This window comes from Pseudomonas sp. EpS/L25, assembly GCF_001512295.1.
GTDB lineage: Bacteria > Pseudomonadota > Gammaproteobacteria > Pseudomonadales > Pseudomonadaceae > Chryseomonas.
In genome coordinates this window covers 1-56571 of sequence record NZ_LNUP01000012.1, presented here as the reverse complement: position 1 = coordinate 56571, position 56571 = coordinate 1, and the positions used below count along the sequence as shown (strand labels likewise).

Here is a 56571-nt window from a genome sequence, read left to right as displayed (position 1 = left end):
CACGCAACCGAACCTGGGCACCGCTCTGATCCACCTTGAGGAAGATCTTGCCGAATTCCTCGGCCGAGGTCAGGCGGGTCTTGCCGATGATGGTGGCGTTGAGCTGCTGGCCCTTGACCGCCGGCAGGCCACCGAGCTGACCCGAGGCGATCTGCACGTTCTGGCTGCTGACCGCATTGCTGACATCGACCGGGGTCAGCTGATACTTGAACAGCTTGTCCGGATCCAGCCAGATACGCATGGCGTACTGCGAACCGAATACCTGGAAGTCGCCGACACCGCTGGTCCGCGCAATGGGATCCTGCATGTTGGAGACGATGTAGTTGGACAGGTCGTCCTTGGTCAGGGAGCCGTCCTTGGAGACCAGGCCCACCACCATCATGAAGTTGCGCTGGTACTTGGCGACGCGGATACCCTGTTGCTGCACTTCCTGCGGCAGCAAGGGCGTCGCCAGTTGCAGCTTGTTCTGCACCTGGACCTGCGCGATGTCCGAGTTGGTACCCTGATTGAAGGTCACGATGATGGTCATGCTGCCGTCGGAGTTGGACTCCGAGGAGATGTACCTGAGGTTGTCGATCCCGTTCATCTGTTGCTCGATGACCTGGACCACGGTGTCCTGCACCGTCTGCGCCGAGGCGCCAGGATAGGTCACCTGGATCGAAACCGCCGGAGCGGCGATGTTCGGGTACTGGTTGATCGGCAGATTGACGATCGCCAGGATGCCGGCGAGCATCATCACCAGGGCGATTACCCAGGCGAAGATGGGCCGGTCGATGAAGAACTTTGACATCGGGCGCTCCCTTTATTGGCCCTGACCAGCCGGCTGCTGCTCGGCGGAGGCGACGTTGCCGGCAGGCTTGGCAGTGACACTGGCGCCGGGTTTGACCTTCTGCAGGCCTTCGGTGATGACCTTGTCACCCGCCTTGATGCCTTTGGATACCAACCAGTCGGCACCCAAGGCCCGCTCGGTCACCAACTCGCGCAGCTCGACCTTGCCTTCCCCATTCACCACCATGGCGGTGGGCTTGCCCTTCTGATCACGTGTCACCCCTTGCTGAGGTACCAGGATGGCATTCTGGCGCACTCCCGATTGCAACTGGGCACGCACGAACATGCCGGGCAGCAGCAGCTTGTCGGGGTTGGGGAATTCGGCGCGGATGGTCACCGAGCCGGTGCCCTGGTCCACCGAAACTTCGGCGAACTTGAGCTTGCCGGGACGGCTGTAGGCGCTGCCGTCTTCCAGCATCAGCTTGACCTCGGCGGCGTTCTCGCCTTGCACCCGCTGCAGTTGGCCGCTATCCAGTTCGCGGCGCAGGCGCAGCAGGTCGGTGGCGGACTGGGTCACGTCGACATAGATGGGATCGAGCTGGGTGATGCTGGTCAGGGCGGTGGTCTGGTCGGCGGTGACCAGGGCGCCTTCGGTCATCATCGAGCGACCGATGCGGCCGGAGATGGGCGCGGCGACCTTGGTGTAGGCCAGGTTGATCTCGGCGTTGCGCAGGGCGGCCCTGGCCGATTCCACCTGGGCTTCGTTCTGCCGCTGCATGGACAGGGCGTCATCGGCTTCCTGCTTGCTGATCGCCTGCTCCTTGACCAGGGCGCCATAGCGCTGCGCCTTGAGCCGGTTGGAAGCCAGGGTCGCCTGGGCCTGGGCCAGGGAGGCCTTGGCGGAATTGACGTTGGCTTCGTAGGTGCGCGGATCGATCTGATAGAGCTGTTGGCCGGCCTTGACGTCGGCCCCTTCGGTGAAACTGCGCTTGAGCAGGATGCCGCTCACCTGCGGCCGAACCTCGGCGATGCGGAAGGCGGACGTGCGCCCGGGCAGCTCGTCGGTCAGGGTCACGGTGCGCGGCTCGATGGTCACCACGCCGACTTCCGGAGGTTTCTGTTGCTGCTGTTGCTGCTGGTCCTTGCTGTCCTGCTTGCCGCAGGCACCCAGTGCCAAGGCGAGGGCGAGCAGGGCGGGAGCGAAGAAGGCATGCGCCGGCTTGATCTGCATATCTGAAGTCCTTGAAAGCGGGGGAATGAGCATGCGCAGCGCGCCTTGTATGGATCCGCACCGGCTCGAACGTGGAATTATTATCGGACCAATATACTTACGTTCAGGACTGTTTGTAAATAACCCAAGCGCTGTACTCGGGTATCCCGCCAGGGCGGTCCGACTGCTCGTGAGGACGACTGAATCCAGCAAGGATGGGCCCGTACGACCGATCTGGCTAGCAGACCATGGGACCTGGCCCAAGTTCTGAGGTGCGAACCGCTCAACCGTCAGGGTGCCGGGAAAAGCGACCGCTCACAAAAATGCCGGACGAGTCCGGCATTTTTGGTTACAACCTGACGGCGGCCGGTTACTGGCGCACGCCCTCGAAGGACAGCATGAATTCCACTTCCTGGGATTTCGGGCCGAGGTCCTTCTGAATGTTGAAGTCCTTGAGCTTGAGGGTGGTAGTGCCCTCGAAGCCGGCGCGGTAGCCGCCCCACGGATCCTTGCCCTCGCCCATGAAGTGGGCCTTGATGGTGATCGGCTTGGTCACGCCGTTCAGGGTCAGGTTGCCGGTGACATCGGCAGTGCCGTCGCCGGTGGGGGTGACCTTGGTCGACTCGAAGCTGGCCTGGGGATGGGCGGCGACGTTGAGGAAGTCGGCGCTGCGCAGGTGCTTGTCACGCTCGGCGTGGTTGGTGTCGACGCTGTCGGTGTTGATGGTCACCTTGACCTTGTCGGCGGACGGATCCTTGGCATCGAAGCTGAAGTTGCCGTCGAAGTCCTTGAAGGTGCCGTACAGCCAGCTGTAGCCCAGGTGCTGGATCCGGAACTGGATGAAGGCGTGCTGGCCCTGCTTGTCGATCTTGTAGTCGGCGGCCATGGCCTGGCCGGCGCCCAGCAGAGCGGTGCCCAGGGCCAGGGCGGCGAAGGTTTTCTTCAGCATTGGATGAAGCTCCATGTGGTTATTGAAAGCGGAGGGTCAGGAAGGGTTGTGTACGCGGCCGAGCATGCGCACCAGGGTGCCATCGCGGTCGACGAAGTGATGCTTGAGCGCGGCCAGCACGTGCAGACCGGCGAGGACGATCAGCGTCCAGGCGAACCAGAGGTGGATCTTGCCAGCGGTGTCGGCCTGATCCGGCAGCCCGCTCAGGGTCGCCGGGACCTTGAACCAGCCGAACACATCGATGGCCACCCCATCGGCGGTGGAGATCAGGTAGCCGGCCACCATGACGGTGAGCATCAGCCCATAGAGCAGGAAGTGGCCGATACCCGCGGCACGGCGCACCAGGGGGCTGCCCTCCACCGGCGGCGGCGGACTGACCAGGCGCCAGAGCAGGCGCAGCACCAGGGCGATCAACAGCAGTATGCCGGCGCTCTTATGCAGTTCGGGGGCGGTGTGATACCAGGTGTCGTAGTAGTCCAGGGTCCGCATCCACAGGCCGGAGGCGAACATGGCGATGATCGCCAGGGCCATGACCCAATGCAGAACCAGACTGACCATACCGTAGCGAAGGCCGTCGTTGCGCCAGTGCATCGCTTTTCTCTCCTGAAAAAGCTTTGCCTAAGCCTAGCTGCAAACGTATCGAAGGAAAGCGGAAAAAGTATCGAATCAATATCGAAGCAATCGATGGATCGGAGGATGCGAAAGAGCACCGTCCGCTCCGGACCAGACGCTGCGCTGGGGCAGCGTCTGGGCTCAGGTCGCGATCAGAACGACCAGTGGAACAGCTTCCAGAAGAAGCCGTGCTCGCTGCCGTCCTTGGCCGGCGCGGCTTCGGCGGGCTTGGGTGCGGCAGCCGGGGCGGCCTGTGCCTTGGCGCTGGCAACCACCGGGACCACGGCCTTGCCGGCCTTGAGATCGCGGACCTGGCCCGCCGCGCGCTGCCCACTGGCCAGGGCGCCTTCCAGGGTACCCGGATGCAGCGGATCGGTGTGCTCGCCGGCGAAGATCACCCGGCCGGTGGGCTTTTCCCACAACCGCCAGTAGCGGGTGATCTGGCCCGGGCCATAGGCCAGATAGGCGCCGCCCACGCCCGGATCGCGGCTGTAGCGGCGCACTTCGTAGCCGGAGAAGGCACCCCGAGCCTTGGGATAGATGGCATGGAAGCGGATCAGCACCTGGTCGACCATCTGCTTGTCGCCGAAGGCCTGCACCAGCCGCGCGCTGTCGCCGGCCAGGTTGACCAGCACGTTGGCACCGCCCTTCACGTCCGGCTCCACCCACAGCATGCCCAGGCCCTGGTCGCTGTAGATCTCGCCGCTCATGCGCGACTTGCTGTCCCACACCGGGGTCCTGAACTTGAGCAGGATCTGGTCGCGCCAGCCGTAGGTGGTGCCCTTGATCGCCGCCTGCTGGGTGGCGTCCAGCGCCGGGGTCATCTGCACCTGGCCGAGGGCGCGCAACGGCACCGCCATCACCACGTAGTCGGCCTTGTACCCGGTGGCGCCGGCCTTGACCGTCACGCCGCTCGGATCCTGGACGATGCTCGACACCTTGCTGTCTGTCTTGATCGTCCTGATCTGCTTGACGAAGGCCTGGGCCAGGACGTCGCTGCCACCGGGCAGGCGGGCGGCGCGCAGGTCCTTGTCGTCGACGCCGCGATAGACGCGGGTCTGCTGGGCCAGATAGAGCAGCGACAGCCGCGAGGGCTCGTCGTAGCGGACGCGGATGCGCTGGTTGATCAGTTGGCGGGCCACCGGCGGCAGATTCTGCTTGTCCAGCCAGGTGGCGGCATTGATCTGGTCGAGGGCATGCAGGGTCGGGGTGGCGGTCGGCTGCAGCGGATCGCTGATGGCCGCGGCCAGGTCGTCCAGGGACTTGTCGACACGCTTGAGGGCATCGGCCACGACCGGCATCTTCTGCGCCAGGTCGTCCTGGGAATAGTACTGGCCTTCGATCAGATAGCCCGGGGTGCGCACGAAGGACGGCGCGTCCACGGTCTTGAGCTTGAAGGTGTCCAGGTAGTGGTTGAGCACCGGCTGGGCCTTGGTGTCGCCGATCCATTCGCTGGAGGCGAGGCCGGAGCGACCGCCGACGCGAGGGCCGGCCTCGAGCAGGGTCACGTTCCAGCCGGCCTGCTGCAGTTCATAGGCCGAGGCCAGGCCGGCCATGCCGGCGCCGACCACGATTGCCGAGGGACCACTGGGCGCGGCGGGAGCAGCGGCGGCTTTCTCCGGCGCCTTGTGGACCTCTTTGTGGGCGTCCTTGTGCGCCTTCTCGGCAGCACCTGCGCTCAGGCTGGTGGCGAATACGCCGGCTGCCAAGCAGACGGTAAAACCTGTCCAACGCGACGACATCTTCTCTAGACTCCTGGGACCGGGAAACGGCGGTGGCGCAGCATACGCGAGCGGCAACGGGGCAACTAGCCGCCGCCACGACCGGCAATCGGCCCGCGCCTTGCTCCTGTCGTGCGGCCTGACTTAGGCTTACGCCCCCTTTTTGCCGCCGGGCCAGCGCCGGGAGACCGCCATGACCAATCACGACTGGATGCGCCGCGACCTGGAGGTGCTCTGGCACCCCTGCACCCAGATGAAGGATCACGAACAGCTGCCGGTGATCCCGATCCGCCGTGGCGAGGGCGTCTGGCTGGAGGACTTCGACGGCAACCGCTACCTGGACGCCGTCAGCTCCTGGTGGGTCAACGTCTTCGGCCACGCCAATCCGCGCATCAACGAGCGCATCAAGGCCCAGGTCGACCAGCTGGAGCACGTCATCCTCGCCGGCTTCAGCCACCAGCCGGTGATCGAACTGTCCGAGCGCCTGGTCGCCCTCACCCCGGCCGGTCTCGACCGGGTGTTCTACGCCGACAACGGCTCCTCGTGCATCGAGGTCGCGTTGAAGATGAGCTACCACTACTGGCGCAACGTGGGTCAGCCGGAGAAGCGCCGTTTCGTCACCCTGACCAACAGCTATCACGGTGAAACGGTGGCGGCCATGTCGGTGGGAGACGTGGCGCTGTTCACCGAGACCTACCAGGGCCTGTTGCTGGACACCCTCAAGGTGCCCAGCCCCGACTGCTACCTGCGGCCCGAGGGCATGGGCTGGGAAGAACATTCGCGGCAGATGTTCGCGCACATGGAGCGCACCCTGGCCGAGCACCACGCCAGCGTCGCCGCGGTGATCGTCGAGCCGCTGATCCAGGGCGCCACCGGCATGCGCATGTACCACCCGGTCTATCTGCGCCTGCTGCGCGAGGCCTGCGACCGCTATGGCGTGCACCTGATCCATGACGAGATCGCCGTGGGCTTCGGCCGCACCGGGACGATGTTCGCCTGTGAGCAGGCCGGCATCCGCCCGGATTTCCTCTGCCTGTCCAAGGCCCTTACCGGCGGCTACCTGCCGCTGGCCGCCTGCCTGACCACCGACGCCGTCTACCAGGCCTTCTACGCCGACTACCACACCCTGCGCGCCTTCCTGCACTCCCACAGCTACACCGGTAATCCACTGGCCTGTGCCGCCGCCCTGGCGACCCTGGACATCTTCGCCGAGGACGATGTCATCGAAGCCAACAGGCCACTGGCCCGGCGCATGGCCGAGGCCACCGCGCACCTGGCCGAGCACCCCCAGGTCGGCGAGGTGCGCCAGACCGGCATGGCCCTGGCCATCGAGATGACCGCCGACAAGGCCAACCGCACCCCCTATCCCTGGCAGGAAAGACGGGGGCTCGCCGTCTACCAGCACGCCCTCTCCCGTGGTGCCCTGTTGCGTCCGCTGGGCAACGTGGTCTACTTCCTGCCGCCCTACGTCATCACCCCCGAGCAGATCGACTTCCTCGCCGAGGTGGCGAGCGAAGGCATCGACCTCGCCACCCGCACCTCGGTCAGCGTCGCCCTGAGCGACCTGCACCCCAACCACCGCGATCCCGGCTGATCTGGAGCCTGCCATGCGTCTCACCCGCTGCCATCTCGACCTGCCCCTGGCCCTCGGCCGCCTGGACCTGCCCGATGCCCAGGCCCACTACCTGGGCCGCGTGCTGCGCCTGGCGCCGGGCGATGCCGTGCAGCTGTTCGACGGCAGCGGCCGGGAATACCTGGGCCAGGTGACGGAAGTGGGCAAAAAGAGCCTTAGCGTGGAGCTCACCGAAGCACTGGCGGGCCAACCCGATTCCCCCCTGCACATCCACCTCGGCCAGGGCCTGTCCCGTGGCGAACGCATGGACTGGGCGATCCAGAAGGCCACCGAACTGGGCGTGGCCGAGATCACCCCGCTGGTCAGCGAACGCTGCGAGGTCCGGCTCAAGGACGAACGCGCCGACAAGCGCCTGCAGCACTGGCGCCAGGTGGCCATCAGCGCCTGCGAGCAATGCGGGCGGTCCAGCGTGCCGCTGATCCATCCGCCGCAGCTGCTGGCCGACTGGCAGGCCAGCGTGGCCGCCGACCTCAAGCTGGTGCTGCATCCGGTGGCCGAGCCCCTGGAAAGCCACGCCCGCCCTGCCCGCCTGGCCCTGTTGATCGGCCCGGAAGGGGGCCTGAGCGAGGCCGAAGTGGCCGTCGCCCGCGCCGCCGGTTTCCAGCCGGCGCGCCTGGGCCCGCGGGTGCTGCGCACCGAGACCGCCCCCGTGGTGGCGCTGAGCGTCGCCCAGCAACTCTGGGGCGATTTCCAGACCTCGTGATCTGTACGAGCGACCGCTGCCATGCGGTGGTCCAACCCTTCCCCAACGGATAGTTTCGGAGCCCTGGATGACCCTGCCCTCTCGCCCCTACGCCGCCTTCCTGTTCGACATGGACGGCACCCTGCTCACCAGCGTGGCCTCCGCCGAACGCGCCTGGAGCACCTGGGCCCTTGGCCATGGCCTGAACCCGGCCGAGGTGCTGGCGGTGATGCATGGGGTGCGCGCGGTGGATACGGTCAGGCGCTTCGCCCCGCCCGGCGCCGACATCGAGGCCGAGACCCGCGCCATCACCGAGCTGGAGATCGCCGATGTCGCGGACATCCAGGAAATCCCCGGCGCGGCGGCCTTTCTCGCCAGCCTGCCAGCCGGCAGCTGGGCGCTGGTCACCTCGGCCTCGCGGCGCCTGGCCGAGGTCCGTCTCGCCGCTGCTGGCATGAGTCTGCCGCCGGTGATGATCTGCGCTGAAGACGTCACCCAGGGCAAGCCCGCGCCGGACTGCTTCCTGGCCGGCGCACGCAAGCTGGGGGTGGAGATCGGCGACTGCCTGGTGTTCGAGGATGCCCATGCCGGCTTTGCCGCGGCCAAGGCCGCGGGCGCCGATGCCGTCGCCATCACCGCGACCCATCGCGAGCCGCTGGACCTGGGCCTGCCGACCCTGGTGGACTACCGCGGCGTCGGCATCAGCCGTGACGAAGGCGGCGCCATGCGCCTGACCCAGCAGGCCTAGAACACGCCGGCTTCGGCCAGGCGTTCTTCCACGCCGATCAGATCGGGAATACGCGCCGTGCCGCCTTCGTAGGCCACGGCGCCCAGCTCCAGGGCGGCCAGGGGCACCTCGGCGGCGGCCAGCTCGGGGGTGATGCGCAGCGAACGCGGAATGCTGCGGATCAGCAAGGCGAGAAAGCGCACCCGGTCGCGTCCGCCCAGGGCATTGAGGATGGCTACCCGCGCATGGCGGTCACCATCGAACTGGGCAGCGCTGCCGCTGGACAATGCCTCGAAGCTGATCAGCGGCAGGCGCAGGTCGCGCCAGGCGACCTGGCCCAGGCACCAATCGGGCTGCACCGGCAGCGGCCGGATCTCGCGACAGGGCACCAGCTCGGCCACCGCCGCATTGGGCAGCAGCAGGGTACGATCGGCCAGGGTCAGCAGCAGGCCAGTCAGGTGTTCGTTGGCGGGAGCGGCGGTCGACATGGGAAATTCCTTTAGCTTCGCTGCTCGGCCAGGCGCGCCACCAGGGCTTCGGCCAGGCCGCGGGGATCGGCGGTGAAGGTCGCCAGGCCCGATTCGCGCAGGCTTTCCGGCATGCTCGGGGCGATGCAGGTGCTCGCCGACTGGGTCCACAGGGTGCCACCGCGACGCCGCACGTAAGGCGCCGAGGCCGTGCCGTCGTTGCCCATGCCGCTGAAGACGATGACCCCGCAGCGTGCGCCGAAGTGCTGCGCCAGGTTGAGCATCATCTGGCTGATCGAAGGCGTATAGGGCTCGGGCCAGGCGCGCTCGACGATGTCCAGGACGCCAGAGGCGCGAAAGGTCAGTTCCTGCTGGGTCGGCACCACCACCACTTCGCCACAGCGGATCGGTTCACCCGGACGCACGCCCTGGATGTGCCACTGGCTGTGGCGGCCGACCGCGCGCAGCAGATTGGCGGCGAAGCCGTCGCCGATGTGCTGGGCATAGAGGAAGCCGACCGGCAGACCACCCGGCAGGGCGTCGAGGAAGGCCTTCACCGCCGCCGGACCGCCAATGGAGGCAGCCAGCAACCAGACCTCGGGGGCCGGATCGCCGGCCGGCAACGGCAGGTTGGCGAGTGGCTCGGGCAGCGCCAGGCGTGGCGGGCGCGGCTGGTCCTGCAACAGGGTCTCCAGCGCGGGACCGACCACCGCGACCGGATCACCGATCAGTCGCTTGAGCTTGCCGATCAGCCGCTTCTCCCAGTGGCTGAAGGGATCGGTGAAACGCTCCGGCGCCTGGCCCTCGCCGAACAGGATGGGCACCTCGGCCTCCTCCAGCAGGACGTCCACCAACGGCGATTCTTCGGTCTGGCTCAGGTCGATCAGCCAGAGGTCGGTCGTCACCGACGGCCATTCGGCCTCGTCGAAACGCTCGGGATCGCTGTTGAGGACGACGTGATAGCCATTGTCGGCCAGCACCTGCTGCAGCACGTGGCGCTGCAGGGGGCTATCGGCCAGGATGGCGACGCGGGCGGTATGCATCTCAGTCATGTTCCCTGACCAGTCGATGAATGTGGGCCAGGAGTTCACTCTCCTGATAGGGCTTGCCCAGGTACTCGTTCACGCCCAGGCTCAGCGCGCGCTCGCGGTGCTTTTCCCCGGTACGGGAGGTGATCATCACGATCGGCAGGTCCTTGAGTCGGGCATCGTGGCGGACCAGTGTGGCCACCTCGAAGCCGTCCATGCGCGGCATCTCGATATCCAGCAACAGGATGTCCGGCTGGCGCTCCTGGAGCTGGGCGATGGCGTCCACCCCATCCTTGGCGGTGAAGACCTCCATGCCATGGCGTTCCAGCAACCGGCTGGTCACCTTGCGTACCGTCACCGAATCGTCCACCACCATGACCAGGACCGGGCGACTGGCTTCCACTGCTACCTGCAGGTTCTGGGCCAGATGTGCAGAGTCGTCGGCCGCGCTGCGCTGGCTACGGATCATCGCCAGCAGGTCGAGGATCACCACCACGCGTCCGTCGCCGAGCAGGGTAGCGCCGGAGAGGCCCGGCACCCCGGCGAACTGCGGCCCCAGGCCTTTCACCACGATTTCCCGCGAACCGGCGACCGCATCCACCTGGATGGCCACGGCGTGCTCGGCCGAGCGCACCAGGACCACCGGCAGCGGCAGACTCTGGCCGGTCAGCTTGGGCTGCTGGCCGTTGCCGAGCAGGTGGCCCAGGTAGCGCAGATCGTAGCGCTGGCCGCCGTATTCGAAGGCTTCCGCCCCCGGCCGGTAGAAACGCTCGAGATCGGCCGCGGTCACCCGCACGATGCCTTCGATGGTGTTCAGAGGTACGGCGTAAAGGTCGTCACCGGCATGCACCATCAACGCCCGGTTCACCGATACGGTGAACGGCAGGCGGATGGTGAAGCGCGTGCCCTCACCCGCCACGCTGTGGATGTCCATGCTGCCGCCGAGCTGCTTCACCTCCTGGTGCACCACGTCCATGCCGACGCCGCGCCCGGAAATCTGGGTAATGGAGGCGGCCGTGGAGAAGCCCGACTCCAGGATGAACTGCAACACCTCGGCATCGGGCAGCTCGACGCCTTCGGCCATCAGGCCGCGCTCGATCGCCTTGCGGCGCACCGCGTCGAGGTCGATACCGCGGCCATCGTCGGCCAGGGTGAGGATGATGTCGCCGCCCTCACGGCGCAGATCCAGGCTGATGACGCCCTCGGCCGGCTTGCCGGCCCGCTGGCGCCCGGCGGGATCTTCGATGCCGTGGTCGATGGCGTTGCGCAGCATGTGCTCCAGCGGCGGAATGATCCGCTCGAGCACGGTGCGGTCCAGCTCGCCCTCGGCGTTGCCGACCCGCAGCTCCACTGGCTTGTCCAGTTCGCCACTGACCTGGCGCACCACCCGATGCAACCGCGGCACCATGCGCTCGAAAGGCACCATGCGCGTCTGCATGAGGCTTTCCTGCAGCTCGGTGTTGACCCGGGCCTGTTGCAGCAGCAGGGTCTCGGCATCGCGATTGCGCTGGCCCAGGGTGTTCTTCAGGTCCAGGAGGTCGGACGCCGATTCGAACAGCGCACGGGACAGCTGCTGCAGCTGGGAATAGCGATCCAGCTCCAGCGGATCGAAATCCTCGTAGCCGACCCGGTCGACGTCTTCGTGGTGCCGGCTGATGATCTGCGCCTGGGTCTCGGTGTCCAGGCGTCGCAACTGATCGCGAACCCGTTCGATGGTGGCTTCCATCTCGCCCAGCGTGGTACCGATGTCGTTCACCTGCTGCTCGACGCGACCCCGGAAGATCGAGGTCTCGCCCGCCAGGTTGACCAGCTGTTCCAGCAACGCCGCCGGGACCCGGACCAGTTCCTGGGACGACCGGCGCTGCGCCGCCTGTTGGCGGACCTGCTGCAGACGCTGCACGAAGGGCAGCGTGGCGACCGGCGCACTGCGCTGCTCGCGGGCCACCATGACGGGCGCCATCGCGAGCTCAGGCTCGGGCTCGGACGCTTCATCGGCCAGGGGCGAAGGTTCGTCCGCGACGGGCGCGTCCGGCGCTTCCTCGATCGGCTCTTCTGCGGCAGGCGCTGCCTCGACCAGCTCCGACGATGCCTCGTCCGGCAGCTCGGGACGGTCGGATGGCTCGCCCTCGGCACCCGAGGTGGGGGCCGCACTCGGCGCCGACAGCCGGACGACGCCCAGCTGCAACTGGTCGACGCCCTTCACCGCCAGGTCCCGTACGCGAGCGCCTTCGCCCTCGTTCAGGCCCACCACCAGCGAACGCAGCTCGGCGAGTTGTTGTTCCAGGTCGTGGGCCTGGTCGCCCAGGCCATGGAGACCGGCCAGCCGGGCCCCACCCTTCAGGGTGTGCAGGCAGCGCAGCAGCTCGTCCACCGCCACCTCGGGCGCCGCAGGCCAGCGCGCCAGCGCGGTATCCATGCTGGCCAGCAGGTCCTGGGCTTCCTCGGTGAAGATCTCGAGGATTTCCGCATCCGTTTCCTCGTCGAAGACCGGTGCCACGGCCGGCGGCGACGCGAGCGGTTCGGCGGCCATGGTCGCTTGTTCACGATAGTCGCGCAGGGCCTCGATCAGCTCGTCGGCCGCAGGGGACGCCTGCCCCAGGGCGAGGGCTTCGAGCTGCTCGTGCAGCCGGTCATGGCAGCGGTGCAACAGCCCACCGAGGGTCGGCCCCGGTTTGATCCGGCCTCGCGCCAGCCCCTCGTAGAAGGCTTCCAACGCGTGGGCGAGATCGCCGATGGCGTCCACCTCGGCCAGGCGCGCGCCGCCCTTGAGGGTGTGCAGGTCGCGCAGCAGGGATTCCAGCTCGATGCCGTTGCGCGGATCCTTTTCCCAGGCACGCAGCGAGGTCGCCATGCTGTCCAGCAGGTCGCGGCTTTCCTCGACATAGATGGCCAGCAACTCGGCGTCGGGACCGTCCGCGCTGGGCATGGGCGGCACTGGCGGGGCAGCATCGAGAGCGGCTTCCACCGACGGCTCGGCCAGGTCAGCGCTCGGTGTCTCGTTCGCCTCGTTCGCCTCGTTCGTCAGCTCGTCGAGATGGCCGGCGCGGATGCGCTGCAGACGCTCGATTTCGTCCGCGTGCTCGCTGATCGATGCGCCGTTTTCCAGCTCTTCCAGCTGGGTGGCGAGACAGGCATGGGCATCCCGCAACGGGGCGCCCAGTTCGGCGCCGCCCGCGAGACGGCCGTCGAGCAGTCCTTCGTAGATGGCATCCAGCTCGGTGGCCAGGGCAGCGACCGGGGCGATCCCGGCCAGGTTGGCACCGCCTTTGAGGGTGTGCAGGTCACGCTGCAGGGTGCCGAGGTGGAAGCGTTGCTGCGGTTCGACCAGCCATCGCTCCAGCGCCCGGTCGGCGCTGTCCAGCAGGTCCAGGGCTTCCTCGAGGAAGATCAGTTGCATCTCGCGATCGACGTCGTCGGCCGCGTCCGGAGCCGACTCCACCGGCGCCTCGGCCTGTTCGAGCAGCTTTTCCGCTTCGGCTCCAGACAGGAGCTCGGCTTCGATCGCGACGTCCGGCTCAGCCTCTGACTCCGGTTCGGTTTCGGCCGCAACGCCCCGTTCAGCCTCGGGCTCCGACTCGGCTTCGGCTTCGGCTTCGGCTTCGGTTGACAGTTCGAGGTCGAGCGCCGCGGCCGGTTCGAACGGCGCAGCAACGTCAGTGGCCAGGTAGGCTTCGGGTTCGGGCTCGCCCAGCAGTGCCGTCGCCGTTTCGGGCAACCCGGCGAGGATGCCGACCAGCAAGGCGCGCAGCCCTTCGATACGCTCGTCGCAAGGGGTCGCACGGGTACCGCTGGCCAACTGGTTGAGCATGCTGATCAGGGCTTCCTGGGCATCTTCCGCCTCCCGGAAGAAGGCCTCGTCAGCCGGCAGCGAACCGCTGGCGACCGCGGCATAGACCGCCTGCAGGGCTTCGGCAAGTTGCTCCACGTCGACCAGGCCGACTCGCGCCGCCCGATCGGCGAAGGTGTTCAGCCGCTCGGCCAGCAGATCCGGACAAGCCTCGGCCGCACCACCGGTGCGCCAGGCCACCAGGCGCTCGTCGGCGTCCAGCAGCATGTCCATCGCCGGCATCAGGAAATCGGCCAGGCGCAGGACGTCGCGCCGCTCCGGCAGCGGTACCTCAGGTACCGGCAACTCCTCGCCCAGTTGCTCCAGCAGCGCTTCGCACTCGGCGATCAGCGCCGGCGCCCCGGTCAGGGGCTCCATCAGGGAGCCGTCCTCGAGGATGGCGAGCCGCGCCTCCAGCAGATCCGCGCCACGGGCGAGCAGCTCGCACTCGGGGGCGGCGAAGGGTACGTGGGCGAGCTTGTATTCCTTGGCCAGACGCTCCAGCGCGGAAGCCAGTTCGGCCACCGGCGAGCTGCCCGCCATATGGGCACTGCCCTTGAGCGTATGCAGGGCACGCAGCAGGGCATCGGATACCACCTGGCCGCTGCCGGATTCGGCCTGCTCCAGATAGCGGCGCACCGTTTCCAGATGGGCCTGGGCTTCGGTACGGAAGATGTCCAGCAACTGGTTGTCGGCCTCGCTGAAGGCTTCGTCCAGCGCGGCGCTATCCACGTCCGCTACCTCGACCAGGGGCAGCGCCGTAACCTCGACCGGCGCTGGCGCCTGAACAGCGCCCCGCTCGGGCAGCGCCTCGTTGCGGGCCAGGGCATGGGCAGCATGGGCCAGCCAGTCGACGTCGTCGCGCTGCCGCTGACGATCCTCGGCGTACTCCGTTACCAGTTCCGGCAACAGGGCACAGACGTCGTCCACCACCGTCTGCAGTGCGGCGCTGTGGTCGACGCTGTGGTCCAGGCGACGATTGAGCAGGTTCTCCACCGCCCAGGCCAGTTCACCGATGACCAGGGCCTGGACCATCCGCCCGCTGCCCTTGAGGGTGTGGAAATTGCGCCGCAATTCGGCGAGCGCCGAGCGTCCCTCGGGGTCGGCATGCCAGGTCGGCAACCAGCGTTCCAGCTCCGCCTGGACCTCGCCGGCCTCTTCGATGAAGACTTCGCGCAGCTCGTCCTCGATCGGCTCGGCGTCGGCAGGCGGCGGCAGCAAGGCATGGGGCACCTGGGCTGCCGGGGGATTGATGGGATCGACCGGTGCCGCCAGGACTTCGGCCACCGAATCGCTATCTGCGCCCAGGGGCTCGAGCTGATCCAGCTCCACGCCGGCCAGCAGCTCTTCGGGCTCTTCGGGCTCTTCGGCGTCTTCGTCGACGTCCGGAGTGGGCAGGGGCTCGTCCGGCAGCGCCGCGTCGGTATCCTTCGGACTCGCGGCCGGTTCGTCCGCAGGCGCGAGGGCCAGCGACTCGTCCTCGAAGCCTGATTCCGCGGAGCTGGGTTCCGCGAAGATCGGCGTCAGCTCGAACGCCTCTTCGCGGGGCTCGGTGACGCTCGGCTCTTCGCTGACGGGGGGGCTTTCCAGCAGGGTCTCGTCCGGTAGCGCATCAAGCTCCAGCATGGCTGTGTCGGCGGCCGGGGGCAGGGCTTCGTCGACGGCAGCGGCATCCAGGGCCGGCGCGCCGGCGGGAGACGCCGGCGGCGATAGCTCGGCCGGCGCCTCTTCATCCGCCGCGCGAGCGGGATAGCCAAGGGCGATGAGGCTCTCGTCGGCGATGTCGAGGATCATCTCGTGAGGCGTGGACGGATCCTCGGCCAGGCGCTCCAGGTAGTACTCGACGCTGGTGATGGCGTCGGCCAGAGTGTCCAGGCTCTGCCAGTCCGGCACCGCCTGCTTGCCCAGGAGCTGCTCGCAGATATAGTCGTTCGCGGCCTGGACCTGGGCGGCGGCCCGTTCCAGGGGAATCATCGCCAGGCCACCCCGGACCTGGGTCAGCAGCAGAGGCACCGGCTCCAGGTGGACGTGGTTCCACTGGGAGGCGATGAATTCGATGATGGCGTCCTTGGATTGCTCCAGGCCGTTGCGCGCCTCCCGTACCACCACCCGATGCAACTGGTCGATGTCGGTGGTGGGCAGTCGGTTTTCCTCGTAGTCGCCCGAATCGTTGCCGCTGACCATGCCGGCCAGGGTCGCTTCCACGTAGAGCAGCGCGCCGGCGATGTCCATCAGGGCCGCGTCGTTGGCTTCGCGCACGCCCTCGGCCAGTTCACCGACGGCCTCGTGTTGTTCCAGCACCACCTTGCGCGGCTGACCGAAGCCCAGCACTGCCAGGGTATCGGCGATCTGCTTGAGCGGCGCCAGGAGGCCGCGTAGGCTACCGACCTGTTGGCGATCACTGCGCACGAAGAGATCGAGGTTGTCCTTGATCTGCACCAGCTCTTCGCACAGCGCGGTGACCACCGAGCGCATGGCCTCGCGGTCGGGACCGACGATGCGCGAGCGCTCGAAGCCCACCAGTTCGGCATCCGGCAGGGCTTCGTCGAGGCGATAGTGGGCCTTGAGCGCAGCGATGCGCGGACTCTGCACCGGCGCCTTGGCCAGATAGAACAGCAGGTTCTTCAGCAAATCCGCCGGCGCCGGTTGGTTCAGCGTCACCACCCCGTCGCTGATCAGGCGCTTGAGCTCACGATCGAGCTGGCGCAACAGGCCACGGATGGAGCTGCTGTTGTCCAGCTCGCCAGCCTTGAGCAATTCGGTGAGACCCGCCGCCACCGGCCAGAGGGCGCCGAAGGGCGACCCGGCGCAGAGCTGGTCCAGGCGTTCGAACACCCGCAGCAGGTAGTCCAGGTGCAAATGGACATCGCGGTCGCGGAACAGCCCGACCTGGGCGCCCTGCAGGGCCTGGCGCAGCTTGCGCAGGCGCGGCAGCCAGTCCGGCGAAGCGCGATCAGCCAGCTCCGCGTCGCTCAGGGAGAGCGGGACGGCGGAAAAATCCGGCGAGAACAGGCTGGTTTCCGACAGCAGCTTCTCGCCACGCGCCGAACGCAGGTCATTGAGCAGCGGCAGGATCGCCAGGGGCAGGTCGCGGCGTGCCTCCAGTACCCGGTCGAGGTAGGGCGGTACCTGCAGGATGGCCTGCATCAGCACTTCCAGCGCCTCGTCCGGGCTGCTCACCCGACCTTCGTGGAGTTCCTGCAGCAGCAGCTCCATTTCCTCGGCCAGCAGGGCGGCGCCGTAGAACTCCACCATCTGCAGGGTGCCATAGACCTGGTGCACGTAGGTCCGGCAAAAACCCAGGCGGCTACGGTCCTGCGGGTTGTCGACGAAGGCCTCGAGCGCCTTGCGGGCCTGCTGCAAGGTTTCGGCGATCTCTCCCTTGACCCACTCGAGGGCTACGTAGTCGTGTCGATCGATCATCTCGGCTCCTGTCATGCCGGGCAGTCCGCCTGGCGGACGAACGCCAGGACCTCGGGATGCTCGGCGGGCACCAGTTGCGGGTGGCTCCAATTGCTCACCTCACCAACGCCCAAAACCAACAACCCACCCGGTGCGAGCCGCTGGACCAGCTGGTTGAGCAGGTCTCGGCGCAGCCAGCGGCGGAAGTAAATCAGCAGGTTCTGACAAAAAATGACATTGAGCCCCTGCAAGGGGGCCTGGCTCAGTTCCAGCACATTGAGCCTGGCGAAGCAGAGGCGCTCCGCCAGGCGGGGACAGATCTGGTAGCTGCCGTCCTCGCGGGAACGGAAGTAACGTTCGCGCAGGTTCGCCGGTACGCCATCCAGCCGCTGTCGGCTGAAAGTGCCCTGGCGCGCCTGGCGCAGGGCTTCGCTGCTGATGTCCGTTCCGGTCAGCGAGAACGTCATGGGCTGCCCCTGCCGGGACAAGGCTTCGGCGGTGCTGATGGCCATCGAAAAGGCTTCCTCTCCACTGGAACAGCCCAGACTCCACAGGGCCAGAGGCTGGCCTTCGGCGGTCTGGACGAACTCACTCACATAGGCTTCCAGCAGGGCGAACGATGGCGGGTGGCGGAAGAAACGCGTCGCCTGGATGGTCAGGCGATCGAGCAGACGAACCCACTCGACCCGCCCGCTGACCCCTTCGCAGACGGTGCGGTAGTAGCTTTCGTAGTCCGCGATGGCCAGCTCGCGCATGCGGGCGGCCAGCTGGATCTGCAGAAAGCTGCGCTGCCGGTCGTCCAGCACCATCCCCGCGCGCGTTTCGAGCAACTGTCGCCAGCGCTCGAAATCCGCATCCGGTAGCTCGGGAGCACGGCACAACGCCCAACTCGACTCCCTACCCACGTTTCCCCCTCGCCACGCCTAGGCGTGGCCGACGCGCTCAGCCCTGCGGCTGCTCGTTCGGCAGATTGAAGCCCGATACCGAACGACGCATCTCGCTGGCCAGCTTCGCCAGCTCGCCGATGCTGCGGGCAGTGGCGGTGGTACCGGCCGAGGTCTGCGAGGTGATCTCCTGGATGACGTTCATGGTGCTGGAGATGTGGCTGGCGGACGAAGACTGCTGCCGTGCGGCATTGGAAATGTTCTGGATCAGCCCGGCGAGACTCTGGGATACCTTCTCGATCTCCTCCAGGGCCACCCCGGCATCCTGGGCCAGGGCGGCACCGCGGACCACTTCCGAGGTGGTCTGCTCCATGGAGATGACCGCCTCGTTGGTGTCGGTCTGGATCGCCTTGACCAGTGCCTCGATCTGCTTGGTGGCGCCGGAGGAGCGCTCGGCGAGGCGCTGGACCTCGTCGGCGACCACGGCGAAACCACGACCGGCATCACCGGCCATGGAGGCCTGGATAGCGGCGTTGAGTGCCAGGATGTTGGTCTGGTCGGCGATGTCGTTGATCAGGCCGACGATGTCGCCGATCTCCTGGGACGACTCGCCCAGGCGCTTGATCCGCTTGGAGGTGTCCTGGATCTGCTCGCGAATGCTGTCCATGCCGATGATGGTGTTGTGCACCACCTGGTTGCCCTTGTTGGCGATGGCCACGGAGCGCTCCGCCACCGCGGTGGATTCGGAGGCGTTGGTGGATACCTGGTCGATGGACACGGCCATCTCGTTGATCGCCGCGGAGGCCCCGGCGATTTCCTGGGCCTGGTGCTCCGAGGCCTCGGCCAGCACGGTCGCGGTTTGCTGGGATTCCTGCGCCGCGGCGGCCACCTGCAGCGCGGTCTGGTTGATGGTTTCCACCAGTTCGCGCAGTTGGTCGATGGAGTAGTTGATGGAGTCGGCGATGGCGCCGGTGAAGTCCTCGGTCACCGTGGCCTGGACGGTTAGGTCACCATCGGCGAGGTCGGCGATTTCATCCAGCAGGCGCAGAATGGCGGCCTGGTTGCGCTGGTTCTTCTCGTCGGTCTCGGCCAGGCGGCGCCGGGTATCGCGAACCAGGATGAAGCCGATGCAGAGAATGGCGGCCAGGGCGATGAACACCAGCAGATAGCTGCCCACGGTGTTGATCTTGCGGCTCTGGGTCAGGGAGGCGTAGCCGGTGCTCAACTCGGAAACGGAGCCGAGCAGCGCCTGGGAGCCCGTGTAGATCTGGCCGACCGCGGCGCGGACCTGCAACAACTCGGGCGAGGTGGCCAGGATCTCGTCGACGTTGCCGGAGACGAATTCGAACAGCTTGTTGGCTTCGTTCAGGCGCCCGACGGCTTCCGGGTCGGTGACCTTGGCGATGCCCATGGAGGCGTTGCCTTCGCGCATGGCCTTGAGCACGCGGCCGAACAGGCTGGCATCGCGCCCGAAACTGTCGGCGGCCTGCACGGCGGCTTCGTCGCCGGTGAGGATCTTGTTGATGGAGCCGAGGATCCGTTCGGCCAGCAGGGCCTGGCGCTGGGCCACCACCACCTGGCTCGCCGGAGCGTTCCGCTCGATCAGGATGTCGACGATCTCTTCGTTCTCGACCTGCAGCTGCGGGATGGTTTCCGCCAGGGCACCGGCCAACTGGTGCAGCGACAGTACCGTCTGCTCGCTGCCCAGCATGGTGTCGACCTGGCTACGCAGGGTGGACCACTGGCCTTCCACGGTATCCATGCGCGGCTTCAGCAGCGCAGGCGAAGGCGGCAGCCCGGTGCTCGGATCCCCCTTGTTCAGGATGTTCCAGCGGCGCTCGAACTCGCTCCGGGCCACGCGCAGGTCCTGGAAGGCTTCCGGTTTGCCGGTAGCGGCCTCACTGGCGCTCTTGGCGAGCTGCTGCGAGAGGATGCGCAGTTCGGTGGCCTGGCCCTGGTACTGGCTGTCGTAGCCAGCTTGAGTGCTCAGGTACGCGAAGTTGGCGAACAGCAGCACGATCGAGACGATCAGTACCACGAACATGCCCGCGACCCACGCGTTGAGTTTCCCTGTATTGAGTTTGTTCATCAGCGGCCCCCGCCTGGACCTTGGTTCCTTTGATTCGATTCCTTGTCGGCCGGCCGTACCCTTTCGCTTGAAAGCGGTGCGTATCGGCCTACCCCCATCCGTCGGTTATGGCTACTGCCATCCCGCTCCCGCAACCCGTGCAGCGGAGCCTAGGCTCAGGCCGCGACGTCCATGAATTCGGGATGCTCGACCAAGGCACGCGGGCTGCAGACCAGCCACGGAACGTCGCGTTGGAAGACGCCTTCCAGAAAGAACTGCAGCCCCGGCGGCACGCTGTCGTCGTGCTCGCGGTAGGCCTCGATGTCGAAATGCTGCATGCCCAGGACTTCGTCAACCGCCAATCCGACGAAGAGATCGCCATGGTCGACGATCAGGATGCGCCGCTGTTTGCGCAGCGCCTGGATCTTCACGCCGAGGAATTGCCCGAGGTCGGCGATCGGCAACAGGCGACCGCGCACGTTGGCTACGCCCTTGAGCCAGGGCTTGACCCCGGGCAGCGCGGTGAAGCGCGGCTCCGGCAGGATCTCGCTGACCTCGCCCATGGGGATGACGAAACGCAATTCACCCAGCCGGAAGCCGATGCCACTCCAGGTCTGCTGGTTTTCCTGTTGCGCGGGCAGACCGGCTGCCCGCTCGCGGCAGCGCACGTCGATCAGGCGCAAGAGTTCGTAGGGCGTGGTAGCGTCGCTCATGAGATTCCGTGCCCATTAGGGCGCTGCCGCAAAAGACGGACGAATCGCGTCAGCCTTGCAAAACGCCTGCCAGGGTGCGCAGCAGGGTATCTTCGTCGATGGGCTTGGTCAGGTAATCCTTGGCGCCCTGGCGCTTGCCCCAGACCTTGTCGGTCTCCTGATCCTTAGTGGTGACGATGACGACCGGGATATGGCTGGTTTCGGCGTCCTTGGTCAGCTGGCGCGTGGCCTGGAAGCCGTTGAGGCCCGGCATGACGATATCCATCAGGACCGCATCCGGCTTCTCCTGGCGGGCCAGGGCGACGCCATCTGCGCCATTCTCGGCCTTGAGCACCTGATGCCCATGCTTCTCGAGCATGGCGGTGAGCTTGTACATCTCGGTGGGAGAGTCGTCGACGATCAGAATTCGAGCCATGAAAATTTCCTACTAGATTGAATCACCCGTCCCAGGACGCTCAGGACGCCTGTTCGAGCGGAGTGAAGCTGGGGACGTGGGTCTTGATCGCACCGATCAGCTCTTCTTTGCTGAAAGGTTTGGTGAGGTATTGGTCAGAGCCGACGATACGGCCCTTGGCCTTGTCGAACAGGCCATCACGCGAAGAAAGCATGATGACGGGCGTCGCGCGGAAGGCGCTGTTGTTCTTGATCAGCGCGCAGGTCTGATAACCATCCAGTCGCGGCATCATGATATCCACGAAGATGATGTGGGGATGACTATCGGCGATCTTGGCGAGCGCATCGAATCCATCGATGGCGGTGATGACCTCGCAGCCAACTTTCTTGAGCAGGGTCTCGGCGGTACGGCGAATCGTCTTCGAATCGTCGATCACCATGACCTTGAGCCCTTCCGAATACTGTTCCATGTTCAAGCTACCAGCTCATCGTCTGATGAAACGTGAATGATGTCGATCCGGGCCCCTTGGCGGCGCCTCTTTGTAGCACACAATACCGTGACGTACCACGCAGATCCCCTGGCGGCGGACCGCCGGCCCGCCCGCCACGACGATCGCGCAAGCATGGCACTCGGGGCGATCGAAGGGCTATTCTGACGCCTTGCCCACGTAGAACCGAGGTCTAGCGTCAATGAGTATCCGCCTGGGGATCGTCATGGATCCCATCGAACGCATCTCCTATAAGAAGGATAGCTCCCTGGCCATGCTGTGGGCGGCCAAGGCCCGCGGCTGGACACTGCATTATTTCGAGATGCAGGACCTGTACCAAGTCGATGGCGAGGCCCGCGGCAGAGGTCGACAGCTGGACGTGTTCCAAGACCCCGAGCGCTGGTTCGCCTTCGGCGAGAGCGTCGATCTGCCCCTGCGCGAGCTGGACGTCATCCTGATGCGCAAGGACCCACCCTTCGACAATGAGTTCGTCTACGCCACCTACCTGCTGGAGCAGGCCGAGCGGGGCGGTACCCTGGTGGTCAATCGTCCGGCGAGCCTGCGCGACTGCAACGAGAAGTTCTTCGCCACCCTCTTTCCCGAACTGGCACCGCCGACGCTGGTCAGCCGCCGCGCCGACATCATCCGCGAATTCGCCCGCAACCATGGCGATGTCATCCTCAAGCCGCTGGACGGCATGGGCGGCAGCTCGGTGTTCCGCCACCGCGAGGGCGATCCCAACCTGTCGGTGATCCTGGAAACCCTCACGGCCCATGGCACTCAGCAGATCATCGCCCAGCGTTACCTGCCGGGCATCAAGGACGGCGACAAGCGTATCCTGATGATCGATGGCGAGCCGGTGGACTACTGCCTGGCGCGTATTCCCGCCCAGGGCGAGACCCGCGGCAACCTCGCCGCCGGCGGACGTGGCGTCGCCCAGCCACTGTCGGCGCGGGATCGCGAGATCGCCGCCGCGGTCGGCCCGGAGCTGCGCAAGCGGGGCCTGCTGTTCGTGGGCCTGGACGTGATCGGCGAGCATCTCACCGAGATCAACGTGACCAGCCCGACCTGCATCCGCGAGATCGATGCGGCCTACGACACCCGGATCGCCGAGCGGCTGATGGAGGTGATCGCGCAGCAACGCGCGGGCTGAGGCCGTCGTCCAGGCCGCCGCGCGCGGCATGGACAAGCGCGGGCACAATCCGCAGACTGGCGCCAGCCTCAACGTGCATCTTCCGCCCTTGCCGACCCCGTCCATGCCCAGCACCGCTCCGCACCCCGCCGCCCAGGTTCGCGCTGCCGACCGCCTGGGCTTCACGTTGCTCATCGCGACCCTGCTGCACGTGGTGCTGATCCTGGGCGTCGGCTTCTCCCTGCCCGAGCCGAGCCAGATCAGCCGTACCCTGGAGGTAACCCTGGCGAGCTTCAAGAGCGACGAGGCGCCCAAGCAGGCCGACTTCCTCGCCCAGGAGAACCAGCAGGGCAGCGGCACACTGGACAAGGCGGCGGCGCCGAGCACGCCGGTGCAGGCACCCTTCCACGACAGCGAGATCCGCGAGGCCGCCCCGCCGGCCCGCAAGCCTGCGGCGGATCGCGCCCAGGCGCCCAAGGCGGCGCTGACCACCCGCGCCAGTCGCCCGACCAAGGCCGAGCCCAGCCGTGAGACGCCCGAGCAGGAACAGCGCGATGCCCCGGCCCCGGAGGCCGACAGCCAGGCCGCCGAACTCGCCAGCCTGGAAGCCCAGCTCGCCGAGGAGCGCCAGCAGTACGCCAAGCGGCCGAAGATCTGGCGGATCAACGCCGCCTCGACGCAGAAGGACAAGGGCGCCCGCTACAAGGAAGAATGGCGACGCAAGATCGAGCGCATCGGCAACCTCAACTATCCCGAGCAGGCCAAGCGCGACCGCCTCTATGGCAGCCTGCGCTTGCTGGTGGCCATCAACAAGGACGGCTCGCTCTACGAGGTGCAGGTGCTGGAATCCTCGGGCCGTCCGGTGCTGGACCAGGCCGCCCTGCGCATCGTCCGGCTGGCGGCGCCCTTCGCTCCCTTCAGCGGCGATCTGGCCGACATCGACCGGCTGGAGATCATCCGCACCTGGCGTTTCGAGCGCGGCGACCGCCTGTCCAGTCAATAGCCGCGCGCGTCGTTGGACTTGAAGCCGGACCGCGCAACCGGGAAACTTGCCGGTCATGAAGCCGACCTCCAGCACCACCCTACAGCACCAGCTCCTGATCGCCATGCCGCAGATGGACGATCCCCATTTCGCCGAGACGGTGATCTACCTGGTCGACCATGGCCCCGACGGCGCCATGGGCCTGGTGATCAACCGCCCCAACGGCCTGCACCTCGACGATCTGCTCGAACAACTGCGCCCCGAGGTGCCCGCCACCCTGGAGGACACCCAGATCGCCCTCTATGCCGGCGGCCCGGTGCAGACCGACCGCGGCTTCGTCCTGCACGAGGCGGGACCGGTCTTCCAGAACACCCTGGAACTCGACGACCTGAGCCTGACCACTTCACCGGACGTACTGTTCGCCCTCTCCGACGGCACTGGCCCGGCCCGCCGCCTGATCACCCTGGGCTACAGCGGCTGGGGTCCCGGCCAGCTGGAGGAAGAACTGGCGGCGAACCTCTGGCTCACCACCCCGGCGACCTCCGCCCTGCTGTTCGACACCCCCAGCGAGCAACGCCTGGGCGCCGCCGCCGCCCTGCTCGGGGTCGACCTGCGCCTGCTGTCGCGCCAGGCGGGCCACGCATGAGTGCGCCCACGGGCCTCTACCTGGGCTTCGACTACGGCACCCGGCAGATCGGTGTCGCCGTTGGCCAGGCCGTCACCGGCCAGGCCCGCGAACTGGTCACCCTCAAGGCACAGAACGGCGTGCCGGATTGGCAGCAGCTCCAGCGGCTGTTGGACGAGTGGCGCCCTACCGCCCTGGTAGTCGGGCTGCCGCTGAACATGGACGGTACGCCCAGCGAGATGAGCGAGCGCGCCGAGCGCTTCGCCCGCCGCCTGCACGGCCGCTATGGCCTGCCGGTGCACACCCACGACGAGCGCCTCACCACCTATGCCGCCAAGGGCGAACGCCTGCAGGGCGGCCAGCGCGACGGCTATCGCGAGCGCCCGGTGGACGCCCTCGCGGCCGCCCTCCTCCTGGAAGGCTGGCTGACCCAACAACTGGAACGGGCCGCGCGCCCGCAATCGGAGTAGCCATGCACCTGCCCTCCCCCGCCGAGCTCCTGCCGCGGCTGGCCGCCGACCTGCGTCTGTGGCTGGATCGTCGTGGCATCAACGATCCCGGCTTCGTTGGCATCCACACCGGCGGCCTCTGGGTCGCCGAGGCCCTGCTGGCCGAACTCGGCCTGGATACCCCGCTGGGCAGCCTGGACGTGTCCTTCTATCGCGACGACTTCACCCAGAAGGGCCTGCACCCCCAGGTGCGCCCCTCGGCGCTGCCGTTCGAGATCGACGGCCGGCATCTGGTGCTGGTGGACGATGTGTTGATGAGCGGGCGTACCGTGCGCGCGGCGCTCAACGAGCTGTTCGACTATGGCCGCCCGGCCAGTGTGACCCTGGTCTGCCTGCTCGACGTCAATGCCCGCGAATTGCCGATCCAACCCGACGTGGTGGGCGCCACCCTGAGCCTCGCTCCCACCCAGCGCGTCAAGCTGACCGGCCCCACGCCGCTCGCCCTCGAATACCGCGACGTCCCCGCCCCCTGACCTGGATTCGCTGCCATGACCGACGCTACGCGTTCGCTGCAACTCAACGCCCAGGGCCAATTGCGCCATTTCCTGTCACTCGATGACCTGCCCGCCGAACTTCTGACGGAACTGCTCGATACCGCCGACTCCTTCCTCGAGGTCGGCGCCCGGGCGGTGAAGAAGGTACCGCTGCTGCGCGGCAAGACGGTGTGCAACGTCTTCTTCGAGAACTCCACCCGTACCCGCACCACCTTCGAACTGGCGGCCAAGCGGCTGTCGGCGGACGTCATCACCCTCAACGTCTCCACCTCCTCCACCAGCAAGGGCGAGACGCTGTTCGACACCCTGCGCAACCTGGAGGCCATGGCTGCCGACATGTTCGTGGTGCGCCACGCCGATTCCGGCGCTGCCCACTTCATCGCCGAGCACGTCTGCCCCGACGTCGCCATCATCAACGGTGGCGACGGCCGGCATGCCCATCCTACCCAGGGCATGCTGGACATGCTGACCATCCGCCGGCACAAGGGCGACTTCGCCAACCTGTCGGTAGCCATCGTCGGTGACATCCTGCATTCGCGGGTCGCCCGCTCCGACATGCTGGCGCTGCGCACCCTGGGCTGCCGCGACATCCGCGTCGTCGCCCCGCGCACCCTGCTGCCGGTCGGTCTCGAAGACCTCTATGGCGTCCGCACCTACACCGACCTGGCCGAGGGCCTGGACGGCGTGGACGTGGTGATCATGCTGCGCCTGCAGCGCGAGCGGATGCAGGGCGGCCTGCTGCCCAGCGAAGGCGAGTACTACCGGCTGTTCGGCCTGACCCGCCAGCGCCTGGCTCGCGCCAAGCCCGATGCCATCGTCATGCACCCCGGCCCGATCAACCGCGGGGTGGAGATCGAATCCGCGGTCGCCGATGGCGAGCAGTCGGTCATCCTCAACCAGGTCACCTACGGCATCGCGGTCCGCATGGCGGTGCTGTCGATGGCCATGAGCGGGCAGACGGCCCAGCGTCAGCTACAGGAGAATGCCCAGTGAGCCTGAGCATCCGCAATGCCCGGGTGATCGACCCGGCCACCGGCCTCGATCAGGTCGGCGACGTCCATGTCGACCAGGGTCGCATCCTGGCCCTGGGCGAGGCGCCCCAAGGCTTCCAGGCCGCCGAGCAGCTGGACGCCAGCGGCCTGATCCTGGCGCCGGGCCTGGTCGACCTGGACGTCGCCCTCTGCGAGCCGGGCCTGACCCGCAAGGGCAATGTCGACAGCGAGACCCGCGCGGCGGCGGCGGGAGGCGTGACCAGCCTGTGCTGCCCGCCCACCACACGCCCGGTGCTGGACACCACCGCCGTGGCCGAACTCATCCTCGACCGCGCGCGGACCGCGGACCATGTCCGTGTCAACCCCATCGGTGCCCTGACCCGCGGGATGGCCGGCGAGCAGTTGTCCGAGCTGATGGCCCTGCGCGATGCCGGCTGCGTGGCTTTCACCAACGGCCTGCAGCGCTTCGAGAATCTGCGGGTACAGCGCCGCGCGCTGGAATATGCGGCCACCTTCGATCTCACCGTGGTCTTCAACGCCCTGGACGCCGACCTGGCCGACGGCGGCCTGGCCCATGAAGGACCCACCGCCAGCTTCCTGGGTCTCACCGGCATCCCGGAGACCGCCGAAACCATCGCCCTGGCCCGCGACCTGCTGCTGGTGGAACAGAGCGGCGTACGCGCCCACTTCGGCTTGCTCACCAGCGCTCGCGCGGTGGAGATGATCGCCGCCGCCCAGGCCCGCGGCCTGCCGGTGACCGCCGACGTGGCGCTCTATCAACTGCTGCTCACCGACGAGGCGCTGCAGGGTTTCTCCAGCCTCTATCACGTCAAGCCGCCGCTGCGTACCGCGCGCGACCGCGATGCCCTGCGCGCCGGGGTGCGGGACGGTGTGATCGGCGCCATTTCCAGTCATCACCAGCCCCATGAAGCGGATGCCAAGCTGGCACCCTTCGCCGCCACCGAACCGGGCATCAGCAGCGTGGAACTGCTGCTGCCGCTGGCCCTGACCCTGGTGGAAGACGGCCTGCTGGACCTGCCCGCCCTGCTGGCGCGCCTGACCACCGGCCCGGCCGATGCCCTGCGCCTGCCGGCGGGTCGCCTGGCCAAGGGCCAACCGGCGGACCTGGTGCTGTTCTCGCAGCGGACCATCAAGCAGGCGGACACACCCTGGTTGTCGCGGGGGCGCAATTGTCCCTTCCACGGCATGACGCTGCCGGGACGGGTCGAGCGCACCCTGGTGGGAGGCCGCGCGACCTACTGTCGCGGGGAATGAAAGAAGGGGGCTCCTTGGAGCCCCCTTCTTTTTGTCTGACCGATCTAGCCTAGCGCACCAGGCGCCGACGATTCTCTTCGGAAATCTGCGAATTGAGCGTCCAGAAGTCGTAAAGCACGCCCAGGAGGAAGAAACCCGCCGTAAAGAAATAGAGAATGGCGGTCACCCATTTCCCCAGATAGAGACGATGCACGCCGAAGAGGCCGAGGAAGGTCAGCAGGATCCAGGCCAGGCTGTAGTTGAGGGAGCCGGACTGGAAGCGCAGATCCGCCTCGCGATCCATGGACGGGATCAGGAACAGATCGATCAGCCAGCCGATGCCCAGCAGACCCAGGGTGCAGAACCAGATCGTGCCGGTGACCGGCTTGCCATAGTAGAAGCGGTGAGCGCCGAGAAAACCGAAGATCCACAGCAGATAGCCCATGACCTTGCTGTGGGTGTCCTGATACTGCATGTCTACGACCTCGCGGATACTGGGAAAGACGCGCCTTACCTACACCCTTACCTTCACCGTGACTTTATGTCGAAAACTGGATGAATGCCCAGGGAGTCTCACTGGTTGGCGCTCTAAGGACCTCAGTTTCCGCTAAAAATTACATAATTTCTTGATGAGAGGTGCACAAAATATCCACAAGATTGGTATAGAATCGCTCGCTTCGATCTTCAGACACCCCTACGACAATGCGTCTATTCCTCCTGACATGGCTCTCCGCCTGTCTTGTGCTGCCGGTGGCAGCGCAAGCGAAAGAGAACTCTGCAGCGCGCACTGCCGCTCCGGTCCACAAGGTCGCAGCCCGGCATGTCACCGCCGCACCAACCCCCAAGCCCGCAGCTCGTCACGTCACCGCTGCCGACAATCATACCCAGGCGGCCTCCGTAGCCCGCGCCAAGCGCGCAGCTCGGGCCAGCAGTGCCCTGCACCGTAAGCAAGCCACCGCCCAGGCCGCGACGCGCAACGTCGGCGCCCAGGTCGCTACCCGCGCCATGGATCTGGTCGGTACGCCCTACCGCTTCGGTGGTACCAGCCCGAAGAACGGCCTGGACTGCAGCGGCCTGGTGAACTACGTCTATCGTGACGTGCACAACGTCAAGCTGCCGCGCACCTCCCGCGAGCTGGCCCAGCTCAAGGGCCCCAAGGTCGCCCGTAGCGACCTCAAGGCCGGTGACCTGGTGTTCTTCAAGACCGGTCAGCGCAGTGGCATCGACCACGTCGCCATCTACCTGGGCAACGACCGTTTCGTCCATGCCCCGCGCAGTGGCGAGAGCGTCCGGGTCGATCACCTGAGCAAGCCGTACTGGACCAAGCGGTTTGCCTCGGCCAAGCGCGTCCTGCCGCAGCCCACTACCCTGGCCGCCGAAGCCGACCCTGTCGTCGACAAGCCGCGCGCCAAGCGTACCCGCAAGTCCTGACCCCTCTCCCCGCTCCGTCGGGCCGCTACCGCCCGGCGGAGTGTCGCTCCACTCGGCACCGCCCGGCGCAAAGCCATTGAACGACGCTCCGCCTCCTGGATACTGTATGCAATCACAGTACAGGAGATCTCGATGGAGCTCGCCGACAAGCTGATCATTCTCGCCGATGCCGCCAAGTACGACGTGTCCTGCGCCAGCAGTGGCGCGCCCAAGCGCAGCTCCAAGGGCAAGGACGGCCTGGGCTCGACCGATGGCATGGGCATCTGCCACAGCTTCACCCCCGATGGGCGCTGCGTGGCGCTGCTCAAGGTGCTGCTGACCAACTTCTGCCTGTACGACTGCCAGTACTGCGTCAACCGCCGCAGCAGCAACGTACCCCGGGCGCGCTTCACGCCCGAGGAGGTGGTGCAGCTGACCCTCGACTTCTACCGGCGCAACGTCATCAGCGGTCTGTTCCTCAGTTCCGGCATCATCCGCTCCTCCAACTACACCATGGAGCAGATGACCCGGGTGGCCCAGCTGTTGCGCGAAGAGCACCAGTTCCGCGGCTACATCCACCTCAAGACCATTCCCGACGCCGATCCCGAGCTCATCGCCCAGGCGGGTCTCTATGCCGATCGCCTGTCGGTGAACATCGAGCTGCCCACCGAGAGCGGGCTGATCAAGCTGGCGCCGGAAAAGAACGGCAGCAGCATCCGCAAGACCATGGGCAACATCCGCCTGGGGCTGGAAGAGGCCGAGGCCGAAGCCAAGGCGCCGCGCTTCGCCCCGGCGGGGCAGAGCACCCAGATGATCGTCGGCGCCGACGCCACCGACGATCGCACCATCCTCGACACCGCCCAGACGCTCTATGGCGCCTATCGTCTGAAGCGCGTCTATTACTCGGCCTTCAGCCCCATTCCGGAAAGCCCGGGTACGGTACCGCTGCAGCCGCCGCCCCTGCTGCGCGAACACCGGCTGTACCAGGCCGACTTCCTCATGCGCGGCTATGGCTTCCAGGCGGCGGAGCTGCCCACCGAAGATGGCCAGCTGCCGCTGGACGTGGACCCCAAGCTGGCTTGGGCGCTGCACAATCGCGCCATCTTCCCGCTGGACCTCAATCGCGCCGACCAGGTCCTGATCGCCCGCGTCCCCGGCATCGGCGTGCTCTCGGCCAAGCGGCTGGTGGAGCTCAGGCGCGAGCGGCGCATCCGCTACGCCGACCTGATCCGGCTCAAGTGCAGCGTGGAGAAGGCTCGCCCCTTCATCGTCACCCAGGACTATCGCCCGCAACCACGCCTGGCCGAATCCCTCGATCTGCGCCGCCAACTCGCCGAGCCGCCCGCGCAACTCGCCCTGCTGTAGATGCTCAAGGTCGAGTTCGACGGCACCTTCGCCGGCTGGCGCCAGGAAGCGCGCCGCTTGCTGCAGGCCGGCATCGCACCGGCCCAGGTGAGCTGGCAGGAAAGCCACGGGCTGGGCGATCTGTTCGATGAACCGGTCGAGGCCGTGGCGACCCCGCCCAGCGGCGCCGTGCGTATTCCGCCGCAACTGGCCGAGGCCCTGAGCTATGCCGCCTGCTTTCGCAGCGACGATCGCTGGGCGTTGCTCTACCAGGTGCTCTGGCGAGTCGCCCGCGGTGACCGGGCGGCGATGCTGGCCGGCGACGAAGACGGCAGCGAACTGCAGCGCCGGGTCAAGGCGATCCGCCGCGAGATCCACCACGTGCATGCCTTCCTCCGTTTCCGGCCCCGCGCCGAAAACGCCGGTCCGCCGGCCTGGGTGGCCTGGCACCAGCCGGCGCATGACGTCCTGGCCCTGGCGGCACCGCACTTCTGCGATCGGATGGGCAACAGCAGCTGGCTGATCGCCACCCCGGAGACCGCGGCGCTCTGGGATGGCCAGGTGCTGCAATTGCTGCAGCCCTGCCCCGCCGAGCTGCAACAGTTGGCCCGCCAGACCCCGGAAGACGATGACCGCAACGCTGGCGACGAACTCTGGCGCGCCTACTACCGCAGCACCTTCAATCCGGCTCGCGCCAATCCACGTACCCTGAGGGGCAACATGCCGGCGCGCTTCTGGAAGGACCTGCCGGAAGGCCCGCTGATCCCGGCACTGCTCAGCGAAGCGCGTGCCGGTGCCCAGCGCCTGGCCCAGGCCGAAGCCGTCGGCCGGCAGTCCGGTCGCGAGGTGCTGATCGCCGCCGAGCGCGCCCAGCCCGAACGCCCGCTGCCCACTACCCTGGACGAATGTCGCCGCTGCGAGCTCTGGGAAAAGGCGACCCAGCCAGTGGCCGGCGAAGGCCCGCGCACGGCGCGTATCCTCTTGCTCGGCGAGCAACCCGGTGACCAGGAGGACCTGGCGGGCCGTCCCTTCGTCGGTCCGGCCGGGCAGGTGCTGATGGCGGCGCTGGCCGAGGCGGGACTCGACCGTGACGAGGTGTTCCTGACCAATGCGGTCAAGCACTTCAAATGGATTCCCCAGGGCCTGAGACGCAAGCACGTCACCCCGGGACCTGAGATCGCGCCCTGCCGCTACTGGCTGGAGCAGGAATTGCGCGACATCCAGCCGATTGTGGTGGTGGCGCTCGGCTCGACCGCCCTGGAAGCCCTGCTAAGGCGCAAGCCGCGTGGCCTGGCCCAGTTCATGGGCCGACCGCTGCGGCTGGACGAGCGCTGGATCATCGCCACCTACCACCCCTCCTACATCCTGCGCACACCCGACGCCACCCAGCAGGAGCAGGCGCGTCTGGCCCTGGTCACCGCCCTGCGCGAGGCCAGGACCCTGGCAGCCGAAGGCTAGCGGAAGCGCTTGGGCGGATCGTCGCCCATGTCCACCGAGAGATTGCGGGTCATCTGGTTGAGGTGGTCGGCATCGGTCTCCGACCCCAGCTTGATCATCAACCGCAGGTCGTTGGCGGAATCGGCGTGGGCCAGGGCCGCCTCGTAGCTGATCTCGCCATCGCGATAGAGGGCATAGAGCGACTGGTCGAAGGTCTGCATGCCCAGTTCACCGGATTTCTTCATCAACGCCTTGAGTTCATGCACCTCGCCCTTGCGGATCATATCGGCGGCCAGCGGGGTGTTGAGCAGGACCTCGATCACCGCACGGCGCCCCTGGCCGTCGAGGGTGGGCACCAGTTGCTGGGCGACGATGCCCTTGAGGTTGAGCGACAGGTCCATCCAGGTCTGACTGTGTCGATCGGCCGGGAAGAAATGGATGATACGGTCCAGCGCCTGGTTGGCGTTGTTGGCGTGCAGCGTGGCCAGGCACAGGTGCCCGGTCTCGGCGAAGGCCAGGGCGTGCTCCATGATGTCCCGGCTGCGGATCTCGCCGATCATGATGACGTCCGGCGCCTGGCGCAGGGTGTTCTTCAGCGCCACCTCGAAGGACTCGGTGTCGATGCCCACCTCGCGCTGGGTGACGATGCAGCCCTGGTGCTGGTGGATGTACTCGATGGGATCCTCGATGGAGATGATGTGACCCGCCGAGTTCTTGTTGCGGTGGCCGATCATGGCCGCCAGCGAGGTGGACTTGCCGGTGCCGGTGGCGCCGACGAAGATCACCAGGCCGCGCTTGGTCATGGCCAGCTTCTTGATGATCTCCGGCAGGCGCAGCTGCTCCACCGTGGGAATGTTCACCTCGATGCGGCGCAGCACCATGCCCACCAGGTTGCGCTGGTAGAAGGCACTGACCCGGAAGCGGCCGATGCCCCGGGCGCTGATGGCGAAATTGCATTCGCGCTTCTGCTGGAATTCCTGGCGCTGCTCCTCGTTCATCACGCCCAGCACGATGGCCCGGCATTGGTCCGGCGAAAGCGCGTCCTTGGTGACCGGCGTCATGCGGCCGTTGATCTTCATCGACGGGGGGACGCCGGTGGTGATGAAGAGGTCGGAGGCGCCCTTGTCCACCATCAGCTGCAGGAATCTGTCGAATTCCATCAGAAATTCTCCGGCGTCTTGGCCTTCTCGCGCGCCGCATCGCGGCTGATCAGGCCCTTGGACAGCAGCGCCTTGAGGCACATGTCCAGGGTCTGCATGCCCAGTCCGCCACCGGTCTGGATCGCCGAATACATCTGCGCCACCTTGTCCTCGCGGATCAGGTTACGGATGGCCGGGGTGCCGATCATGATCTCGTGGGCCGCCACCCGGCCGCCGCCGACCTTCTTGAGCAGCGTCTGGGAGACCACTGCCTGCAGGGATTCGGACAGCATGGAACGCACCATGGCTTTCTCTTCCGCCGGAAAGACGTCCACCACCCGATCGATGGTCTTGGCCGCCGAGGTGGTGTGCAGGGTGCCGAACACCAGATGGCCGGTCTCGGCCGCGGTCAACGCCAGGCGGATGGTCTCCAGGTCGCGCAGCTCGCCCACCAGGATGACGTCAGGGTCCTCGCGCAGGGCCGAGCGCAGGGCCTCGGAGAAGCCCAGGGTGTCGCGGTGTACCTCGCGCTGGTTGACCAGGCACTTCTTGGATTCGTGGACGAACTCGATGGGGTCCTCGATGGTGAGGATGTGGTGGTACTTGTGGTTGTTGAGATAGTCGAGCATGGCCGCCAGGGTGGTGGACTTGCCCGAACCGGTCGGCCCGGTCACCAGCACCAGGCCGCGGGGCACGTCGGTGATCTTCCTGAACACCTCGCCCATGCCCAGCTCCTCCATGCTCAGCACCTTGGAAGGAATGGTCCGGAACACCGCGCCGGCGCCACGATTCTGGTTGAAGGCGTTGACCCGGAAGCGCGCCACGCCCGGCACCTCGAAGGAGAAGTCGGTCTCCAGGAATTCCTCGAAGTCCTTGCGCTGCTTGTCGTTCATGATGTCGTAGATCAGGCCGTGCACCTGCTTGTGCTCGAAAGCCGGCAGGTTGATGCGGCGCACGTCGCCGTCGACGCGGATCATCGGCGGCAGGCCGGCGGACAGGTGCAGGTCGGAGGCGCCTTGCCGCGCGGAAAAGGCCAGCAATTCGGTGATATCCATGGGACTCCCAGATGTCGAGCAAGCAGGTAGAATGCCGCGCAGCACTGGCGGTCTGACCTGGTCACCGCCACTCACTCATCCGGTACGCCGAGGCCTGCCGGATGCGCCGACGCAAGCAGGGGCTGAATGTCCACGATAGCCGAGAATAGCGCAACCGTACTCGAACGCATCGCCGCGGCCAGCCGGACGGCAGGCCGCGATCCCGCGACCGTCGGCCTGCTGGCGGTGAGCAAGACCAAACCCGCCGCCGCCCTGCGCGAAGCCTGGGCTGCAGGCCTGCGCGACTTCGGCGAGAACTATCTGCAGGAGGCGCTGGACAAGCAGGCCGAACTCGCCGATCTGCCGCTGACGTGGCATTTCATCGGCCCCATCCAGTCCAACAAGACCCGCGCCATCGCCAGCCATTTCGACTGGGTGCACTCGGTGGATCGCCTGAAGATCGCCCAGCGTCTGGCCGAGCAGCGACCGCCCGAGCAGGGGCCGCTGAACATCTGCCTGCAGGTCAATGTCAGCGGCGAAGCCAGCAAGTCCGGCTGCCACCCCGACGAACTGCCCACCCTGGCCGATGCCGTGAGCCAGCTGCCCAACCTGCGCCTGCGCGGGCTGATGGCCATCCCCGAACCCACCGAGGACCCGGCCAGCCAGCGCGCGGCCTTCGCCCGGCTGCGCGCCTTGAGCGAGGCGCTGAACCTGGACCTGGACACCCTGTCCATGGGCATGAGCCAGGACCTGGAAGCCGCCATCGCCGAGGGCGCTACCTGGGTCCGCATCGGTACCGCCCTGTTCGGCGCCCGCGACTACGGCGCCACCGCCTCTTCAACCTAGGAAGTCTCGATGAACGACACCCGCATCGCCTTCATCGGCGCCGGCAACATGGCCGGTGCCATCATCGGCGGGCTGCTCGCCCAGGGCGTGCCGGCCCGCCAGCTCAGTGCCAGCAATCGCAATCCGGCCAGGCGCGAGGCACTGGCCCGGGCGTACGGCATCCGCGTCGAAGCCAGCAACACCGCGGTCCTGGCTGACACCGACGTGGTGGTGCTGGGCGTGAAGCCCCAGGTGATGGGCGAGGTCTGCGCCGAACTGGCACCGCACCTGCGTCCGGAGCAACTGATCGTTTCGGTCGCCGCCGGCATCACCTGCGCCAGTCTGACGCGCTGGCTGGGCGAGCGGCCGCTGGTGCGCTGCATGCCCAACGTGCCGGCGCAGCTGCGCCTCGGCGCCAGCGGCCTGTTCGCCAACGCGCAGGTCAGTCCAGACCAGCGCGCCCGCGCCCAGGAAATCCTCGCCGCGGTCGGCCTGGCGCTCTGGGTCGAGGAAGAGCAGCAGCTGGATGCGGTCACCGCGGTGTCCGGTAGCGGCCCAGCCTACTTCTTCCTGCTGATGGAGGCCATGACCCAGGCCGGCGCCAAGCTCGGCCTGCCGCCCGCGGTGGCCGAGCAACTGACCCTGCACACCGCCCGCGGCGCTGCCGCCATGGCCTGCCAGGGCGACCGCAGCCCTGAACAATTGCGTCGTTCAGTGATGTCCCCCAGGGGCACCACCGAACGCGCCATCGAAACCTTCCAAGCCGGGGCCTTCGCGGACCTGGTGGAAGAAGCCCTCACCGCCGCGGCCGACCGGGCCGCGGAACTGGCCCAGTTGCCGGATCGATAAGGAGTATCCATGTCCGCTTTCGCGCAAGCTCTCGTCTACGTCATCCAGACCCTCGGCAGTCTCTACCTGCTGATCATCCTGCTGCGCTTCATCCTGCAGCTGGTCCGGGCCGACTTCTACAACCCGCTGTCGCAATTCACCGTGCGCGCCACCCAGCCGCTGCTCAAACCCCTGCGCCGGGTCATTCCCGGCTTCGGCGGCGTCGATCTGGCCGCCCTGGTGCTGGCGATCCTGGTCCAGCTGGCCCTGATGATGGTCGTGGTGGTACTGCTCGGCGCCAGCATCGGCGGGCTGTTCCCGGCGCTGCTGATCTGGGCCCTGCTCGGCGTGGCCTCGCTGTTCCTCAAGGTGTTCTTCTTCGCCCTGATCGTCAGCGTGATCCTCTCCTGGGTCGCGCCCCAGACCCACAATCCCGCCGCCGAACTGGTCAACCAGATCTGCGAGCCGCTGCTGGCCCCCTTCCGCCGCATCCTGCCCAGCCTGGGCGGCCTGGATCTGTCGCCGATCTTCGCCTTCATCGTGATCAACCTGCTGGATCGCTTCGTCATCGGCCAACTGGCCGCCGCCACCGGCATGCCGCAGATACTCGCGCCCTTCCTTTAACGTACGACGTCCGCCACCGCTCGCCCCTCCGTCACGACCGCCCGCCGCGTCGTGACGGAGCCGGCATTGACGCGGCCTGGAGGCTGGGGCAACGTCCAGGCTTTAGCTGTCCAGGTCAAGGAAGCCCCCATGGAACGTCTGTTCCGCCACGTCGATGCCTATGCCACGTGGAAAGCCGAACTCGATACCCAATTGGGCCGCTACCGCGACTGGTTGCAGCGTAATCGCCTCGCCTCCCCCGCCCTGGACGCCGCCCTGGCCAGTTGCCAGAGCGAACTCCAGGCCGACGGCATCACCCTGGCCTTCGCCGGCGAGTTCTCCCGCGGCAAGACCGAACTGATCAACGCCCTCTTCTTCGCCGACTACGGCCAGCGCATGCTGCCGTCCCAGGCTGGGCGCACCACCATGTGCCCCACCGAGATCTTCTTCGATGCCGGCGCCGAGGGTCCCTACCTGCAGTTGCTGCCCATCGACAGCCGGCTGGACGACCGCAGCCTGGTCGCCTGGCGCAAGACACCCGAGGCCTGGCAGCGCTTCCCGCTGGATGATCGCCATCCGGACGCCATGGCCACCCTGCTGGCCAAGGTCACCGAGACCCGCGAAGTGGCGGCGGCAACGGCAGCGCAGCTGGGCTTCGATCCCGAACAGCTGGAACAGCTCGGCGATGCCGGCCTGGTCAGCGTTCCAGCCTGGCGCCATGCCGTGATCAGCATCGACCACCCGCTGCTGCGCCAGGGCCTGCGCATCCTCGACACCCCCGGCCTCAATGCCCTGGGTGCCGAGCCCGAGCTGACCCTGTCGCTACTGCCCCACGCCCAGGCGGTGCTCTTTCTGATCGGCGCCGACACCGGCGTCACCGCCTCGGACCTGGCGCTCTGGGAACAGTGCGTCAAGCCGGCACTGGGCGACAGCCCTGAGCGACTGTTCGCGGTGATGAACAAGATCGACAGCCTCTGGGACGACCTCGGCGGTGCCGCCCACGTCGCCCACTCACTGGAGAACGTCCGCCAGGCCAGCGCCCGGCAACTGGCCCTGCCCGCCGAGCACATCCTGCCGCTGTCGGCCAAGCAGGCGCTGCTGGGCAAGGTGCGCGGCGACCTAGAACTGCTCGCACGCAGCCAACTGGACGGCCTCGAGCAACTGCTCGCCGATCGCATCGTCGGCGCCCGCGAGCGGCTGCTGCAGCAACGCATCGTGCACCAGGCCAGTGGCCTGCTGGGTGCCAGTCGCACGCTCATCGAACAGCGCCTGGAGGCCATCCGGGCGCAGTACGCGCAGCTGGCCGACGAAGAATTGCCAGGTGCCGGGCTTGAATTGCAGACCGCCCGCACGCGCCAGGAGTACGACCAGTACCACCGCCGCCTGCTGGACCTGCGCACCACCCAGAACATGCTGGCTGGCCAGCGCAAGCTACTCCTCGACCTGGTCGTCCCTGAGCGCCTGGACGCCCACCTGGAGACCGCTCGCCGGGAATTCCGCAGCAGCCTGACCACAGTGGGGATCAACCAATCCATCGAACGGTTCTTCCGCATGGTCGAGCACGACCTGCTGGCGCTGGACAACGAAGCCGATCGCGCCAACAAGGTGCTCGGCGCGGTCTACCAGCGGCACAACCTGGAAAATCCCCTGCATCCCCTGGAAGCGCCGCGGTTGCGCATCCGACCCTACGTCCGCGAGCTGCGCCAGCTGCAGCTCAAGACCGAGGAAATCCAGCGCCAGGTGAAGACCCTGCTCACCGAACAGAACGCCCTGGCCCGCCGCTTCTTCGCCACCGTGGCCCAGGAAGTCCAGGCCCTGCAGGAAGGCGCCCATGCCCAGGTGCTGCGTTGGAACGACGGCGCCCTGACGCCGCTGGTACAGCACACCCGCGAGCAGAAGCAGCTACTGGAGACCAGCATGCTGGCCCTCAAGCAGCTCACCCAGCAGAATCTCAACAGCCAGGAGCAGGTACGCCGACTGCAGGTGCACGAGGACGTGCTGCACAAGCAGCTTACCGAGGTCAGCGACATGCTCAAGCAGATCGCCCGCCCGGCGCCTTCCCAGCGTCACGACAACGTGGTCGTGCTGCCCCTGGCCCGCGTCGTCTAGGCCCCCTGGCCGCGCTGCCCTCACGCGGGTTCGGCCAGGGCGCCACGCCTGCCCTTGCCGCTCCCCGCGGTGCTCTTTAGACTGGCGAGCCCCGCCCCGGACGAGCCGTCAATGCCCAGCGTCATCCCCGAAGATTCAGTCGGCCTGGTCACCCCCGAGCTGCTGCATTTCAGCGAGCCCCTGGCCCTCGCCGGTGGTCGCACCCTACCGGCCTACGACCTGATGGTCGAGACCTACGGCGAGCTCAACGCCACGGCCAGCAATGCCGTGCTGATCTGCCACGCGCTCTCCGGCCATCACCACGCCGCCGGCTACCACAGCCTGGACGACCGCAAGCCTGGCTGGTGGGACAGTTGCATCGGCCCCGGCAAGCCCATCGACACCCGCAAGTTCTTCGTCGTCGCCCTGAACAACCTGGGCGGCTGCAACGGCTCCACCGGGCCGAGCAGCCCGAATCCGGACACCGGCCGTCCCTACGGTGCGGATTTCCCGGTGCTGACCGTGGAAGACTGGGTCCACAGCCAGGCGCGGCTGGCCGATCGCCTGGGTATCCAGCAGTGGGCGGCGGTGATCGGCGGCAGCCTCGGCGGCATGCAGGCGCTGCAATGGACCATCAGCTATCCGGAGCGCATCCGCCACTGCCTGGCCATCGCCTCGGCGCCCAAGCTGTCGGCGGAGAACATCGCCTTCAACGAGGTGGCGCGCCAGGCCATTCTCTCGGACCCGGATTTCCACGCCGGCCACTTCCAGGAAAAGGGCGTGATCCCCAAGCGCGGCCTGATGCTGGCGCGCATGGTCGGCCACATCACCTACCTGTCCGACGAGGCCATGGGCGAGAAATTCGGTCGCGAACTCAAGACCGACCAGCTCAACTACGACTTCCACAGTGTCGAATTCCAGGTGGAGAGCTACCTGCGCTACCAGGGCGAGGAATTCTCCGGCCGCTTCGACGCCAACACCTACCTGCTGATGACCAAGGCGCTGGACTATTTCGATCCGGCCCATGCCCAGGGCGGCGACCTGGCCAAGACCCTGGCCGGGGTGCAGGCGCGCTTCCTGATCGTCTCCTTCACCACCGACTGGCGCTTTTCGCCGGTGCGCTCCAAGGAGATCGTCAACGCCCTGATGGCCGCGCGCAAGGACGTCAGCTACCTGGAGGTGGACGCCCCCCAGGGCCATGACGCCTTCCTCATCCCCATCCCGCGCTACCTGCAGGCCTTCTCCCACTACATGACCCGTATCGAGGTATAGCTGCGTGCGCGCCGATCTGGACATCATTCAGGAATGGATCCCTGCCGGCAGCCGGGTGCTCGACCTCGGCTGCGGCACCGGCGAGCTGCTCGCCTGGCTGCGCGACCACAAGCAGGTCACCGGCTACGGCCTGGAGATCGATCCGGACAAGATCGCCGAATGCCTGCTCAAGGACGTCAACGTCATCGAGCAGGACCTCGATGGCGGCCTGGCCAACTTCGCCAGCGACAGCTTCGACGTGGTGGTCATGACCCAGTCGCTGCAGGCCCTGCAGTACCCCGACCGCATCCTCCAGGAGATGCTCAGGGTCGGTCGCCAGTGCATCATCACCTTTCCCAACTTCGGTCACTGGCGCTGCCGCCTGTACCTGGGCACCAAGGGCCGCATGCCGGTCTCCGACTTCCTGCCCTATACCTGGTACAACACCCCGAACATCCACTTCTGCACCTTCGAGGACTTCGAACGCCTCTGCCGCGAGCAGCGTGCCCAGGTGCTGGATCGCCTCGCCGTGGATCGCCTGCATCGCCACGGCTGGGCCAGCAAGCTGTGGCCGAACCTGCTCGGCGAGATCGGCATCTACCGGGTCAGCGCGCCGCGCCTGCAGGAACATCGCGTCGCGATATGACGTAAGGCAGGGGCAGCGCGGCCAGCCTGGGCCTGGCTTCGCGTACAATATGTCGCCATCCTTCACGAGACGCGGTGTCCTCATGTCCGACCTAACCGAACTGGTCCTCGCCAGCCACAACGCCGGCAAGCTCAAGGAACTCCAGGCCATGCTCGGCGGCCAGGTGCGGATACGCTCGGTGAGCGAGTTCAGCCAGATCGAGCCCGAAGAGACCGGTCTGTCCTTCGTCGAGAACGCCATCCTCAAGGCCCGCAACGCCGCGCGCCTGTCCGGCCTGCCGGCCCTGGCCGACGATTCGGGCCTGGCGGTGGACGCCCTCGGCGGCGCCCCCGGCATCTATTCCGCCCGCTACGCCGACGGCCAGGGCGATGCGGCCAACAACGCCAAGCTGCTCGACGCCCTGAAAGACGTGCCCGACGCCGCGCGTACCGGCCAGTTCGTCTGCGTGCTGGCCCTGGTCCGTCACGCCGACGATCCGCTGCCGATTCTCTGCGAAGGCCTCTGGCCGGGTCGCATCCTGCATGCCGCCCAGGGCGAGCACGGCTTCGGCTACGATCCACTGTTCCAGCCCGATGGCGAAAGCGTTTCCGCCGCCGAACTGGCCCCGGCGGAAAAGAACCAGCGCAGCCATCGCGCCCGCGCCATGGCCCTGCTCAAGCAACGGCTCGGCCTGTGACTTCGCCCTTCACCCTGCCGCCGCTGGCGCTCTACGTCCATATCCCCTGGTGCGTACGCAAGTGCCCCTATTGCGACTTCAATTCCCACGCCGCCGGCCCGACGCTGCCGGAAGCGGAGTACGTGGACGCCCTGCTGGCGGACCTGGATAACGACCTCGTCCACGTCCATGGCCGGCCGCTGAGTTCGATCTTCTTCGGCGGCGGCACGCCCAGCCTGTTCTCTGCGACCGCCCTGGGCCGGCTGCTGGAGGGCGTGGCGCGACGTCTGGACTTCGCGCCCGACATCGAGATCACCCTGGAAGCCAATCCCGGGACCTTCGAGCAGGCCAAGTTCGTCGCCTATCGCGGGCTGGGCATCAATCGGCTCTCCATCGGCATCCAGAGCTTCCAGGACGAGAAGCTCAAGGCCCTGGGCCGCATCCATGGCCGCGACGAAGCCATACGCGCCGCCGACCGGGCCCGCGCCGCCGGCTTCGACAACTTCAACCTGGACCTCATGCATGGCCTGCCCAACCAGAGCCTGGCCGACGCCCTCGGCGATCTGGAGCAGGCCATCGCCCTGGCGCCCACGCACCTGTCCTGGTACCAGCTGACCATGGAGCCCAATACGGTATTCTGGAGCCAGCCGCCGGAGCTGCCCGAGGACGATACCCTCTGGGACATCCAGGAAGCCGGCCAGGCCCGCCTGGCCGCCGCCGGCTACCGGCAGTACGAGACCTCCGCCTACGCCCAGCCCGGACGCCAGGCGCGGCACAATCTCAACTACTGGGGCTTCGGCGACTTCCTCGGCATCGGCGCCGGCGCCCATGCCAAGCTGAGCGCCCCGGACGGCCGGCTGCTGCGTACCTGGAAGACCCGCCTGCCCAAGGACTATCTCGATCCGGCCAAGCCCTTCCAGGCCGGCGAGAAGCGTCTGGAACCGGCCGACCTGCCCTTCGAATTCATGATGAACGCCCTGCGCCTGGTAGACGGCGTGTCGGCCGCCTGGTATCCGCAGCGCACCGGCCAGTCCCTGGACAGCCTGGCCCCCGCGCTGGCCATGGCGCGCCGTGACGGCCTGCTGGTGGAGGATCCGGAGCGGTTGCAGCCGACCGCCCGTGGCCAGCTGTTCCTGAACGACCTCTTGCAATCCTTTCTGCCTGACTGACGAGGAGCTCTGCCTTGGACTTCGTGCTCAACCACATCGCCGACCTCTCCCGCTGGAGCCGCAGCCACCTGGACGAGGTAGCCCTCGCGGTCACCGCCACCCTGCTGGTGCTGTTCGGCAGCCAGGTCAACGCCTTCATCCAGGCGCGCCTGGGCAGCCTGCCGACCGCCATCCGCGTACCGGCCTTCGCCCTGGCCTGCCTGGCCATCTATGGCGCCGCCATGACCTTCCTCACGCCCTGGGTGGTCAAGGGCCTGGCACAGTTCAACAACTACGCCCTGGCCCCGGTGCTGCTGATCGGCGTCTGCCTGCTGGGCGTGCTGGCCGAGCGCCGCAGCTAGTGCGGTGTTTCAGAAGTTAACTACGCAATTTTGGCGGCGCTTTTTTTGCCCGGGCGGCGTTGCCCCAGCGCGGCCATGACGGTCAGGGCGCCTGACTCGAGCGGAACGCCGAACCGCACAGCAGTCACTCCCCCACTCGTGCGCACGCCTGAACCGCCCGACTAGAGCGAGGTGTAGTCCGGGACGCCGGCCAGCAGCAGCAGGCTCTCCAGCGACTGCGGCCGACCGAGCAGGAAGCCCTGGAAGCAGTCCACGCCCAGGCTCTTGAGCAGGTCGAATTGCGCCTGGGTTTCCACCCCCTCGGCGACGATCTGCATGTTCAGCGCCCGGCACAGGCTGACGATGCCCGCCAGCAATTGCCGCGAGCGAGCGTCGCGATCCACCGACAGCAGGAAGCTACGGTCGATCTTGATGGTGTCGAAGGACAGCCGATGTAGATAGCTCAGGGACGAATAGCCGGTGCCGAAGTCGTCCATGGCCACCCGGAAGCCCTGGTCGCGCAGCAGACCGAGGCGCCGCTCCGGGGCACCGCGCTGCAGGAACACCGACTCGGTCACCTCCAGCTCCAGGGCCCGTGGCCGCACGCCGAACTCGGCGCAGGCACGTTCCAGGACCAGGCCCAGCTCATCGTCCGCCACCTGGCGGGCCGAGATGTTCACCGCCACCGGAATACAGACGCCGGCCTGCTGCAAGTCGCGGGCATAGGCCGCCGCCCGCCGGATCGCCAGCCGCCCCAGGGACGAGGCCATGCCATTCTGCTCGGCCAGGGCGACGAAGACACAGGGCAACACCGAGCCCACCCCGGGGCAATCCCAGCGTGCCAGCAGCTCGGCGCTGACCAGCCGGCGCTGGGCATCGAACTTGGGTTGCAGGACGAAGCTGATCTCTTCCGCCTCGATAGCGGCGTGCAGGTGGGCCAGCAGGGTGACCTTGCGCAGCGCCTCGGCGGTGAACTCCGGATCGTAGAAGCGCGCCCGGCTCTTGCCGGCGCTCTTGGCCGCGTACATGGCGGCATCGGCATTGCTGAGCAGTGCCTCGGCGCTCTGGCCGTCGTCGGGGGTCATACTCAGGCCGATGCTGGCGGACACCCGGATATCGTGCTCGGCGATGCGCTGTGGCCGACCGACCACCTGCAGCAGGCGCTCGGCGATCTGGCGCGCCTGGCTGCGACCGTCCACCGCGATGGCGGCGACGAATTCATCGCCCCCCCAGCGCGCCAGCAACTCGTCGTGGCCCAGGCTGTCCTGCAGCGCGGCGGCCAGGACACGCAGCAATTCGTCGCCCGCCTCATGGCCCAAGGAGTCGTTGACCTCCTTGAACCCATCCACGTCGATGAACAGCACGGCCAGGCTGCGGCCTGGCGTGAGCGCGCGCAGGCAGTCGTCGAAGCGGCGATAGAAGCCGCCGCGATTGGGCAGCTGGGTCAGGCCATCGCTCAACGCCAGGCGCTCCAGTGCCTGCTCGGCACGCTTGCGGTCGGTGATGTCGCGCAGGCTGGCGATGACGTAGCCCTCGGCGCCGCCTTCGCCGGCGAAGCGGCTGAGGCTGATCTCCATCGGGGTCACGCGCTTGGCCGAGACATGGAAACTCGCCTCGGACAGGGCATAGCCATGCCGCTCGAAGGCCTGGATGGCCGCCTCGGGCAACTTGATGTAGTGGGACAGGTACTGGCCAGCCACGCTCTTGCCGGCGCTGAGCATCAGCTTGCACAGCGCCTCGTTGGCTTCGATGATCTGGCCGCTCTCGCTGAGCACGGCCATGGCATCCCGGCAGAGGGCGAAGGCCGAGGCCATCAGATGCAGCGAACGCTCGGTGCGTTGGCGGGCACTACGCTCGACCTCCAACTGCCGCAGGGCATCGAGCGCGCCGTCAGGTCCCAGGCTCACCGTTGCATCCCGGGCAAACAGCGCCCCGGCTCACGGTTTTGGTCGGCAGGCATCTCGCAGGTTCCAAGGTTTCCCGATGGCTAGGCCCCATCGCGGCAAAACGCCATCATGCCAAACAGGCGGCAGCTGGCTCAACCCCACCTCATCCGCGACGTACGGTCAGTCTTGCCGTGCGAACTTCAGGTCCCAGACCCCGTGGCCCAGGCGCTCGCCGCGGCGTTCGAACTTGGTGATGGGGCGCTCCTCGGGCCGCGGCACGTAACCCGAGGCATCGCCCAGGTTGTGGTAGCCGGGGGCGGCGTTCATGACCTCGAGCATGTGCTCGGCGTAGGCCTGCCAATCGGTGGCCATGTGCAGCACGCCGCCGACCTTGAGCTTCTGTCGGACCAGTTCGGCGAAGGCCGGCTGGACGATACGCCGCTTGTGGTGGCGGCTCTTGTGCCAGGGGTCGGGGAAAAACAGCAGCACCCGGTCCAGGCTGGCATCGGCCACGCACTGACGCAGCACCTCCAGCGCATCGCAACTGTAGACCCGCAGGTTGGTCAGTTCCTGGGTCATGGCACCATTGAGCAGGGCGCCGACGCCGGGACGATGCACCTCGACGCCGATGAAGTCCTGTTCCGGGGCCGCGGCGGCCATTTCCAGGGTGGAATGGCCCATGCCGAAGCCGATCTCGAAGGTGCGAGGGGCCTGGCGGCCGAATACCCGATCGAAATCCTGCGGGCCGTCGGCCAGCTCCAGGCCGAAGCGCGGCCAGCCCTGGTCGAGACCACGCTGCTGGCCTTCGGTCATGCGGCCGGCACGCATCACGAAGCTCTTGATGGTACGCAGGGGACGGTCGGGGGTCTGGTCGTCTTGATGATCGGTCATGGTGTTATCGATGGTGGGAAAAAGAGACGCCCGGCACGGAGCCGGGCGCATGGGGTTCGCGCGCGGATCAGCCGACCAGGCCGTCTAGCGGCGAGGACGCCGTGGCATAGAGCTTGCGCGGCATGCGCCCGGCCAGGTAGGCCAGGCGGCCGGCGACGATGGCGTGCTTCATGGCTTCGGCCATCAGCACCGGCTCGCGGGCATGGGCGATGGCACTGTTCATCAGCACCGCTTCGCAACCCAGTTCCATGGCAATGGTGGCGTCGGAGGCGGTGCCCACCCCGGCGTCGACCAGCACCGGCACCTTGGCCTCTTCGAGGATGATGCGCAGGTTGTAGGGATTGCAGATGCCCAGACCCGAGCCGATCAGGCCGGCCAGCGGCATCACGGCGATGCAGCCGATGGCCTCCAGCTGGCGAGCGACGATGGGGTCGTCGCTGGTGTAGACCATGACGTCGAAGCCATCCGCCACCAGCGTCTCGGCGGCCTTGAGGGTTTCGATGACGTTGGGGAAGAGGGTCTTCTGGTCGGCCAGCACTTCCAGCTTGACCAGGTTGTGGCCATCGAGCAGCTCACGGGCCAGGCGGCAGGTGCGTACCGCGTCCGCCGCGTCGTAGCAGCCAGCGGTGTTGGGCAGGATGGTGTAGCGCTCGGGCGAGATCACGTCGAGCAGATTGGGCTCGTCGGGATTCTGGCCGATGTTGGTGCGACGCACCGCCACGGTGACGATCTCGGCGCCGGAGGCCTCGATGGCCAGGCGGGTCTCGTCGAGATCGCGGTACTTGCCGGTGCCGACCAACAGGCGCGAGGCATAGGTGCGCCCGGCCAGGGTCAAGGGAGTGTCTTTCATCTGGATTCCTCTTTCGCGGCTAGCCGCCGCCGATGGCGTGGACCACTTCCAGCTGGTCGCCGTCCACCAGGGCGGTGGTGGCATGCTGGCTGCGCGGCACGATGTCGAGGTTGCGTTCCACCGCAACCCGTCGCCCGGTCAATTCGAGACGCACGAGCAGGTCGGCGACGGTGGTACCGTCCGGCAGCTCAAGGGATTCGCCGTTCAACAGGATCTGCATGGAAAAAGCATCGTCGCTGGGTGAACCGGCATTCTACGCCGGTCGGGCGCTCATTGCAGCGACGCCCGATCCGGAGCCGCTCCCTCAGAGACTGCTCAGACGCCAGGCGAGCAGCGCCAGACAGCCCCAGCCGGCGAGAAAGCACAGGCCGCCGAAGGGGGTGATGATGCCCAGCCGCGAGGTGCCGGTCAGCGTCAGCAGATAGAGACTGCCGGAAAACAGCAGGATGCCGGCGATGAAGAAACCGCCGGCCCAGGCCACCAGACGCCCCTGGAAATGCACCGACAGTAGCGCCACGCCGAACAGCGCCAGCGCATGGATGAGCTGATAGAGCACCCCGGTCTGGAATACCGCCAGGTAGTCGGCGGACAGCCGGCCCTTGAGACCATGGGCGGCGAAGGCACCCAGGCCGACGCCGGTAAAGCCGGCCAGGGCCGCGAAGAGCAGGAAGAGACGCAACATGGGTTTTCCCGGGCGATGAAAGGTGAGCGCTGGTTATAATGGCCCGCTAACCGCCAAAGACCAAGCCGATGCTGCGTACCCTCCTCCGTCGTCTCCTGCGTGTCGCCCTCTGGTTCGCCGCCCTCAGCGCCGCCGTGGTGCTGGTCCTGCGCTGGGTGCCGCCGCCGGGCAGCATGCTGATGGTCGAACGCAAGGTCGAATCCTGGATCGATGGCAAGCCCATCGACCTGCAGCGCGACTGGCGCCCCTGGAAGGAGCTGCCGGATGACCTCAAGATGGCGGTGATCGCCGGCGAGGACCAGCATTTCGCCGAGCATTGGGGCTTCGACATGGCAGCGATCCGCCAGGCCTTCAGCCACAACGAAGCCGGCGGCTCCCTGCGCGGTGCCAGCACCATCAGCCAGCAGACCGCCAAGAATCTCTTTCTCTGGAGTGGTCGCAGCTGGCTGCGCAAGGCTTTCGAGGCCTGGTTTACCGTGCTGCTGGAGACCTTCTGGTCCAAGCAGCGCATCCTCGAGGTCTATCTCAACAGCGTGGAATGGGACGACGGCGTGTTCGGCGCCGAAGCCGCGGCCCGTCACCATTTCGGTATAGGCGCGCCCTACCTGTCCGATCGCCAGGCCAGCCTGCTGGCCGCCGTGCTGCCCAACCCCCGCGAGTGGAGCCCGAGCCGTCCCAGCGCCTACGTCGCCGAACGCGCCGCCTGGATTCGCCAGCAGGAACGCCAGCTGGGCGGCAGCGACTATCTACGGCGGATGACCGGGCAGTAGCGCGAGGCACGTAGCGTGGAAAACGGCGCAGTCTTTTCCACTCGACGACTGTTCCAGATGCTGCCCAGACGACGCCTGAGTTCGCGCGTGGAAAACGCGTCGCGGTTTTCCACCCTACCTGCTGCCTACGTGACGCTGCAGCTCATGCATGGAAGACGCTGTAAGGTTTTCCATCTACCTGTGGTTTATCGTGTCGTAGCTCATAACGGAACTAGCGGTGTAGCGTGGAAAACGACGCAGCCTTTTCCACAGCAGGCGGGTAGCTCAGGCAGGCTGTCTGGTGGCTACAGATCGCCCGTGGAAAACGCTGCGCGGTTTTCCACGCCACCCTGGCATCCGACCGCAATAGCCATTCTCGCGGACATAAAAAAACCGCGCCCTGAGGCGCGGTTTTTCAATCTCAGGCCAGATCAGGCGGCGATGTTGCCCTTGAGCTTGTTCATCGCGTTCTTCTCCAGCTGACGGATACGCTCTGCCGAGACGTTGTACTTGGCCGCCAGCTCGTGCAGCGTCGCCTTTTCCTCGGCCAGCCAACGCTGGTAGAGGATATCGCGGCTGCGGTCGTCCAGGCGTTCCAGAGCTTCGTGCAGATTGGCCGTGGAGCTGTCGGTCCAGTCGGCTTCCTCCAGTTGGCGCGCCGGATCGTAACGGCTGTCTTCCAGGTACTGGGCCGGCGACTGATAGGCCGCATCGTCATCGGCATCGCTGGCCGGGTCGAAGGCCATGTCATGACCGGTCAGACGGCTTTCCATCTCGCGCACTTCCCGGGGTTCGACACCCAGGGTTTCGGCCACGCGATGAACCTCGTCGTTGTTCAGCCAGGCCAGCCGCTTCTTCTGGCTGCGCAGGTTGAAGAACAGCTTGCGCTGCGCCTTGGTGGTGGCCACCTTGACGATGCGCCAGTTGCGCAGGATGAATTCGTGGATTTCGGCCTTGATCCAGTGCACGGCAAAGGACACCAGGCGTACGCCCATTTCGGGATTGAAGCGCTTCACGGCTTTCATCAGGCCGACATTGCCTTCCTGAACCAGGTCGGCCTGGGCCAGGCCATAGCCGGAATAGCTCTTGGCGATATGCACCACGAAACGCAGATGCGCGAGCACCAACTGCCGGGCGGCCTCGACGTCTTCCTTGTAGAAGAGGCGCTCGGCCAGTTCACGCTCCCGCTCCGGAGTGAGCAGCGGAATGCTGTTCACCGAATGCACATAGGCTTCCAGGCTGGCGCCGGGAACCAATGTAGGAACAGGTTGCAAAGAAGTGGTCATGCGAATCCTCCGATTCACTAAGCACTGGACAGTCTAACACTGATTTTTTGGACAGCGCCAGACTAGCCGAGGTTCCCTTAACCCCAGCTGAAAACAGGCGTGAAATGCCTGTGTCATCAGGGGGTTAGACCGTTTCCGGAGATGCCGGAAACGGTCGTCCGTCAGCGCGGGGCGAGTTCGCGCAGGTGGCGGGCGACAGCCAGCCAGGCGCCGATGTAGCCCAGCAGCACGGCACCTATCAGCAGTTGCAGACCATCTTCCAGCGCAACGCTGCCCAGGGCGAAATCGCTGCCATAGAGGCCGGCCAACTCCATCACCGCAGCGTTGAGCCAGTTCAGCCCGAAGACCAGCAGCGCCCAGGCGGCGATGCCGGCGCCCAGGCCGAACAGCGCGCCCATGTAGAGGAAGGGCCGCCGCACGTAGCCGTCGGTACCACCCACGAGCTTGACTACCTCGATCTCGGTGCGCCGATTCTCGATGGCCAGGCGAATGGTATTGCCGATCACCAGTAGCAGGGCGATCACCAGCACCACGGTCAGGCCGAAGACGAAACGCTCGCCCAGCTTGAGGATGGCGGTGAGGCGCTCGACCCACTGCATGTCCAGCTGTACCTGCTGCACGCCGTTCATTTCGGCCAGCTGGCTGCGCAGCATGTCGAGGCGGCTCTTGTCGATTTCCTTGGGCGTCACGGCGATGACGCCGGGCAAGGGATTCTGCGGCAGCTCGCGCAGCGCCTCACCCAGGCCGGCGTCCTGCTGCAATTCCTTCAGGGCATCGTCCGGACTGATCCAGCGCGCCTCGGCGACGTCGGGCAGAACCTTGATCTGGCTCATCAGCACCTCGGCCTGGTCCTGGCCGGTGCGCAGGTCGAGGAATACCGAGATCTGCGCGGCACGCTGCCAGGAGCCGCCGAGCCGCTCGACGTTCTTCAGCAGCAGCGACACGCCCATGGGCAGCGCCAGGGCGATGCCCATCACCAGGCAGGTGAGGAAGGTGCCTATGGGTTGCTGCACCATCCGTCTGAGGCTGTCCCTCAGGCCGGTGCGATGGGCTTCGAGATAGGCATGCAGCGGGCCGCGCCAGTCACTCTTGGGCGGCTTGGGTGCCTGGCGTTGCGGACGCTGGGGCTTGCCGCCCTGCTCCTGGCCACGGGGCAGTTCGGTGGCGCTCATGGCTGGCTCTCCTCTTCATCGCCGATCAGGCGGCCGCGCTGCAGGGTCAGCATGCGGTGGCGCAGCCGGGCGATGAGGGCGTGGTCGTGGCTGGCGATCAGCACCGTGGTGCCGAGGCTGTTGATGTCCTCGAAGACGCCCATGATTTCCGAGGCCAGGCGCGGATCGAGGTTACCGGTAGGCTCGTCGGCGAGCAGCAGGGCCGGGCGATGGACCACGGCGCGGGCGATGCCGACCCGCTGCTGCTGGCCGGTGGACAGCTCGGCCGGATAGTCGTCGAGCTTGTCCTTGAGGCTGACCCGTTCCAGCGCCGCGGCCACGCGCTTGGCGATTTCGGGCTTGGACAGGCCGAGGATCTGCAGCGGCAGGGCGACGTTGTCGAACACGGTGCGGTCGTAGAGCAGTTGGTGATTCTGGAAGACCACCCCGATCTGCCGGCGCAGGAAGGGGATCTGCTCATTGGTGATGCGCGAGATGTCCTGGCCAGCCAGGGTCAGCTTGCCACCGGTGGGCCTTTCCATCGCCAGGATCAGCCGCATCAGGGTGCTCTTGCCGGCGCCGGAGTGACCGGTGACGAAGAGGATCTCGCCGCGTTCGGCACGGAAGCTCAGTTCCTGCAGGCCGACGTGACCATTGGGATAGCGCTTGGAGACGCGGTCGAACTGGATCATGAGACGCCACGCTCCGCGAACAGGGCCTGGACGAAGGGCCGCGCCTCGAAGGGCCGTAGGTCGTCGATGCCTTCGCCGACGCCGACGTAGCGGATCGGCAGGGCGCTCTGCTTGGCCAGGGCGAAGATCACCCCGCCCTTGGCGGTGCCATCGAGCTTGGTCAGGGCCAGACCGGTCAGGGGCACCGCATTGTGGAATTGCTTGGCCTGGTTGAGGGCGTTCTGGCCGGTACCGGCGTCCAGTACCAGCAGGGTCTCGTGGGGCGCCGCCTGGTCCAGCTTGCCGATCACCCGACGGACCTTGCGCAGTTCTTCCATGAGGTTGTCCTTGGTATGCAGCCGGCCGGCGGTATCGGCGATCAGGACATCGATGCCGCGGGCCTTGGCGGCCTGGACGGCGTCGAAGATCACCGAGGCGGAATCGGCCCCGGTGTGCTGGGCGATCACCGGAATGCGGTTGCGCTCGCCCCAGACCTGCAACTGCTCCACGGCGGCGGCGCGGAAGGTATCGCCGGCCGCCAGCATGACCTTCTTGCCGTCGTTCTGCAGGCGCTTGGCCAGCTTGCCGATAGTGGTGGTCTTGCCGGCGCCGTTCACGCCGACCACCAGGATGACGTAGGGCTTGTGCGAGGTATCGATCAGCAGCGGCTGCTCCACCGGCAGCAGCATCTCGGTGAGCTCCTGCTGCAGCGCCTGATAAAGCGCCTCGCTGTCGGCCAGCTGCTTGCGCGCCACCTTCTGGGTCAGGTTGCGCATGATGACGCCGGTGGCCTCGACGCCGACGTCGGCGGTCAGCAGGCGGGTTTCCAGCTCTTCGAGCAGGTCATCGTCGATGGCCTTCTGGCCGAGGAACAGGCTGGCCATGCCCTCACCGAGGCTGGCGCTGGTCTTGGACAGGCCCTGGCGCAGGCGGGCGAAGAAGCCCAGCTTGGTCGGCTCGGCCGCAGCGGCGACCGGTTGCAAAGCGGGCTCGGGTTCGGGCGCAACCACCACCGGCTCAGGACGGACCGGGGCGACGGGCGCCACAGGTACGACCGGAGCAGGCTCGGGTTCAGGCTCTGCCACGGGCCCCGGAACAACCGGAGGCAACGGCGCGACCGGCTCAACCGGCGCGGGTACGGGCACGGATTGCGGCTTGGGCTCCGCCACCGGCTCGACCTCGACCGGTGGCACGATGGGATCGGTGACCAGCGGCTCGACCAGCGCCGTCAGGGCCACTGGCGACGGCACCTCCTCTTCGGCGACCGGGGCCGGGGTCAGCGACGGGATCGCCTCCGGCGGCTCGGGCACCGGCTCCGGATGCCGCACCGGCTCGCTGGCCAGCGGCTCGGGCAAGCGCTCTTCGGGCGCGGCCGGGGCTTCGGCAGGCGTCTCTACCGGTTCGGCGGTCTTCTTGCGGAACCAGCCGAACAGGCCTTTCTTCTCCGCGGGGGGAGACTTCTTGTCGTCGGATCCAAACATGCGCGGCTCTGTGTCGAACGGACGACCAGGCTGCGGGAGCTCCGCCAGGCGGCGCTCGACCGTCAGCCATGGCCGTCGGGAAAAGGGATGCGTATCCTAGCAGCCTGCCGGGCGGAAGACCTCCCCGTCGGCGAAAAACGCGCGACCGTCCCCAGGACACCCGCGCTTCGTTTCCCACCGCGTCCCAAGGCCTGCTCTCGCGATGCCCGCCTACCGCTCCCTGCGCGCCACCCTGATCGGCCTGCTCTGCCTGCTTCCCACTGTCGCCCCGGCCGACGCCGGCCGGCAGAACACCCAGGAATTCACCCTCGACAACGGCCTGAAACTGGTGGTCCGCGAAGATCACCGGGCGCCGGTGGCCGTGGTGCAGCTCTGGTACCGCGTGGGCTCCAGCCTCGAGGCGCCAGGCGCGACCGGGCTGTCCCACGCGCTGGAACACCTGATGTTCAAGGGCAGCCGCAAGCTCGGCGCCGGCGAGGCCTCGCATCTGTTGCGCGACCTGGGCGCCGAGGAAAACGCCTTCACCACCGACGACTACACCGTCTACTACCAGTTGCTGGCGCGCGACCGCTTGCCGATCGCCCTGGAGCTGGAAGCCGATCGCATGCAGCACCTGCGCCTGGCGCCGGACGAGGTCACTCGCGAACTGGAAGTCATCAAGGAAGAACGCCGGCTGCGCACCGATGACCGCCCTGAGGCGCTGTCCTTCGAAAGATTCAAGGCGGCGGCCTATCCGGCCAGTGGCTATCGCAATCCCACCATCGGCTGGCCCCAGGATCTGCAACGCCTGAGCGTGGACGATCTCCGCCGCTGGTACCAGACCTGGTACGCCCCCAACAACGCCACTCTGGTGGTGGTCGGCGATGTCGAGCCCCAGGCGATCCGCGCCGAGGTACAGCGCTGGTTCGGCGGCATCCCCCGCAGCGACCTGCCCGCGCCTCGGCGGCCGCTGGAATTGCCAGCGCCAGGTGAGCGTCGCCTGGCCTTGCAGGCCCGCGAGGTACCCAGCCTGTTGATGGGGTTCAACGTGCCGAGCCTGGCCACTGCGGCCCAGCCACGTGACGCCTATGCCCTGCAGTTGCTGGCCGCCCTGCTCAGCGGCGGCTCGGGCGCGCGCCTGCCCAGTCGTCTCGAGCGCGGCCAGGAAGTGGCCAGCAGCGTGCGCGCGGCCTATGGCTCCTACACCCGTGGCGATAGCCTCTTCCTGCTCAGCGGCACCCCCAACACCCAGCGTGGCAAGACCCTCGCACAGCTGGAAGCGGCCTTCTGGGAGCAGTTGGACCTGCTCAAGCGCGAGCCGCCCAGCACGGAAGAGCTGGCCCGGGTCCGCGCCCTGCTGGTGGCTGGCCTGGTCTACGGCCGCGACTCCATCACCGCCCAGGCCAGCAGTATCGGCCAGCTGGAAAGCGTCGGCCTCGGTTGGCGCCAGGGTGAGCTCCTGCTCGACGAACTGAACCAGGTCACCCCCGGCGACCTCCGTCGCGTGGCCCGCACCTATTTCACCCGCGAGCGGCTGACTCTCGCCCAGTTGCGCCCCGCCGCCGCGGAGACCCAACGATGAAACGCCTGCTCTGCCTCTCGCTGTGCCTACTCGCCGGTTGTCAGACCTCATCACCGGTCGGCGACCTGGCCCGCGCCTATCCCACCGTGGACAGTCTGAAGACGCTCAAGGACGCCCCGCCGCTGGGCCGCCAGCTGGACATCCAGCGCTGGCGCACCGCCGAGGGCGCCCAGGTACTCTTCGTGCCGGCACCGGAATTGCCGATGTTCGACGTGCGCCTGATCTTCGCGGCCGGCAGCAGCCAGGACGGCGCCACCCCGGGCCTGGCCATGCTGACCAACGGCCTGCTCAACGAAGGCACGCCAGGACGCGATGCCGGTGCCATCGCCGACGGTTTCGAGCGCCTGGGCGCCGACTTCAGCAACGGCGCCTATCGTGACCAGGCGGTGGCCGGGCTGCGCACCCTCGCCGATCCCGCCCATAGCGAACCGGCCCTGGCGCTGCTCGCCGACGTGGTGGGTCACCCGACCTTTCCCGCCGAGGCCATCCAGCGCATCCGTGACCAGCTGCTGACCCTGATCGCCGCCAGCCGCCGTGAACCGGCCAGCCTGACGGGCGAAGCCCTGCAGGAAAGGCTCTACGGCAACCACCCCTATGCCCATTCGCCCCGTGGCACCGCAGCGGGCCTGGCGCACCTCGACGCGGCCGCCCTGCGTGCCTTCCATGCCCGGGCCTATGCCGCCGGCAATGCGGTGATCGCCATCACCGGCGACCTGGATCGAGCCCGCGCCGAGCGCATCGCCGCCCAGCTGTCCCGCGCCCTGCCCCCAGGCCCTGCCCTGCCGCCACTACCGGCTCCCCGTCCCGCCGCGCCGGCGGTCGTGCACCTGGAGATTCCCGCCCAGCAGACGCGCCTGCTGCTCGGTCAACTCGGCATCACCCGGAGCGATCCCGACTACGCCGCCCTGTTCGTCGGCAACCAGATCCTCGGTGGCGGCGGCTTCGGCAGCCGCCTGATGACCGAGCTGCGCGAACGTCGCGGCCTCACCTATGGCGTCAGCTCGGGCTTCACCCCCATGCGCCAGCCAGGCCCCTTCACCCTCGGCCTGCAGACCCGCGCCGAGCTGGGCGACGCCACCCTCGCCCTGGTCCTCGACCTGCTGCGTGATTACCGGGCGCAGGGCCCCACCCAGGCCGAGCTGGATCGCGCCAAGCGCCAGATCGAAGGCAGCTTCCCGCTGGCCAACGCCAGCAACGGGGCCATCGTCGCCCAATTGGGCAACATCGGCTTCTACGACCTGCCCAGCAGCTACCTCGACGACTTCCTCCAGCAGATCCGCGCCCTCACCGTCGAGCAGGTGCGTGCTGCCCTGCAGCGGCACCTGGACCCGGCGAGGTTTGTCGTGGTCTCCGCCGGCCCCACCGTCGCCCAGCAGCCCCTGCCACCACCGCGCCCCCTCACCTCACTGCCGCCCAACGGCGTCCCGGAGCACTGACATGGCCCAGAAGACCGCCAACCAATTGCGCATCATCGGTGGCGACTGGCGCAGCCGGCGCTTCGTCTTTCCCGATGCGCTGGGCCTGAGGCCCACGCCCGATCGGGTCCGCGAGACGCTGTTCAACTGGCTGGCCGCCGTGACCCCGGGCGCCCGGGTGCTCGACCCCTTCGCCGGCAGCGGCGCCTTGCTGCTGGAAGCCCTGTCCCGCGGCGCCAGCCAGGCGCTGGCCTTCGACCTCAACGCCCAGGCGGCCAATGCCCTGCGCGGCCACCTGCAGACCCTTGGCTGTACCCACGCCGAGGTGCGCCAGACCGACGCCCTGCAGGCACTGGCCAAGCCGATCGAAGCGTCCTTCGACCTGGTCTTCCTCGATCCGCCCTTCGGCAAGGACCTGCTGGAACCGGCCTGCCAGGCCCTGGAAGCCAAGGGCTGGCTGGCCGCGGATGCCTGGGTCTACACGGAGAGCGAAACCCAACCCTCGCGCCTGAGCCTGCCCACCACCTGGCAGCTGCACCGCGAGAAGAAGACCGGCAACGTCCACTACGCCCTCTGGCATCGCCAGGCGTGACCGGCGCCCCCTTCCGCCCGGCACGCTGGCTGCCCGGTCCGCACCTGCAGACCCTCTGGGGTTCGTTGTGGCGTCGTCTGCCGCCCATCACCCGGCCACGGGAACGGCTGTGGCTGGAGGATGGCGACTTCCTCGATCTCGACTGGTATCACGCCGAAGACCCGCGGGCGCCTCTGGTACTGATCGCCCACGGTCTCACCGGCAGCTCCGGCTCCCACTATGTCCTCGGCCTGCAATTCGCCCTCGCCACCCGCGGCTGGGCCAGCGTCGGCCTCAACTGGCGCGGCTGCTCCGGCGAACCCAATCGCCTGCCGCGCGGCTATCACTCCGGCGTCAGCGACGACCTGGCCGCGGTGGTCCGCCATCTAAGGGCCAGTCGCCCGGACGCCCCGCTGTTCGCCGTCGGCTTCTCCCTGGGCGGCAACGTGCTGCTCAAGTATCTGGGCGAGTGCGGCGAAGACAGCGGCCTGCGCGCCGCCGCGGCGGTCTCGGTGCCCTTTCGTCTGGATCTCTGCGCCGACCGTATCGGCATCGGCTTCTCGCGGATCTACCAGCGGCATTTCATCCGCGAACTGGCCCGCTACGTCCGCGACAAGCAGGCGCTGTTCGATCGCGAACGCCATCCCGAGCAGCACGAGACCCTCGCCCGCCTGGGTCCGCCCGAGGGGCTGAAGACCTTCTGGGATTTCGACGACAGATACACTGCGCCGCTGCACGGCTTCCACGACGCCCGGGACTACTATCGCCAGGCCTCCAGTCGCTACTACCTGGGCGGAATTCGCATCCCCACCCTGCTGATCCAGGCCGAGGACGACCCCTTCATCGGCACCGACGCCCTACCGGCGCGGGCCGAACTGGCACCGGACACCCTCTTCGAGCGTCTGCCCCATGGTGGCCACGTGGGCTTCGTCGGCGGTTCCTTTCGCCAACCCGACTACTATCTGGAAAGGCGCATCCCCGACTGGCTGGTCAGCCAGCTGGCATCGCCATCCGGCCGATAAACGCCCACGGCGCCGCCATCCCGCCCCTCCTCGCCTTGGCCCCACCC

Annotated in this window: 51 protein-coding genes and 1 pseudogene (1 of these 52 only partly in view); 27 read left to right on the top strand and 25 right to left on the bottom strand. The window is 67.2% G+C overall.

Annotated elements, in window-relative coordinates; translation table 11 throughout:
* The 5 genes and pseudogenes from AR540_RS13970 to AR540_RS13950 form a co-directional block, all read right to left on the bottom strand.
* Positions 1–790, bottom strand: a pseudogene (locus AR540_RS13970) (efflux RND transporter permease subunit); its annotated part reaches 1364 nt to the left of the window's first position; the annotation flags it as partial.
* A gap of 12 nt (positions 791–802) precedes the next feature.
* Positions 803–1999 (bottom strand): efflux RND transporter periplasmic adaptor subunit, encoded by a 1197-nt coding sequence (locus AR540_RS13965; protein ID WP_059229816.1) that lies wholly within the window; start codon positions 1997–1999, stop codon positions 803–805.
* Positions 2000–2348: 349 nt separating this feature from the next.
* Positions 2349–2927 (bottom strand): YceI family protein, encoded by a 579-nt coding sequence (locus AR540_RS13960; RefSeq protein ID WP_059229815.1) that lies wholly within the window; start codon positions 2925–2927, stop codon positions 2349–2351.
* A 36-nt stretch (positions 2928–2963) separates the two neighbouring features.
* Positions 2964–3518, bottom strand: a complete 555-nt coding sequence (locus AR540_RS13955) for a cytochrome b (protein WP_059229814.1) — start codon at positions 3516–3518, stop codon at positions 2964–2966.
* 173 nt (positions 3519–3691) lie between these two features.
* A complete protein-coding gene (locus AR540_RS13950; protein WP_059229813.1) occupies positions 3692–5281 on the bottom strand; it encodes a flavin monoamine oxidase family protein in 1590 nt (529 codons plus the stop codon).
* A 172-nt stretch (positions 5282–5453) separates the two neighbouring features.
* On the opposite strand from AR540_RS13950, the gene AR540_RS13945 reads away from it, so the two are divergent.
* From AR540_RS13945 to AR540_RS13935, 3 genes are all read left to right on the top strand, one after another.
* Positions 5454–6854 (top strand): adenosylmethionine--8-amino-7-oxononanoate transaminase, encoded by a 1401-nt coding sequence (locus AR540_RS13945; protein WP_059229812.1) that lies wholly within the window; start codon positions 5454–5456, stop codon positions 6852–6854.
* 13 nt (positions 6855–6867) lie between these two features.
* Positions 6868–7596 (top strand): 16S rRNA (uracil(1498)-N(3))-methyltransferase, encoded by a 729-nt coding sequence (locus AR540_RS13940; RefSeq protein WP_059229811.1) that lies wholly within the window; start codon positions 6868–6870, stop codon positions 7594–7596.
* Between the two features lie 67 nt (positions 7597–7663).
* Positions 7664–8323, top strand: a complete 660-nt coding sequence (locus AR540_RS13935) for an HAD-IA family hydrolase (protein WP_059229810.1) — start codon at positions 7664–7666, stop codon at positions 8321–8323.
* On the opposite strand, the gene AR540_RS13930 is transcribed toward AR540_RS13935, so the two are convergent.
* From AR540_RS13930 to pilG, 8 genes are all read right to left on the bottom strand, one after another.
* Positions 8320–8790: a chemotaxis protein CheW gene (locus AR540_RS13930; protein WP_059229809.1), complete on the bottom strand. Its 471-nt coding sequence runs from the start codon at positions 8788–8790 to the stop codon at positions 8320–8322. The two genes, AR540_RS13935 and AR540_RS13930, sit on opposite strands and share 4 nt — an antisense overlap.
* A gap of 11 nt (positions 8791–8801) precedes the next feature.
* Positions 8802–9821, bottom strand: coding sequence for a chemotaxis protein CheB (locus tag AR540_RS13925; RefSeq protein WP_059229808.1), 1020 nt, complete (start codon positions 9819–9821; stop codon positions 8802–8804).
* Positions 9814–17046: an Hpt domain-containing protein gene (locus AR540_RS13920; protein WP_059229807.1), complete on the bottom strand. Its 7233-nt coding sequence runs from the start codon at positions 17044–17046 to the stop codon at positions 9814–9816. Before AR540_RS13920 ends, AR540_RS13925 begins: the two co-directional genes overlap by 8 nt.
* An 11-nt stretch (positions 17047–17057) precedes the next feature.
* Positions 17058–17906 carry a CheR family methyltransferase gene (locus AR540_RS13915; protein ID WP_082707010.1) on the bottom strand — a complete coding sequence of 283 codons (849 nt, stop codon included), beginning with the start codon at positions 17904–17906 and terminating at the stop codon, positions 17058–17060.
* A 61-nt stretch (positions 17907–17967) separates the two neighbouring features.
* Positions 17968–19998 (bottom strand): methyl-accepting chemotaxis protein, encoded by a 2031-nt coding sequence (locus AR540_RS13910; RefSeq protein ID WP_059229805.1) that lies wholly within the window; start codon positions 19996–19998, stop codon positions 17968–17970.
* Positions 19999–20153: 155 nt separating this feature from the next.
* A complete protein-coding gene (locus tag AR540_RS13905) occupies positions 20154–20690 on the bottom strand; it encodes a chemotaxis protein CheW (protein WP_059229804.1) in 537 nt (178 codons plus the stop codon).
* Positions 20691–20739: 49 nt separating this feature from the next.
* Positions 20740–21105 carry a twitching motility response regulator PilH gene (gene pilH, locus AR540_RS13900; RefSeq protein ID WP_007161680.1) on the bottom strand — a complete coding sequence of 122 codons (366 nt, stop codon included), beginning with the start codon at positions 21103–21105 and terminating at the stop codon, positions 20740–20742.
* A 40-nt stretch (positions 21106–21145) separates the two neighbouring features.
* Positions 21146–21553 (bottom strand): twitching motility response regulator PilG, encoded by a 408-nt coding sequence (pilG, locus tag AR540_RS13895; RefSeq protein WP_007161679.1) that lies wholly within the window; start codon positions 21551–21553, stop codon positions 21146–21148.
* A 220-nt stretch (positions 21554–21773) separates the two neighbouring features.
* On the opposite strand from pilG, the gene gshB reads away from it, so the two are divergent.
* The 7 genes from gshB to AR540_RS13860 all read left to right on the top strand — a co-directional run bounded on the left by gshB (position 21774) and on the right by AR540_RS13860 (position 27580).
* Positions 21774–22724 carry a glutathione synthase gene (gene gshB / locus AR540_RS13890; protein ID WP_059229803.1) on the top strand — a complete coding sequence of 317 codons (951 nt, stop codon included), beginning with the start codon at positions 21774–21776 and terminating at the stop codon, positions 22722–22724.
* A 103-nt stretch (positions 22725–22827) separates the two neighbouring features.
* Entirely contained in the window at positions 22828–23706 is an 879-nt protein-coding gene (locus AR540_RS13885; protein WP_059229819.1) for an energy transducer TonB, read from the top strand.
* A 55-nt stretch (positions 23707–23761) separates the two neighbouring features.
* Positions 23762–24331, top strand: a complete 570-nt coding sequence (locus tag AR540_RS13880; RefSeq protein ID WP_059229802.1) for a YqgE/AlgH family protein — start codon at positions 23762–23764, stop codon at positions 24329–24331.
* Positions 24328–24780: a Holliday junction resolvase RuvX gene (gene ruvX / locus AR540_RS13875; protein WP_059229801.1), complete on the top strand. Its 453-nt coding sequence runs from the start codon at positions 24328–24330 to the stop codon at positions 24778–24780. Before AR540_RS13880 ends, ruvX begins: the two co-directional genes overlap by 4 nt.
* Positions 24781–24782: 2 nt before the next feature.
* The gene (gene pyrR, locus AR540_RS13870) at positions 24783–25292 is read left to right on the top strand and encodes a bifunctional pyr operon transcriptional regulator/uracil phosphoribosyltransferase PyrR (protein ID WP_059229800.1); all 510 of its coding nucleotides are present in this window, start codon (positions 24783–24785) and stop codon (positions 25290–25292) included.
* A gap of 15 nt (positions 25293–25307) precedes the next feature.
* Entirely contained in the window at positions 25308–26306 is a 999-nt protein-coding gene (locus AR540_RS13865) for an aspartate carbamoyltransferase catalytic subunit (protein WP_059229799.1), read from the top strand.
* Positions 26303–27580 (top strand): dihydroorotase, encoded by a 1278-nt coding sequence (locus AR540_RS13860; RefSeq protein WP_059229798.1) that lies wholly within the window; start codon positions 26303–26305, stop codon positions 27578–27580. Before AR540_RS13865 ends, AR540_RS13860 begins: the two co-directional genes overlap by 4 nt.
* A 49-nt stretch (positions 27581–27629) precedes the next feature.
* Here AR540_RS13860 and AR540_RS13855 read toward each other — a convergent pair whose 3' ends face one another.
* Positions 27630–28034, bottom strand: a complete 405-nt coding sequence (locus AR540_RS13855) for an NINE protein (RefSeq protein ID WP_059229797.1) — start codon at positions 28032–28034, stop codon at positions 27630–27632.
* A 275-nt stretch (positions 28035–28309) separates the two neighbouring features.
* Here AR540_RS13855 and AR540_RS13850 point away from each other — a divergent pair, with 275 nt between their 5' ends.
* From AR540_RS13850 to AR540_RS13840, 3 genes are all read left to right on the top strand, one after another.
* A complete protein-coding gene (locus AR540_RS13850; protein WP_236712069.1) occupies positions 28310–28990 on the top strand; it encodes a C40 family peptidase in 681 nt (226 codons plus the stop codon).
* Positions 28991–29122: 132 nt separating this feature from the next.
* Complete coding sequence (locus tag AR540_RS13845) at positions 29123–30334, top strand: putative DNA modification/repair radical SAM protein (RefSeq protein WP_059229795.1); 1212 nt, start codon at positions 29123–29125, stop codon at positions 30332–30334.
* A complete protein-coding gene (locus AR540_RS13840; RefSeq protein ID WP_059229794.1) occupies positions 30335–31771 on the top strand; it encodes a UdgX family uracil-DNA binding protein in 1437 nt (478 codons plus the stop codon).
* Here the strand turns inward: AR540_RS13840 and AR540_RS13835 are convergent.
* The gene (locus AR540_RS13835) at positions 31768–32910 is read right to left on the bottom strand and encodes a PilT/PilU family type 4a pilus ATPase (RefSeq protein WP_059229793.1); all 1143 of its coding nucleotides are present in this window, start codon (positions 32908–32910) and stop codon (positions 31768–31770) included. The genes AR540_RS13840 and AR540_RS13835 overlap by 4 nt on opposite strands.
* Complete coding sequence (locus tag AR540_RS13830) at positions 32910–33944, bottom strand: type IV pilus twitching motility protein PilT (RefSeq protein ID WP_059229792.1); 1035 nt, start codon at positions 33942–33944, stop codon at positions 32910–32912. The genes AR540_RS13835 and AR540_RS13830 overlap by 1 nt, the downstream gene beginning before the upstream one ends.
* Before the next feature lie 126 nt (positions 33945–34070).
* On the opposite strand from AR540_RS13830, the gene AR540_RS13825 reads away from it, so the two are divergent.
* The 9 genes from AR540_RS13825 to AR540_RS13785 all read left to right on the top strand — a co-directional run bounded on the left by AR540_RS13825 (position 34071) and on the right by AR540_RS13785 (position 42329).
* A complete protein-coding gene (locus tag AR540_RS13825) occupies positions 34071–34769 on the top strand; it encodes a YggS family pyridoxal phosphate-dependent enzyme (RefSeq protein WP_059229791.1) in 699 nt (232 codons plus the stop codon).
* A gap of 9 nt (positions 34770–34778) precedes the next feature.
* Positions 34779–35597, top strand: a complete 819-nt coding sequence (gene proC / locus AR540_RS13820) for a pyrroline-5-carboxylate reductase (protein WP_059229790.1) — start codon at positions 34779–34781, stop codon at positions 35595–35597.
* 9 nt (positions 35598–35606) lie between these two features.
* Positions 35607–36200, top strand: coding sequence for a YggT family protein (locus AR540_RS13815; protein ID WP_059229789.1), 594 nt, complete (start codon positions 35607–35609; stop codon positions 36198–36200).
* Between the two features lie 129 nt (positions 36201–36329).
* Positions 36330–38288 (top strand): dynamin family protein, encoded by a 1959-nt coding sequence (locus AR540_RS13810; RefSeq protein WP_059229788.1) that lies wholly within the window; start codon positions 36330–36332, stop codon positions 38286–38288.
* A 111-nt stretch (positions 38289–38399) separates the two neighbouring features.
* Positions 38400–39539: a homoserine O-succinyltransferase MetX gene (gene metX, locus AR540_RS13805; RefSeq protein WP_059229787.1), complete on the top strand. Its 1140-nt coding sequence runs from the start codon at positions 38400–38402 to the stop codon at positions 39537–39539.
* Positions 39540–39543: 4 nt separating this feature from the next.
* Complete coding sequence (gene metW, locus AR540_RS13800) at positions 39544–40164, top strand: methionine biosynthesis protein MetW (RefSeq protein ID WP_059229786.1); 621 nt, start codon at positions 39544–39546, stop codon at positions 40162–40164.
* A gap of 82 nt (positions 40165–40246) precedes the next feature.
* A complete protein-coding gene (rdgB, locus tag AR540_RS13795) occupies positions 40247–40840 on the top strand; it encodes an RdgB/HAM1 family non-canonical purine NTP pyrophosphatase (RefSeq protein WP_059229785.1) in 594 nt (197 codons plus the stop codon).
* Complete coding sequence (gene hemW, locus AR540_RS13790) at positions 40837–41988, top strand: radical SAM family heme chaperone HemW (RefSeq protein ID WP_059229784.1); 1152 nt, start codon at positions 40837–40839, stop codon at positions 41986–41988. The genes rdgB and hemW overlap by 4 nt, the downstream gene beginning before the upstream one ends.
* A gap of 14 nt (positions 41989–42002) precedes the next feature.
* Positions 42003–42329: a DUF3392 family protein gene (locus AR540_RS13785; protein ID WP_059229783.1), complete on the top strand. Its 327-nt coding sequence runs from the start codon at positions 42003–42005 to the stop codon at positions 42327–42329.
* Between the two features lie 161 nt (positions 42330–42490).
* On the opposite strand, the gene AR540_RS13780 is transcribed toward AR540_RS13785, so the two are convergent.
* From AR540_RS13780 to AR540_RS13760, 5 genes are all read right to left on the bottom strand, one after another.
* A complete protein-coding gene (locus AR540_RS13780; RefSeq protein WP_059229782.1) occupies positions 42491–44215 on the bottom strand; it encodes a putative bifunctional diguanylate cyclase/phosphodiesterase in 1725 nt (574 codons plus the stop codon).
* 159 nt (positions 44216–44374) lie between these two features.
* Positions 44375–45046, bottom strand: coding sequence for a tRNA (guanosine(46)-N7)-methyltransferase TrmB (trmB, locus tag AR540_RS13775; RefSeq protein WP_236712070.1), 672 nt, complete (start codon positions 45044–45046; stop codon positions 44375–44377).
* Between the two features lie 106 nt (positions 45047–45152).
* Entirely contained in the window at positions 45153–45935 is a 783-nt protein-coding gene (locus AR540_RS13770) for a thiazole synthase (RefSeq protein WP_059229780.1), read from the bottom strand.
* Between the two features lie 19 nt (positions 45936–45954).
* Entirely contained in the window at positions 45955–46155 is a 201-nt protein-coding gene (gene thiS / locus AR540_RS13765) for a sulfur carrier protein ThiS (protein ID WP_059229779.1), read from the bottom strand.
* A gap of 84 nt (positions 46156–46239) precedes the next feature.
* On the bottom strand, positions 46240–46617 hold the full coding sequence (locus tag AR540_RS13760) for a DUF423 domain-containing protein (RefSeq protein WP_059229778.1): 378 nt from the start codon (positions 46615–46617) through the stop codon (positions 46240–46242).
* A gap of 68 nt (positions 46618–46685) precedes the next feature.
* Here AR540_RS13760 and mtgA point away from each other — a divergent pair, with 68 nt between their 5' ends.
* Complete coding sequence (gene mtgA, locus AR540_RS13755) at positions 46686–47387, top strand: monofunctional biosynthetic peptidoglycan transglycosylase (protein ID WP_059229777.1); 702 nt, start codon at positions 46686–46688, stop codon at positions 47385–47387.
* A 410-nt stretch (positions 47388–47797) separates the two neighbouring features.
* Here mtgA and rpoH read toward each other — a convergent pair whose 3' ends face one another.
* From rpoH to ftsY, 4 genes are all read right to left on the bottom strand, one after another.
* Positions 47798–48652: an RNA polymerase sigma factor RpoH gene (gene rpoH, locus AR540_RS13750; RefSeq protein ID WP_059229776.1), complete on the bottom strand. Its 855-nt coding sequence runs from the start codon at positions 48650–48652 to the stop codon at positions 47798–47800.
* A gap of 161 nt (positions 48653–48813) precedes the next feature.
* Entirely contained in the window at positions 48814–49824 is a 1011-nt protein-coding gene (ftsX, locus tag AR540_RS13745; protein ID WP_059229775.1) for a permease-like cell division protein FtsX, read from the bottom strand.
* Positions 49821–50495 (bottom strand): cell division ATP-binding protein FtsE, encoded by a 675-nt coding sequence (gene ftsE, locus AR540_RS13740; protein ID WP_059229774.1) that lies wholly within the window; start codon positions 50493–50495, stop codon positions 49821–49823. The genes ftsX and ftsE overlap by 4 nt, the downstream gene beginning before the upstream one ends.
* On the bottom strand, positions 50492–51955 hold the full coding sequence (gene ftsY, locus AR540_RS13735) for a signal recognition particle-docking protein FtsY (protein ID WP_059229773.1): 1464 nt from the start codon (positions 51953–51955) through the stop codon (positions 50492–50494). Before ftsY ends, ftsE begins: the two co-directional genes overlap by 4 nt.
* Before the next feature lie 202 nt (positions 51956–52157).
* Here ftsY and AR540_RS13730 point away from each other — a divergent pair, with 202 nt between their 5' ends.
* Genes AR540_RS13730 through AR540_RS13715 form a run of 4 tightly spaced genes read left to right on the top strand, consistent with a single transcriptional unit; the run spans position 52158 to position 56524 of the window.
* On the top strand, positions 52158–53516 hold the full coding sequence (locus tag AR540_RS13730; RefSeq protein ID WP_059229772.1) for a M16 family metallopeptidase: 1359 nt from the start codon (positions 52158–52160) through the stop codon (positions 53514–53516).
* Positions 53513–54952 carry a M16 family metallopeptidase gene (locus tag AR540_RS13725; protein ID WP_059229771.1) on the top strand — a complete coding sequence of 480 codons (1440 nt, stop codon included), beginning with the start codon at positions 53513–53515 and terminating at the stop codon, positions 54950–54952. The genes AR540_RS13730 and AR540_RS13725 overlap by 4 nt, the downstream gene beginning before the upstream one ends.
* A gap of 1 nt (position 54953) precedes the next feature.
* Entirely contained in the window at positions 54954–55523 is a 570-nt protein-coding gene (rsmD, locus tag AR540_RS13720) for a 16S rRNA (guanine(966)-N(2))-methyltransferase RsmD (RefSeq protein WP_059229770.1), read from the top strand.
* Positions 55520–56524 carry a hydrolase gene (locus tag AR540_RS13715; protein ID WP_059229769.1) on the top strand — a complete coding sequence of 335 codons (1005 nt, stop codon included), beginning with the start codon at positions 55520–55522 and terminating at the stop codon, positions 56522–56524. The genes rsmD and AR540_RS13715 overlap by 4 nt, the downstream gene beginning before the upstream one ends.
* Positions 56525–56571: the final 47 nt, after the last annotated feature.

What these genes read in the sequence shown, in the direction of transcription:
- AR540_RS13965 (WP_059229816.1), bottom strand. Translation starts at nt 1,999, where the DNA reads ATGCAGATCAAGCCGGCGCATGCCTTCTTCGCTCCCGCCCTGCTCGCC.
- AR540_RS13960 (WP_059229815.1), bottom strand. Translation starts at nt 2,927, where the DNA reads ATGCTGAAGAAAACCTTCGCCGCCCTGGCCCTGGGCACCGCTCTGCTG.
- AR540_RS13955 (WP_059229814.1), bottom strand. Translation starts at nt 3,518, where the DNA reads ATGCACTGGCGCAACGACGGCCTTCGCTACGGTATGGTCAGTCTGGTT.
- AR540_RS13950 (WP_059229813.1), bottom strand. Translation starts at nt 5,281, where the DNA reads ATGTCGTCGCGTTGGACAGGTTTTACCGTCTGCTTGGCAGCCGGCGTA.
- AR540_RS13945 (WP_059229812.1), top strand. Translation starts at nt 5,454, where the DNA reads ATGACCAATCACGACTGGATGCGCCGCGACCTGGAGGTGCTCTGGCAC.
- AR540_RS13940 (WP_059229811.1), top strand. Translation starts at nt 6,868, where the DNA reads ATGCGTCTCACCCGCTGCCATCTCGACCTGCCCCTGGCCCTCGGCCGC.
- AR540_RS13935 (WP_059229810.1), top strand. Translation starts at nt 7,664, where the DNA reads ATGACCCTGCCCTCTCGCCCCTACGCCGCCTTCCTGTTCGACATGGAC.
- AR540_RS13930 (WP_059229809.1), bottom strand. Translation starts at nt 8,790, where the DNA reads ATGTCGACCGCCGCTCCCGCCAACGAACACCTGACTGGCCTGCTGCTG.
- AR540_RS13925 (WP_059229808.1), bottom strand. Translation starts at nt 9,821, where the DNA reads ATGACTGAGATGCATACCGCCCGCGTCGCCATCCTGGCCGATAGCCCC.
- AR540_RS13920 (WP_059229807.1), bottom strand. Translation starts at nt 17,046, where the DNA reads ATGATCGATCGACACGACTACGTAGCCCTCGAGTGGGTCAAGGGAGAG.
- AR540_RS13910 (WP_059229805.1), bottom strand. Translation starts at nt 19,998, where the DNA reads ATGAACAAACTCAATACAGGGAAACTCAACGCGTGGGTCGCGGGCATG.
- AR540_RS13905 (WP_059229804.1), bottom strand. Translation starts at nt 20,690, where the DNA reads ATGAGCGACGCTACCACGCCCTACGAACTCTTGCGCCTGATCGACGTG.
- pilH (WP_007161680.1), bottom strand. Translation starts at nt 21,105, where the DNA reads ATGGCTCGAATTCTGATCGTCGACGACTCTCCCACCGAGATGTACAAG.
- pilG (WP_007161679.1), bottom strand. Translation starts at nt 21,553, where the DNA reads ATGGAACAGTATTCGGAAGGGCTCAAGGTCATGGTGATCGACGATTCG.
- gshB (WP_059229803.1), top strand. Translation starts at nt 21,774, where the DNA reads ATGAGTATCCGCCTGGGGATCGTCATGGATCCCATCGAACGCATCTCC.
- AR540_RS13885 (WP_059229819.1), top strand. Translation starts at nt 22,828, where the DNA reads ATGCCCAGCACCGCTCCGCACCCCGCCGCCCAGGTTCGCGCTGCCGAC.
- AR540_RS13880 (WP_059229802.1), top strand. Translation starts at nt 23,762, where the DNA reads ATGAAGCCGACCTCCAGCACCACCCTACAGCACCAGCTCCTGATCGCC.
- ruvX (WP_059229801.1), top strand. Translation starts at nt 24,328, where the DNA reads ATGAGTGCGCCCACGGGCCTCTACCTGGGCTTCGACTACGGCACCCGG.
- pyrR (WP_059229800.1), top strand. Translation starts at nt 24,783, where the DNA reads ATGCACCTGCCCTCCCCCGCCGAGCTCCTGCCGCGGCTGGCCGCCGAC.
- AR540_RS13865 (WP_059229799.1), top strand. Translation starts at nt 25,308, where the DNA reads ATGACCGACGCTACGCGTTCGCTGCAACTCAACGCCCAGGGCCAATTG.
- AR540_RS13855 (WP_059229797.1), bottom strand. Translation starts at nt 28,034, where the DNA reads ATGCAGTATCAGGACACCCACAGCAAGGTCATGGGCTATCTGCTGTGG.
- AR540_RS13845 (WP_059229795.1), top strand. Translation starts at nt 29,123, where the DNA reads ATGGAGCTCGCCGACAAGCTGATCATTCTCGCCGATGCCGCCAAGTAC.
- AR540_RS13840 (WP_059229794.1), top strand. Translation starts at nt 30,335, where the DNA reads ATGCTCAAGGTCGAGTTCGACGGCACCTTCGCCGGCTGGCGCCAGGAA.
- AR540_RS13835 (WP_059229793.1), bottom strand. Translation starts at nt 32,910, where the DNA reads ATGGAATTCGACAGATTCCTGCAGCTGATGGTGGACAAGGGCGCCTCC.
- AR540_RS13830 (WP_059229792.1), bottom strand. Translation starts at nt 33,944, where the DNA reads ATGGATATCACCGAATTGCTGGCCTTTTCCGCGCGGCAAGGCGCCTCC.
- AR540_RS13825 (WP_059229791.1), top strand. Translation starts at nt 34,071, where the DNA reads ATGTCCACGATAGCCGAGAATAGCGCAACCGTACTCGAACGCATCGCC.
- proC (WP_059229790.1), top strand. Translation starts at nt 34,779, where the DNA reads ATGAACGACACCCGCATCGCCTTCATCGGCGCCGGCAACATGGCCGGT.
- AR540_RS13815 (WP_059229789.1), top strand. Translation starts at nt 35,607, where the DNA reads ATGTCCGCTTTCGCGCAAGCTCTCGTCTACGTCATCCAGACCCTCGGC.
- AR540_RS13810 (WP_059229788.1), top strand. Translation starts at nt 36,330, where the DNA reads ATGGAACGTCTGTTCCGCCACGTCGATGCCTATGCCACGTGGAAAGCC.
- metX (WP_059229787.1), top strand. Translation starts at nt 38,400, where the DNA reads ATGCCCAGCGTCATCCCCGAAGATTCAGTCGGCCTGGTCACCCCCGAG.
- rdgB (WP_059229785.1), top strand. Translation starts at nt 40,247, where the DNA reads ATGTCCGACCTAACCGAACTGGTCCTCGCCAGCCACAACGCCGGCAAG.
- AR540_RS13770 (WP_059229780.1), bottom strand. Translation starts at nt 45,935, where the DNA reads ATGAAAGACACTCCCTTGACCCTGGCCGGGCGCACCTATGCCTCGCGC.
- thiS (WP_059229779.1), bottom strand. Translation starts at nt 46,155, where the DNA reads ATGCAGATCCTGTTGAACGGCGAATCCCTTGAGCTGCCGGACGGTACC.
- AR540_RS13760 (WP_059229778.1), bottom strand. Translation starts at nt 46,617, where the DNA reads ATGTTGCGTCTCTTCCTGCTCTTCGCGGCCCTGGCCGGCTTTACCGGC.
- mtgA (WP_059229777.1), top strand. Translation starts at nt 46,686, where the DNA reads ATGCTGCGTACCCTCCTCCGTCGTCTCCTGCGTGTCGCCCTCTGGTTC.
- rpoH (WP_059229776.1), bottom strand. Translation starts at nt 48,652, where the DNA reads ATGACCACTTCTTTGCAACCTGTTCCTACATTGGTTCCCGGCGCCAGC.
- ftsX (WP_059229775.1), bottom strand. Translation starts at nt 49,824, where the DNA reads ATGAGCGCCACCGAACTGCCCCGTGGCCAGGAGCAGGGCGGCAAGCCC.
- ftsE (WP_059229774.1), bottom strand. Translation starts at nt 50,495, where the DNA reads ATGATCCAGTTCGACCGCGTCTCCAAGCGCTATCCCAATGGTCACGTC.
- ftsY (WP_059229773.1), bottom strand. Translation starts at nt 51,955, where the DNA reads ATGTTTGGATCCGACGACAAGAAGTCTCCCCCCGCGGAGAAGAAAGGC.
- AR540_RS13730 (WP_059229772.1), top strand. Translation starts at nt 52,158, where the DNA reads ATGCCCGCCTACCGCTCCCTGCGCGCCACCCTGATCGGCCTGCTCTGC.
- AR540_RS13725 (WP_059229771.1), top strand. Translation starts at nt 53,513, where the DNA reads ATGAAACGCCTGCTCTGCCTCTCGCTGTGCCTACTCGCCGGTTGTCAG.
- rsmD (WP_059229770.1), top strand. Translation starts at nt 54,954, where the DNA reads ATGGCCCAGAAGACCGCCAACCAATTGCGCATCATCGGTGGCGACTGG.